This is a genomic window from Brevundimonas subvibrioides (genome assembly GCF_027271155.1).
In the GTDB taxonomy this organism is placed as follows: Bacteria; Pseudomonadota; Alphaproteobacteria; order Caulobacterales; family Caulobacteraceae; genus Brevundimonas; species Brevundimonas subvibrioides_D.
Genome location: NZ_CP114542.1, coordinates 222,576 through 278,580 on the forward strand (window position 1 = coordinate 222,576; position 56,005 = coordinate 278,580).

55 protein-coding genes and 1 pseudogene (2 of these 56 only partly in view) are annotated in these 56,005 nt (G+C 68.3%); 26 read left to right on the forward strand and 30 right to left on the reverse strand.

Going from position 1 to position 56,005, the window contains the following annotated elements; genetic code table 11:
- The 4 genes from O3139_RS01155 to O3139_RS01170 all read left to right on the forward strand — a co-directional run.
- Positions 1 to 419: the end of a PhoH family protein gene (locus O3139_RS01155; RefSeq protein WP_269515065.1), read on the forward strand. Its footprint begins 565 nt before the window's first position; 419 of the gene's 984 nt are visible here — the last part of the coding sequence; the start codon falls outside the window, past its left edge; the stop codon is at positions 417 to 419.
- A complete protein-coding gene (ybeY, locus tag O3139_RS01160) occupies positions 416 to 874 on the forward strand; it encodes an rRNA maturation RNase YbeY (protein ID WP_269515066.1) in 459 nt (152 codons plus the stop codon). Before O3139_RS01155 ends, ybeY begins: the two co-directional genes overlap by 4 nt.
- The gene (lnt, locus tag O3139_RS01165; protein WP_269515067.1) at positions 864 to 2,447 is read left to right on the forward strand and encodes an apolipoprotein N-acyltransferase; all 1,584 of its coding nucleotides are present in this window, start codon (positions 864 to 866) and stop codon (positions 2,445 to 2,447) included. The genes ybeY and lnt overlap by 11 nt, the downstream gene beginning before the upstream one ends.
- 211 nt (positions 2,448 to 2,658) lie before the next feature.
- The gene (locus O3139_RS01170; RefSeq protein WP_269515068.1) at positions 2,659 to 3,072 is read left to right on the forward strand and encodes a helix-turn-helix domain-containing protein; all 414 of its coding nucleotides are present in this window, start codon (positions 2,659 to 2,661) and stop codon (positions 3,070 to 3,072) included.
- Between the two features lie 86 nt (positions 3,073 to 3,158).
- On the opposite strand, the gene O3139_RS01175 is transcribed toward O3139_RS01170, so the two are convergent.
- Complete coding sequence (locus O3139_RS01175) at positions 3,159 to 3,683, reverse strand: S-type pyocin family protein (protein ID WP_269515069.1); 525 nt, start codon at positions 3,681 to 3,683, stop codon at positions 3,159 to 3,161.
- 110 nt (positions 3,684 to 3,793) lie between these two features.
- Between O3139_RS01175 and coaBC the strand changes: the two genes are divergently transcribed.
- From coaBC to pnp, 12 genes and pseudogenes are all read left to right on the forward strand, one after another.
- Positions 3,794 to 5,032 (forward strand): bifunctional phosphopantothenoylcysteine decarboxylase/phosphopantothenate--cysteine ligase CoaBC, encoded by a 1,239-nt coding sequence (coaBC, locus tag O3139_RS01180; RefSeq protein WP_269515070.1) that lies wholly within the window; start codon positions 3,794 to 3,796, stop codon positions 5,030 to 5,032.
- A gap of 1 nt (position 5,033) precedes the next feature.
- On the forward strand, positions 5,034 to 5,483 hold the full coding sequence (gene dut / locus O3139_RS01185; protein WP_269515071.1) for a dUTP diphosphatase: 450 nt from the start codon (positions 5,034 to 5,036) through the stop codon (positions 5,481 to 5,483).
- A 156-nt stretch (positions 5,484 to 5,639) separates the two neighbouring features.
- Positions 5,640 to 6,230 carry a ribosome maturation factor RimP gene (gene rimP, locus O3139_RS01190; protein ID WP_269515072.1) on the forward strand — a complete coding sequence of 197 codons (591 nt, stop codon included), beginning with the start codon at positions 5,640 to 5,642 and terminating at the stop codon, positions 6,228 to 6,230.
- The gene (nusA, locus tag O3139_RS01195; RefSeq protein ID WP_269515073.1) at positions 6,230 to 7,966 is read left to right on the forward strand and encodes a transcription termination factor NusA; all 1,737 of its coding nucleotides are present in this window, start codon (positions 6,230 to 6,232) and stop codon (positions 7,964 to 7,966) included. The genes rimP and nusA overlap by 1 nt, the downstream gene beginning before the upstream one ends.
- A gap of 15 nt (positions 7,967 to 7,981) precedes the next feature.
- On the forward strand, positions 7,982 to 8,662 hold the full coding sequence (locus tag O3139_RS01200; RefSeq protein ID WP_269515074.1) for an RNA-binding protein: 681 nt from the start codon (positions 7,982 to 7,984) through the stop codon (positions 8,660 to 8,662).
- Between the two features lie 109 nt (positions 8,663 to 8,771).
- Entirely contained in the window at positions 8,772 to 11,792 is a 3,021-nt protein-coding gene (gene infB, locus O3139_RS01205) for a translation initiation factor IF-2 (protein WP_269515075.1), read from the forward strand.
- A 204-nt stretch (positions 11,793 to 11,996) separates the two neighbouring features.
- Positions 11,997 to 12,494: a hypothetical protein gene (locus tag O3139_RS01210; protein ID WP_269515076.1), complete on the forward strand. Its 498-nt coding sequence runs from the start codon at positions 11,997 to 11,999 to the stop codon at positions 12,492 to 12,494.
- Entirely contained in the window at positions 12,452 to 13,180 is a 729-nt protein-coding gene (locus O3139_RS01215) for a DUF2459 domain-containing protein (RefSeq protein WP_269515077.1), read from the forward strand. Before O3139_RS01210 ends, O3139_RS01215 begins: the two co-directional genes overlap by 43 nt.
- A gap of 53 nt (positions 13,181 to 13,233) precedes the next feature.
- A pseudogene (gene rbfA / locus O3139_RS01220) lies at positions 13,234 to 13,647 on the forward strand (30S ribosome-binding factor RbfA); the annotation flags it as partial.
- 126 nt (positions 13,648 to 13,773) lie between these two features.
- Positions 13,774 to 14,706 (forward strand): tRNA pseudouridine(55) synthase TruB, encoded by a 933-nt coding sequence (gene truB / locus O3139_RS01225; RefSeq protein WP_269515079.1) that lies wholly within the window; start codon positions 13,774 to 13,776, stop codon positions 14,704 to 14,706.
- A 91-nt stretch (positions 14,707 to 14,797) separates the two neighbouring features.
- A complete protein-coding gene (rpsO, locus tag O3139_RS01230) occupies positions 14,798 to 15,067 on the forward strand; it encodes a 30S ribosomal protein S15 (protein ID WP_269515080.1) in 270 nt (89 codons plus the stop codon).
- Positions 15,068 to 15,312: 245 nt separating this feature from the next.
- Positions 15,313 to 17,559, forward strand: coding sequence for a polyribonucleotide nucleotidyltransferase (gene pnp, locus O3139_RS01235; RefSeq protein WP_269515081.1), 2,247 nt, complete (start codon positions 15,313 to 15,315; stop codon positions 17,557 to 17,559).
- Positions 17,560 to 17,777: 218 nt separating this feature from the next.
- On the opposite strand, the gene O3139_RS01240 is transcribed toward pnp, so the two are convergent.
- Both O3139_RS01240 and rph read right to left on the reverse strand, forming a co-directional pair.
- Positions 17,778 to 18,185: a hypothetical protein gene (locus tag O3139_RS01240; protein WP_269515082.1), complete on the reverse strand. Its 408-nt coding sequence runs from the start codon at positions 18,183 to 18,185 to the stop codon at positions 17,778 to 17,780.
- Positions 18,186 to 18,251: 66 nt separating this feature from the next.
- Entirely contained in the window at positions 18,252 to 18,980 is a 729-nt protein-coding gene (gene rph, locus O3139_RS01245) for a ribonuclease PH (RefSeq protein ID WP_269515083.1), read from the reverse strand.
- A 70-nt stretch (positions 18,981 to 19,050) separates the two neighbouring features.
- Here rph and hrcA point away from each other — a divergent pair, with 70 nt between their 5' ends.
- Both hrcA and grpE read left to right on the forward strand, forming a co-directional pair.
- Entirely contained in the window at positions 19,051 to 20,148 is a 1,098-nt protein-coding gene (hrcA, locus tag O3139_RS01250) for a heat-inducible transcriptional repressor HrcA (RefSeq protein ID WP_420022361.1), read from the forward strand.
- 47 nt (positions 20,149 to 20,195) lie between these two features.
- Positions 20,196 to 20,789 carry a nucleotide exchange factor GrpE gene (grpE, locus tag O3139_RS01255; RefSeq protein WP_420022362.1) on the forward strand — a complete coding sequence of 198 codons (594 nt, stop codon included), beginning with the start codon at positions 20,196 to 20,198 and terminating at the stop codon, positions 20,787 to 20,789.
- A 2-nt stretch (positions 20,790 to 20,791) separates the two neighbouring features.
- Here grpE and O3139_RS01260 read toward each other — a convergent pair whose 3' ends face one another.
- From O3139_RS01260 to O3139_RS01285, 6 genes are all read right to left on the reverse strand, one after another.
- A complete protein-coding gene (locus O3139_RS01260) occupies positions 20,792 to 21,694 on the reverse strand; it encodes a dienelactone hydrolase family protein (protein WP_269515085.1) in 903 nt (300 codons plus the stop codon).
- Positions 21,695 to 21,767: 73 nt separating this feature from the next.
- Complete coding sequence (locus tag O3139_RS01265) at positions 21,768 to 22,373, reverse strand: alpha-ketoglutarate-dependent dioxygenase AlkB (protein WP_269515086.1); 606 nt, start codon at positions 22,371 to 22,373, stop codon at positions 21,768 to 21,770.
- Positions 22,374 to 22,389: 16 nt separating this feature from the next.
- Positions 22,390 to 22,584 carry a Trm112 family protein gene (locus tag O3139_RS01270; RefSeq protein WP_269515087.1) on the reverse strand — a complete coding sequence of 65 codons (195 nt, stop codon included), beginning with the start codon at positions 22,582 to 22,584 and terminating at the stop codon, positions 22,390 to 22,392.
- 98 nt (positions 22,585 to 22,682) lie between these two features.
- Complete coding sequence (locus tag O3139_RS01275) at positions 22,683 to 23,342, reverse strand: LON peptidase substrate-binding domain-containing protein (RefSeq protein WP_269515088.1); 660 nt, start codon at positions 23,340 to 23,342, stop codon at positions 22,683 to 22,685.
- A 14-nt stretch (positions 23,343 to 23,356) separates the two neighbouring features.
- Positions 23,357 to 24,259: a thioredoxin family protein gene (locus tag O3139_RS01280; RefSeq protein ID WP_269515089.1), complete on the reverse strand. Its 903-nt coding sequence runs from the start codon at positions 24,257 to 24,259 to the stop codon at positions 23,357 to 23,359.
- A 65-nt stretch (positions 24,260 to 24,324) separates the two neighbouring features.
- Positions 24,325 to 24,831 (reverse strand): prolyl-tRNA synthetase associated domain-containing protein, encoded by a 507-nt coding sequence (locus tag O3139_RS01285; RefSeq protein WP_269515090.1) that lies wholly within the window; start codon positions 24,829 to 24,831, stop codon positions 24,325 to 24,327.
- Positions 24,832 to 24,881: 50 nt separating this feature from the next.
- Here O3139_RS01285 and O3139_RS01290 point away from each other — a divergent pair, with 50 nt between their 5' ends.
- A complete protein-coding gene (locus O3139_RS01290; RefSeq protein WP_269515091.1) occupies positions 24,882 to 25,622 on the forward strand; it encodes a DUF6065 family protein in 741 nt (246 codons plus the stop codon).
- A 22-nt stretch (positions 25,623 to 25,644) separates the two neighbouring features.
- On the opposite strand, the gene O3139_RS01295 is transcribed toward O3139_RS01290, so the two are convergent.
- From O3139_RS01295 to O3139_RS01310, 4 genes are all read right to left on the reverse strand, one after another.
- Complete coding sequence (locus O3139_RS01295) at positions 25,645 to 26,193, reverse strand: CC0125/CC1285 family lipoprotein (protein ID WP_269515092.1); 549 nt, start codon at positions 26,191 to 26,193, stop codon at positions 25,645 to 25,647.
- A gap of 82 nt (positions 26,194 to 26,275) precedes the next feature.
- Positions 26,276 to 26,914, reverse strand: coding sequence for a LysE family translocator (locus O3139_RS01300; protein WP_269515093.1), 639 nt, complete (start codon positions 26,912 to 26,914; stop codon positions 26,276 to 26,278).
- A gap of 13 nt (positions 26,915 to 26,927) precedes the next feature.
- Positions 26,928 to 27,758 (reverse strand): S1 family peptidase, encoded by an 831-nt coding sequence (locus tag O3139_RS01305; protein WP_269515094.1) that lies wholly within the window; start codon positions 27,756 to 27,758, stop codon positions 26,928 to 26,930.
- A 7-nt stretch (positions 27,759 to 27,765) separates the two neighbouring features.
- The gene (locus O3139_RS01310; protein WP_269515095.1) at positions 27,766 to 28,209 is read right to left on the reverse strand and encodes a DUF350 domain-containing protein; all 444 of its coding nucleotides are present in this window, start codon (positions 28,207 to 28,209) and stop codon (positions 27,766 to 27,768) included.
- Positions 28,210 to 28,355: 146 nt separating this feature from the next.
- Between O3139_RS01310 and O3139_RS01315 the strand changes: the two genes are divergently transcribed.
- The 3 genes from O3139_RS01315 to O3139_RS01325 all read left to right on the forward strand — a co-directional run bounded on the left by O3139_RS01315 (position 28,356) and on the right by O3139_RS01325 (position 31,306).
- The gene (locus O3139_RS01315) at positions 28,356 to 28,769 is read left to right on the forward strand and encodes a (deoxy)nucleoside triphosphate pyrophosphohydrolase (RefSeq protein ID WP_269515096.1); all 414 of its coding nucleotides are present in this window, start codon (positions 28,356 to 28,358) and stop codon (positions 28,767 to 28,769) included.
- 27 nt (positions 28,770 to 28,796) lie between these two features.
- Complete coding sequence (locus O3139_RS01320) at positions 28,797 to 28,970, forward strand: Flp family type IVb pilin (RefSeq protein WP_269515097.1); 174 nt, start codon at positions 28,797 to 28,799, stop codon at positions 28,968 to 28,970.
- 113 nt (positions 28,971 to 29,083) lie between these two features.
- Positions 29,084 to 31,306: a protein-disulfide reductase DsbD family protein gene (locus O3139_RS01325; RefSeq protein ID WP_269515098.1), complete on the forward strand. Its 2,223-nt coding sequence runs from the start codon at positions 29,084 to 29,086 to the stop codon at positions 31,304 to 31,306.
- On the opposite strand, the gene O3139_RS01330 is transcribed toward O3139_RS01325, so the two are convergent.
- Entirely contained in the window at positions 31,257 to 31,733 is a 477-nt protein-coding gene (locus tag O3139_RS01330) for a hypothetical protein (protein ID WP_269515099.1), read from the reverse strand. The two genes, O3139_RS01325 and O3139_RS01330, sit on opposite strands and share 50 nt — an antisense overlap.
- A gap of 84 nt (positions 31,734 to 31,817) precedes the next feature.
- Here O3139_RS01330 and pgi point away from each other — a divergent pair, with 84 nt between their 5' ends.
- Entirely contained in the window at positions 31,818 to 33,425 is a 1,608-nt protein-coding gene (gene pgi, locus O3139_RS01335) for a glucose-6-phosphate isomerase (protein WP_269515100.1), read from the forward strand.
- A gap of 52 nt (positions 33,426 to 33,477) precedes the next feature.
- Here the strand turns inward: pgi and O3139_RS01340 are convergent, their stop codons facing one another.
- Complete coding sequence (locus O3139_RS01340; protein ID WP_269515101.1) at positions 33,478 to 33,891, reverse strand: hypothetical protein; 414 nt, start codon at positions 33,889 to 33,891, stop codon at positions 33,478 to 33,480.
- Positions 33,892 to 34,049: 158 nt separating this feature from the next.
- Complete coding sequence (locus O3139_RS01345) at positions 34,050 to 34,484, reverse strand: DUF2141 domain-containing protein (protein WP_269515102.1); 435 nt, start codon at positions 34,482 to 34,484, stop codon at positions 34,050 to 34,052.
- Positions 34,485 to 34,732: 248 nt separating this feature from the next.
- Between O3139_RS01345 and groES the strand changes: the two genes are divergently transcribed.
- Both groES and groL read left to right on the forward strand, forming a co-directional pair.
- Positions 34,733 to 35,017, forward strand: coding sequence for a co-chaperone GroES (gene groES, locus O3139_RS01350; protein WP_269515103.1), 285 nt, complete (start codon positions 34,733 to 34,735; stop codon positions 35,015 to 35,017).
- Between the two features lie 55 nt (positions 35,018 to 35,072).
- A complete protein-coding gene (groL, locus tag O3139_RS01355) occupies positions 35,073 to 36,728 on the forward strand; it encodes a chaperonin GroEL (RefSeq protein ID WP_269515104.1) in 1,656 nt (551 codons plus the stop codon).
- Between the two features lie 217 nt (positions 36,729 to 36,945).
- Here the strand turns inward: groL and O3139_RS01360 are convergent.
- The 10 genes from O3139_RS01360 to O3139_RS01405 form a co-directional block, all read right to left on the reverse strand.
- Positions 36,946 to 37,888, reverse strand: a protein-coding gene (locus O3139_RS01360) for an IS630 family transposase (RefSeq protein WP_420022311.1) whose coding sequence is annotated in 2 segments (ribosomal slippage) — positions 36,946 to 37,551 and positions 37,553 to 37,888 — 942 coding nt in all. Because the reading frame shifts where the segments join, the coding sequence is not laid out codon by codon here.
- Between the two features lie 147 nt (positions 37,889 to 38,035).
- Positions 38,036 to 38,860 carry a glutaminyl-peptide cyclotransferase gene (locus O3139_RS01365; RefSeq protein WP_420022331.1) on the reverse strand — a complete coding sequence of 275 codons (825 nt, stop codon included), beginning with the start codon at positions 38,858 to 38,860 and terminating at the stop codon, positions 38,036 to 38,038.
- Between the two features lie 5 nt (positions 38,861 to 38,865).
- Positions 38,866 to 39,696, reverse strand: coding sequence for a TerC family protein (locus O3139_RS01370; protein ID WP_269515106.1), 831 nt, complete (start codon positions 39,694 to 39,696; stop codon positions 38,866 to 38,868).
- A 188-nt stretch (positions 39,697 to 39,884) separates the two neighbouring features.
- A complete protein-coding gene (gene rplT, locus O3139_RS01375) occupies positions 39,885 to 40,238 on the reverse strand; it encodes a 50S ribosomal protein L20 (protein ID WP_269515107.1) in 354 nt (117 codons plus the stop codon).
- 52 nt (positions 40,239 to 40,290) lie between these two features.
- A complete protein-coding gene (rpmI, locus tag O3139_RS01380; protein WP_269515108.1) occupies positions 40,291 to 40,488 on the reverse strand; it encodes a 50S ribosomal protein L35 in 198 nt (65 codons plus the stop codon).
- 157 nt (positions 40,489 to 40,645) lie between these two features.
- Positions 40,646 to 41,893 carry an MFS transporter gene (locus O3139_RS01385; RefSeq protein ID WP_269515109.1) on the reverse strand — a complete coding sequence of 416 codons (1,248 nt, stop codon included), beginning with the start codon at positions 41,891 to 41,893 and terminating at the stop codon, positions 40,646 to 40,648.
- Between the two features lie 83 nt (positions 41,894 to 41,976).
- Positions 41,977 to 43,908, reverse strand: coding sequence for an alpha/beta hydrolase family protein (locus O3139_RS01390; RefSeq protein ID WP_269515110.1), 1,932 nt, complete (start codon positions 43,906 to 43,908; stop codon positions 41,977 to 41,979).
- A gap of 268 nt (positions 43,909 to 44,176) precedes the next feature.
- Positions 44,177 to 46,165: an alpha/beta hydrolase family protein gene (locus tag O3139_RS01395; RefSeq protein WP_269515111.1), complete on the reverse strand. Its 1,989-nt coding sequence runs from the start codon at positions 46,163 to 46,165 to the stop codon at positions 44,177 to 44,179.
- Positions 46,166 to 46,288: 123 nt separating this feature from the next.
- Positions 46,289 to 46,810 (reverse strand): translation initiation factor IF-3, encoded by a 522-nt coding sequence (infC, locus tag O3139_RS01400; RefSeq protein ID WP_269515112.1) that lies wholly within the window; start codon positions 46,808 to 46,810, stop codon positions 46,289 to 46,291.
- 122 nt (positions 46,811 to 46,932) lie between these two features.
- On the reverse strand, positions 46,933 to 47,904 hold the full coding sequence (locus tag O3139_RS01405) for a glycosyltransferase family 9 protein (protein ID WP_269515113.1): 972 nt from the start codon (positions 47,902 to 47,904) through the stop codon (positions 46,933 to 46,935).
- 41 nt (positions 47,905 to 47,945) lie between these two features.
- On the opposite strand from O3139_RS01405, the gene O3139_RS01410 reads away from it, so the two are divergent.
- Positions 47,946 to 48,680, forward strand: coding sequence for an alpha/beta fold hydrolase (locus tag O3139_RS01410; protein ID WP_269515114.1), 735 nt, complete (start codon positions 47,946 to 47,948; stop codon positions 48,678 to 48,680).
- Here O3139_RS01410 and O3139_RS01415 read toward each other — a convergent pair.
- From O3139_RS01415 to O3139_RS01430, 4 genes are all read right to left on the reverse strand, one after another.
- Positions 48,677 to 49,234 (reverse strand): NifU family protein, encoded by a 558-nt coding sequence (locus O3139_RS01415; protein WP_269515115.1) that lies wholly within the window; start codon positions 49,232 to 49,234, stop codon positions 48,677 to 48,679. The genes O3139_RS01410 and O3139_RS01415 overlap by 4 nt on opposite strands.
- Positions 49,235 to 49,321: 87 nt before the next feature.
- The gene (locus O3139_RS01420) at positions 49,322 to 49,789 is read right to left on the reverse strand and encodes a universal stress protein (RefSeq protein WP_269515116.1); all 468 of its coding nucleotides are present in this window, start codon (positions 49,787 to 49,789) and stop codon (positions 49,322 to 49,324) included.
- 79 nt (positions 49,790 to 49,868) lie between these two features.
- Positions 49,869 to 54,737, reverse strand: a complete 4,869-nt coding sequence (locus O3139_RS01425; RefSeq protein ID WP_269515117.1) for an NAD-glutamate dehydrogenase — start codon at positions 54,735 to 54,737, stop codon at positions 49,869 to 49,871.
- A 294-nt stretch (positions 54,738 to 55,031) separates the two neighbouring features.
- Positions 55,032 to 56,005, reverse strand: the 3' portion of a protein-coding gene (locus O3139_RS01430; RefSeq protein WP_269515118.1) for an AI-2E family transporter. It continues 172 nt past the right edge of the window; the window shows 974 of its 1,146 coding nt (coding positions 173-1,146); the start codon falls outside the window, past its right edge; the stop codon is at positions 55,032 to 55,034.

The window sequence follows — 56,005 nt, forward strand, 5'->3', positions numbered from 1 at the left end:
GGGAGGCATTGAACGACATTCTCGGCCCCGAGGACGTCCAGCGGCGGCGCGACAAGGGCGAGATCGAGGCCGCCCCCATCGCCTTCATGCGCGGCCGGACCCTGAGCCACGCCTTCGTCATCGTCGACGAGGCACAGAACACGTCGCGGCTGCAGATGAAGATGGTCCTGACCCGGCTGGGCGAGGGCGCGCGCATGGTCGTCACCGGGGACCCGTCGCAGATCGACCTGCTGAACCCCCGCGACTCGGGCCTGGCCCACGCGCTTCGGATCCTGCGCGACGTCAAGGGCGTGGGGGTGCTGGAGTTCGAGGCCCAGGACGTGGTGCGCCACGCCATGGTCGAACGGATCGTGCGCGCCTATGACGCCGATGCCGCCCGGGGCCGCCCCGGACCCGGGCCGGAGGATACCGGCCGTTGATCGAGGTCGAGGTCGAGACCGACGCCTGGACCGACGCGATCGACGATGTCGCGGTGGTGGTGGAACGGGCTGCGGCCGCCGCCCTGAACGGCGAGAGCGGCGATGTGGTCGTGCTGTTGAGCGACGACGCGACCGTTCAGGAGCTGAACGCCCGGTTCCGGGACAGGGACCGCCCGACCAATGTGCTGTCGTTCCCCGCCGCGGCCATGCCAGGGCAGGACCCGGTGCCGCTGGGCGACATCGTCCTGGCCTATGGCGTCTGCGCCGCCGAGGCCGCCGCGCAGGGCAAGCGCCTGACCGACCATCTCACCCATCTGGTGGTGCACGGGCTTCTGCACCTGCTGGGTCGCGACCATGAGGACGAGGCCGAGGCGGAGGCGATGGAGGCCGAGGAGCGGGCGATCCTTGCCAGGCTGGGGGTCGCGGACCCATACACGTTGCCGCATGACGCCTGATCCGAAAGCCCTGCCGAGCCTGACCCCGGACGGACGATTCGTCCGGATCGGACTGGCCCTGCTGGCCGGCGTGCTGGCGGCCGTGGCGCATCCGCCGTTCGGCGTCCTGCCGGGACTGCTGGGCTATCCGCTGTTGATGCTGCTGGCCGAACGGTCGACGTCCATGCGCGGGGCCTTTTGGGTCGGCTGGCTGGCGGGGTTCGGCTATTTCGGGGTCGGTTGCTGGTGGGTGGCCGAGGCCTTCCTGGTCGATCCGGCCCAGGCCTGGATGGCCCCCTTCGCCGCCAGCCTGCTGCCGGCCGGTATCGGACTGTTCTGGGGCGGGGCGACGGCGCTTTACCGTCGATTCGCGCCATCGGGCGTGGGGCGGGTGCTGGTGTTCGCCGCCCTGTTCGGCCTGTTCGAATGGCTGCGCGGCCATGTGCTGACGGGCTTTCCGTGGAACCCGGCCGGGGCCAGCTGGGCGGCGGGGTCGGCCGGATCGCAGTTCGCCTCGGTCGTCGGGGTCTATGGACTGGGCGTCGTGACGGTGGCGGCGGTGTCTGCGTTCGGTCTGGCGGTCGGCAACGGACGACCCAAGTCGCGCCTGGGCGGTGCGGCCGGAGGGGCGGTCGTGCTGATGGCCCTGATCGTCTTTGGGGCCGGACGACTTCAGGGCGCGGCGGTCCAGCCGGGCACGACCCTGGTCCGCATCGTCCAGGCCGATGTGCAGCAGGAGTCCAAATGGACGCCCGACGCCTATCGCTCGATCGTCGAGCGCTACGTCAACCTGACGAGGCGGGCGGCTGCGCGACAGCCCGATATCGTCGTCTGGCCGGAGGGTGCCCTGCCCGCCAGCTTCAACGACGTCTTCGGCCCCGGGTCCCCGGACGGAGCCGCGATCGCCCGGGCCCTGCAGCCCGGACAGACGCTGATGGCGGGATTTGCGCGCGGCGAGGCGGGACCGGCCGGCCGTGCCCGCTACTACAACAGCCTGTTCGCGCTGGAGGATGTCGGGGCGGACGGCCTGCGGGTCGCGGCGGTCTACGACAAATACAGGCTGGTGCCGTTCGGCGAGTTCCTGCCGCTGGGCGATCTGATGGGGGCGCTGGGCGTCCGCAGTCTGGTCCATATGCCGGCGGACTTCAGCCCCGGCCCCCGGCCGGCCCCGATCACCCTGCCGAACGGCGACAGGGTCCAGCCCCTGATCTGCTACGAGAGCCTGTATCCCGGCTTCACGCCCGGCGGGGCCGGGCGCCCGCAGTGGATCGCCAATGTCTCGAACGACGCCTGGTTCGGGGCCACGTCCGGCCCGATCCAGCACCTGAACCTGGCCAGCTATCGCGCCATCGAGACGGGCCTGCCGGTGGTGCGCGCCACCCCGACCGGCGTGTCGGCGATGATCGACCCCTGGGGGCGGGTGGTCGAGGGCCAGCGGCTGGACCCCGGCGAAAGCGGGGTGATCGACGCCGTTCTGCCGCTGGCCACGGGAGAGACGCCCTATGGCCGCCTTGGAGACCTGCTGTTCTGGCTGATGGTGGTCGGCGGGCTTGTCCCGCTGGCGGTCCCGCTTCTGCGCCGGCGGGCACACTGAGCGGTGAGGACGACAAAGGCCGGGTTCGCCCCGGACGCGCGGGCCGCAGACGGCCGGGACCGTCGTCAAGGCCTTGAGAACAAAGGCGTGCCGCCCCGGAATTGGGCCAATTCCGGCCGTGGAATCTCAATTTCTCAGAATTTAAATGACAGTCCCGGGATACGAGCGCATTGGGACCGGCACAATCAACCGAGGCGAAGACAGTCGAAAGATGGCTAGAGGTGTCGGCGAGGACGGTCCCCATCCCGTGGACCGTCATGTGGGCAGGCGGGTCTGCGAGAAGCGCATCAGTCTGGGATACAACCAGAGCGATCTTGGGCGCGCGCTGGGTCTGACCTTTCAGCAAATCCAGAAATACGAGAAGGGCGCCAACCGTATCTCGGCGTCCAAGCTCTGGGACATCGCGCGCTTCTTCAAGGTCGATGTGGCCTACTTCTTTCAGGGCCTGAACGCCGGACAGCCGGGCATGGCCGAGGGCGACGCGCAGGCCTTCGACCATGAGTTCCCCTCGACCCGCTACACGATCGAGATTTCCCGCCTCGCGCCGCAGCTGTCCAGTCGTCAGCAGAAGCTGGCCCTGGACATGATCCGCGAGATGTCGGGCAAAACCGACCCGGACGCCTGACGCGTTACCGCGCGACCCGCGGTTTCTCCCGGCTCAAGCCCCGTGACCGTTCAGCCTGACGACGTTGGCGTCGTCAGGCCAAGGCTTCAGTTCGTGGACCGCCGCTGACCGAAGGTCGGTGCCGCCGCCTTCTGCTCGGCCCAGTAGGCGGGGCCGTTATCGGGCTTGAACATGGTCCGGGGCGATCCGTTCCTTGCGACCACCGCGAAGGTGTTGGTCGAGGCCTGATACATCAGGGTGTCGCCATTGGGCCGGGACACCGTCTCGACGTCCGACGGTGGACGGCGGGTGAAGGCGGTCACCCTGGCCAGAAAGTCTTCGGCCGACGTCGCGCCGAAGTCACTGCCGTTGCGCTCATACAGGCGCTGGATCTTGGCATCGACCGTCTCTCGTCGACTGGCGGTCAGGGCGGCCCTTTCGCCCGAACCTTCGGCCGTCGCGACCCCGGCCGGGGTATCGCCGGTTGCGGTGGTCGGCTTTGCCTCGGTCACGTCCGCCGTCCGGTCCCGCGTCTCGACCGCCGATGCGCCGTTCCCGCATGCCGCCAGACCGAGCAGGGCCAGGCTGGCCATGGCAACGCCCGCCGCCGTTCCGTGGATCCTGAGTCTCATTCAACCCTCCATCAAAAACGCAGCCCAAAGTTAGCCACAGGTTGTATGGATCTTGCAATTCTCTTTTTTCGCTTCTCGACGGGATGGGCCGGTGCCGCTAGACCCGGCCCATGTCCAGCCTGGCCCTGACCGACCGGAAAATCCTGCTGATCGTCGGCGGCGGCATCGCGGCCTACAAGGCGCTGGAACTGGTGCGGCTGCTGAAGAAGGCCGGGACCGAGGTCCGGGCGATCCTGACCGAAAGCGGCGCGGCCTTCGTCACCCCCCTGTCGCTGGCGGCCCTGACCGGCCATCCGGTGCGGATGGGCCTGTTCCTGCCGGACGACGAGACGGCCATGGGCCATATCGAGCTGTCGCGCTGGGCCGATCTGGTGGTCGTGGCCCCGGCGACGGCGGGGCTGATCGGCAAGGCCGCGAACGGCCTGGCCGACGATCTGGCCTCCACGACCCTGCTGGCCACCGACAAGCGGGTGCTGCTGGCGCCGGCCATGAATGTGCGGATGTGGCTGCACCCGGCGGTGCAGGCCAATGTGGAGCGGCTGAAGGGCTTTTCGGGCTTTCACGGCATGGACATCGTGGGACCGGACGACGGCGAGATGGCCTGCGGAGAGTTCGGGCCGGGGCGGATGGCGGAACCGGCCGCGATCCTGGCCGCCGTGGACCGTCTGCTGGCCGGGCCCGATGGGCGCGCCCTGACCGGACGGCGCGCCGTGGTGACGGCCGGGCCGACCTTCGAGCCGATCGACCCGGTGCGGGGGCTGACCAATCGGTCCAGCGGCAAGCAGGGCTATGCGATCGCGGCGGCTCTGGCCGCGCGGGGTGCGGCGGTGACGCTGGTCTCGGGGCCCACGGGCCTGGCCGCGCCGGTGGGCGTGACACGGGTCGATGTCGAGACGGCGATGCAGATGCAGGCCGCCACCACCGCCGCCCTTCCGGCCGATATCGCGGTGCTGAGCGCCGCGGTCGCGGACTGGCGGGTGGACACGGTGGCGGGCGGCAAGATCAAGAAGGCCCCGGGCGGCCCGCCGACGCTGAGCCTGATCGAGAATCCCGACATCCTGGCGGGCCTGGCCAGGCCGGGGCCGATGCGGCCGCCGCTGGTCATCGGCTTCGCGGCAGAGACGGCCGACCTGGAGGTCAACGCCCGATCCAAGCTGTCCCGCAAGGGCTGCGACTGGATCGTCGGCAACGATGTGTCCGGCGACGTGTTCGGGGCCGAGGGCAATACGGTGCTGCTGGTCACACAACAGGGCGCCGAGGCCTGGCCGCGCCTGTCCAAGGTGGAGGTCGCCGCGCGCCTGGCCGACCGGATCGCCGACCATTTCGCATCGCCGACCCGGAGCCGCTGACGTGACCACCCTTCGCATCCTGCGCCTGCCCCATGCCGAAGGTCTGGCCCTGCCCGCCTATGAGACGGGCGGATCGGCCGGCATGGACCTGAGGGCTGCCGTGCCGGAGGACGCGCCCATCATTCTCGAACCGGGCGCGCGGGCCCTGGTGCCCACGGGCCTGAAGATCGCGCTGGACCCGGGCTGGGAGGCGCAGATCCGGCCGCGCTCCGGCCTGGCGCTCAAGCATGGCATCAGCGCGCCCAACACGCCGGGGACGATCGACAGCGACTATCGCGGCGAGGTCGGGGTCATACTGATCAACCTGGGGCAGGCGCCGTTCGTGGTCCGGCGCGGCGAGCGGATCGCCCAGATGGTCATTGCCGCGGTGGCCCAGGCGACCGTCGTCGAGGTGGAGACGCTGGACGACACGGCGCGCGGCACGGGCGGCTTCGGCTCCACCGGACGCTGATTCGGAAAGAAGGGGCGGGCCGGTCGGCTGGCCCCTTTCCCTTTGGGGCGGAGGGGGCTATACGGCCCTCCACATCGTTAGACCGGCGTCCAACGGCGTCGTTCAAAGCGGCGGCCGTCGGGGCCGACCGCTTTTATTTTTGCCCGAAACGAACCCTTGCGCGCCAGAACCGTCGAAGACCGCGAGATTCTTGAGCTGATCGATCCCGTGGCGGAGTCGATCGGTCTCTCGATCGTGCGCGTGCGGCTGATGGGCGGGACGCTGCGGCGCCGGCTGCAGGTCATGGCCGAGCGTCCCAGCGACAACGACATCGACGTCGGCGAATGCGCGCGGCTGAGCCGGGCCATGTCCGAAGTGCTCGATGCGGCCGACCCGATCGCGGGCGAATATCTGCTGGAAGTCTCCTCGCCGGGCATCGACCGGCCCCTGACGCGGCTGAAGGACTTCGACCTGTTCGAGGGGCTGGAGGCGCGGCTGGAGAGCGACCGGATGATCGAGGGGCGCAAGCGCTTCAAGGGCATCCTGGCCGGCACGGACGGCGACAGCATCGCCATCGACCTCGACGGCGAGGACGATACCGCCCTGATCCCCTTCGACTGGCTGGTGGACGCCAAGCTGGTCATGAACGATGCCCTGTTGAAGCGCGGGGCCGCGATCCGCGCCGCACGGGGCGAACCCGAAGACGACGGCCTGCCGGAAGGCGGGCCCGATGACACCCACGCAAAGACTTCTGAGGACGACGCCTGATGGCCGTGACCGGTATTTCTGCCAATCGCCTGGAACTGCTCCAGATCGCCAATGCGGTCGCCCAGGAGAAGAACATCGACCGCGAGATCGTGATCGAGGCCCTGGAAGAGGCGATCCAGAAGGGGGCCAAGTCCCGCTACGGCGCCCATCATGACATCCGCGCCCGGATCGACCCGAAGACCGGCGAGCTGGCCCTGACCCGTCACGTCACCATCGTCGAGGACGACTGGATGCCGGAAGACGAGCTGGAGGAGTTCAACGACTCGGCCATGGTTCGCCTGACCGACGCCTCCAGGCGCGATCCGGAAGCCGTGGTCGGCAAGGAGTATGTCGAGGACCTGCCGCCGTTCGAGTTCGGCCGCGTCCAGACCCAGATGGCCCGCCAGGTCATCACCGGAAAGGTCCGCGAGGCCGAGCGCGCCAACCAGTACGAAGAGTTCAAGGACCGCGTCGGCGAGATCGTCAATGGCACCGTCAAGCGCGTGGAATACGGCAACACCATCGTCGACCTGGGCCGGGGCGAGGGCATCATGCGCCGCGACCAGTCGATCCCGCGCGAGGTGTTCAACATCGGCGACCGGATCCGCACCTACATCTATGATGTCCGTCCCGAGGCCAAGGGCCCGCAGATCATGCTGTCGCGGGCCCACCCCGGCTTCATGGCCAAGCTGTTCGCCCAGGAAGTGCCCGAGGTCTATGACGGCGTGATCGAGATTCGCGCCGCCGCCCGCGACGCCGGCTCGCGCGCCAAGATGGCCGTGCTGTCGAACGATTCCTCCATCGATCCCGTCGGCGCCTGTGTCGGCATGCGCGGTTCGCGGGTCCAGGCGGTCGTCGCCGAACTGCAGGGCGAGAAGATCGACATCATCCAGTGGAACCCCGACGAGCCGACCTTCATCGTCAACGCCCTGGCCCCCGCCGAAGTCTCCAAGGTCGTGCTGGACGAAGAAGCCGACCGGGTCGAGGTCGTGGTGCCCGACGAGCAGCTGTCGCTGGCCATCGGCCGTCGCGGCCAGAACGTGCGTCTGGCCTCCCAGCTGACCGGCTGGCAGATCGACATCATCACGGAATCCCAGGACTCCGAGCGTCGCCAGCGCGAGTTCAGCGAGCGCACCACCCTGTTCCAGGAAGCCCTGGACGTCGATGAGGTCATCGCCCAGCTGCTGGTCACCGAAGGCTTCGCTACGATCGAGGATCTGGCCTTCGTCGAGAATTACGAGGTCGCCGAGATCGAAGGCTTCGACGAGGACACGGCCGAGGAGCTGCAGGCCCGCGCCCGCGACTATCTGGAACGCCAGTCGGCCATCCTCGATGCCCGGCGCACCGAACTGGGCGTCCAGGACGACGTTCTGGCCGTTCCGGGCGTGACCCTGCCGATCGCCGTGGCCCTGGGTGAGGGCGGCGTGAAGACGGTCGAGGATCTGGCCGACCTGGCCACCGACGAGATCCGCGGCGGCTACGAGATGAAGAACGGCGAACGGGTCAAGCTGCCGGGCGTTCTGGAAAGCTTCAACCTGGCCCAGGAAGACGCGGAAATGCTGATCCTGCAGGCGCGGGTCGCCGCCGGCTGGATCGACGCCTCGGAACTGCCGCAGCCGCCCGAGCCGGAGTACGAGGACGAAGGCGAGTTCGCCGAAGGGGAATACGACCCCGAGGCCGTCTTCGAAGACGCCGCGCCCGAAGCCACCGCCGATGACGCCGGGGTCGCCGACCTCGAGCCGACCCGCGACGCGTGATGCGGTGCCCTGTCCATGAGCCTGCGCGACGCGACGATCGATAGAGAGCGCCGGGACCTGGTGACCCACCAGGCCATGGATGAATCTCGACTGATCCGTTTCATCGCCGGCCCGGACGGGGCCGTCGCACCCGACCTGGGGCGCAAGCTGCCCGGCCGGGGCATGTGGGTGGAGGCGTCGCGCGCCTCCGTCGACACCGCGGTGAAGAAGAACCTGTTCTCGCGGTCGGCCAAGGCACCGCTGCGGCCTGCCGCCGACCTGTCGGACACGGTCGAAAGCCTGTTGGTGCGCCGCTGTCTGGACCAGCTGGGCCTTGCCCGACGCGAGGGCGTGCTTATCTCCGGGTTCGAGAAATCGGCCGCGACGATCCGGTCGGGCAAGGCCGCCTGGCTGATCGAGGCCAGCGACGGCGCGTCGGATGGACGCGGAAAGCTGCTGGCCCTGGCCCGGCATCAGGCGACCCGGGTCTGCGGTCTTTTCAGCGCGGACGATTTGAGTTTGGCCCTCGGGCTGGAAAATGCGATACACACCGTCCTGCTGCCTGGCGGCAGAGCCGATCGCTGGACCCTGGAGGTCGAACGACTGGCGGGATTTCGATCGCTTCGGCCCGCGGCCTGGGACACGGATCATCCGGGTTCCGCGAACGGGAACGGGTCGGACGAAGACCCGAAGGACGAGCCTGAACGGGCAGATTGACGGGCGGGGTCAGGCCTCTTTCGAGAGGCGGACGCCGCACGGCTTTTTGCGTTCCAGAGACGATTTTGACGACCCGGCGGACTTCTCCGCCCACGAGTAAAGCGACCGGATGAGCGACGAGAACGACAATACCAACGACGGCCAGCAGCCTTCGGCCCCCTCGGGAACCCCGTCGACGACGGGACCACGGGCGCCGTTGAGCCTGAAGCCGCGCGCCGTGGGATCGGTGCCGACCGGCACCGTGCGCCAGAGCTTCAGCCATGGTCGCACCAAGACGGTGGTGGTCGAGACCAAGCGCCGCGTCGGCGCGGCGCCGGGTCAGCCGCGAACCCAGGCCTTCGACGTCGCACGCCCTCGCCCGGAGGCCCCGGCAGCGCAGGCCCCGGCCGCGCGTCCCCAGACCCCGCAACCCGCCGGCGGACGGCTGTCCAGCGAGGAACAGGAAGCCCGCCGTCGCGCCATCGAACTGGCCACCCGTCAGCAGGCCGATCGGGCCGCAGCCCAGGCCGCCGAACAGGCGCGTCGTGACGCCGCCGCGCGCGAGCAGGCCGCAGCCACCGCTGCCGCCGCCAATGCCGCCCAGGCGGAAGCCGCCGCAGCCCGCGCCGCAGCCGAGGCCGCCCGCGCCGAAGCCGCCAAGCTGACCGCAGCCGCCCCGGCCCCGACCGGCAAGCCCGCCGCGCGTGCGCCGCTGGCCGCCAAACCCGTCGCGCCCGCCCCGGCTGCGCCGACCCCGACGCCTGCCCCGGCACCCGTCGCCACCGCTCCGGCCGCTCCGGCCGCTCCGCCCCGTCCGGCACCCCCGGCCCGCCCGGTCGTCAATTTCGGCCAGCGCGTGCCCAAGGCCAATCCGGCCCGTGCGCCCATCGACCGTCCGGCCTTCGGGGCCCGTTCGGCCCGTGAGGAAGCCATGGGCGGTGGCGAGAAATCCTATTCCGACCGTCCGGCGTCCTCGCGGCCCGGCGGCACGGCCCCGCGCCCGGCCGAGCCGGTCCGTTATTCGGCCCTGACACCGCGTCCGGCCCCCGGCGCGGCCCGTCCCGGCGGAGCGCGCACCGGCCCCGGTGGTCGCCCGACCCCGAACGCGCCGCCCGTCGCGGCCGAGGTCTCGCGTCCCAGCCGCGCGCCCGGCGGCGGCTTTGCCCGTCCGGTCAAGCCCGAGGACGATCGCGACAAGCGTTTCTCGGACGCCGGCAAGGCCGTCAGCCGCACACGCGGCGAGCCCAAGCGCCGGGAAGGCCGCCTGACCATCCAGTCCGTGGCTGGTGACGGCGACACGGCCGAGCGGATGCGGTCGCTGGCCTCGGTCCGCCGCGCCCGCGAACGCGAGAAGGAAAAGCGCAAGGGTGGCTCCACCGACGCGCCGAACCGTCCGCGCGAGGTCGTCATTCCCGACGTCATCACCGTGCAGGAGCTGTCCAACCGGATGGCCGTGCGCGGCGTCGACATCATCAAATTCCTGATGAAACAGGGCCTGATGATGAAGATCAACGACGTCATCGACACCGACACCGCCGAACTGGTGGCCGACGAGTTCGGCATGACGGTGCGCCGCGTGTCGGAATCGGACGTCGAGGCCGGCTTCCTGTCCGACGACATCGACGAAGAGGCGACGACGCCCCGCGCGCCGGTCGTGGCCATCATGGGCCACGTCGACCACGGCAAGACGTCCCTGCTGGACGCATTGCGCACCACCGACGTGGCGGCGGGCGAGGCCGGCGGCATCACCCAGCACATCGGCGCCTATCAGGTGAAGACGCCGTCGGGCGACGCCGTGACCTTCCTGGACACGCCGGGCCACGCGGCCTTCAGCGCCATGCGGACGCGCGGCGCCAATGTCACCGACATCGTCATCCTGGTGGTGGCGGCCGACGACGGCGTGATGCCGCAGACGATCGAAAGCATCCAGCACGCGAAGGCTGCGGGTGCCCCGATCATCGTGGCCGTCAACAAGATCGACAAGGCGGACGCCGATCCGCAGAAGGTCGTCAACGAACTGCTGCAGTACGAAATCATCGGCGAGGCCCTGGGGGGCGATACCCAGATCGTCGAGGTCTCGGCCAAGGCCAAAACCAACCTGGACGGCCTGATCGAGGCCATCCTGCTGCAGGCCGAGGTCATGGACCTGAAGGCCGATCCGGAACGCTCCGCCGAAGGCGTGGTCATCGAGGCCAAGCTGGACAAGGGACGCGGCCCGGTCGCCACCGTCCTGGTCAAGCGCGGCACGCTGCGTCGCGGCGACATCGTCGTGGCCGGTTCGGCCTGGGGCAAGGTTCGCGCCCTGCTGGACGAGCGCAACGCCCAGCTGACCGAGGCCGGCCCGTCGGTCCCGGTCGAGATTCTGGGTCTGGACGAGGCCCCCTCTCCCGGCGACGTCTTCGCAACCGTGGAGAACGAGGCCCGCGCCCGCGAGCTGACCGAATTCCGCGCGCGCCAGAAGCGCGAGAAGGCCACCGGCGGCATCAACCAGGTCAGCCTGGTCGACATGATGGCCAAGCTGGGATCCAAGAAGATTTCGGAACTGCCGGTCCTCATCAAATCCGACGTCCAGGGCTCCGGCGAGGCCATCCAGGGTTCGCTGGAGAAGATGGGCAACGACGAGGTCCGCGCCCGGGTCGTCTATTCCGGCGCCGGCGGGATCACCGAGAGCGACGTGCAACTGGCCAAATCGGCCGGCGCGCCGATCCTGGGCTTCAACGTCCGTGCGTCGAAACAGGCCAAGGACCTGGCCGACCGCGAAGGCGTGGAAATTCGCTACTATGCGATCATCTACGACCTGCTGGACGACATGAAGGGCGTGCTGTCGGGCATGCTGGCTCCGCTGCAGCGGGAAACCTTCCTCGGCAATGCGGCGGTGCTGCAGGTGTTCGACATCTCCAAGACCGGCAAGATCGCCGGTTGCCGGGTGTCCGAGGGCGTGGTCCGCAAGGGGGCCAAGGTCCGGATCATCCGCGACGACGTCGTCGTTCTGGAACTGGGCACGCTCACCACGCTCAAGCGCTTCAAGGACGAGGTCAACGAGGTTCCGTCGGGCCAGGAGTGCGGCATGCATTTCCAGGGCTTCCAGGACATCAAGGTCGGCGACTACATCGAGTGCTTCACCGTCGAAGAGATCAAGCGGACGCTTTAGGGCGAGCGACGCTTTGCGTCGGGCGCTACCGCTCGGCTCGCGGAGCCTCGCTGCTTGAGCGCGCGTCGGGCGCTACCGCCCGGCTCGCGGAGCCTCGCTGCTTGAGCGCGGGTGGCGAGGCGCTCTCCCTCCCCCTAGGGGGAGGGAGACCATCGTGCGCCATCCCCGCCTCCCTTCTGCCGCAAGTCGCGGTATGGTTCAGCCATGCTCCGCCGTCTGACCGCCGTTGTGATGTTTGCCCTGCTGGCCACGCCGGCCGCGGCGGATACCCGCTATCTGTCGTTCAATCCGGCCGACCGGATTACCACCGCCCTGACACGCGGCATCACGCTGGAGGTCGAGCGGGGATTGTTCGGCGCGGTCAGCGTCCGGCGGATCATCTCGACCACGTCGCGGGGGGCGGCGACGATCCGCAAGGGCGGACCGGACGGGGCGAAATCCGTCCTGCCCCAGGGCGCGACCCAGGCCATCGTCTATTCCATTGAGGCCGAGGGCGACGGGCGCGGTCTGGCACGGGCCCTGTGTCCCGGCGCGGACCAGGCGTTTCTGGTACTGGGGCGGGTGCAGGCCGGGCGGCCGATGGCGATGCAGGCGACCGGACGCTGGCCCGACGGCCAGTTCCGGCATTGCGTGACCCTGTCCTACGACTACCGGGGCGAATGGAGCCTGCCGCCGCGCAGTCCGCCGCCCGACGCGCCCTGATGCGACGGCTATCCGGATTCCTGCTGGCCGGGGGGCTGGGGCTGATCGCGGCCCTGTGGACCTGGACCCGGCCCGGCGATACCGCATTGATGGCCGGGGGCACCGGGGGCGTCACCGTCCATGTTCTGAACAACGGTTTTCACACCGACATCGCCGTGCCGCGCGCCGCGCTGGAGGCGCAGGGCGGGCCGCTGGCGGAGGCCTCGCGATCGATCGGCGAGGGGGACTGGGTGCTGATCGGCTGGGGCGATGCGAAATTCTTCGTCGACACCCGCCCGATGGAGGACCGTATCCCCGATGGCCTGCGGGCCTTCTTCTGGCCCGGCAATGCGTCGGTGGTGATGCTGGACCCCGAGGCGGGCGATCCGGCGCGCCGGTTTTCGCCCGCTGCGCGCCGGACGCTGCATCTGACGCCTGACGGGTTCGCGCGCCTGACGCGGCGGGTGGAGGGCTCGCTGTCGCTGATCGAGGGACGGCCGCGCCTGTCGGTCGCCCGCGACGGCGACGGGGCGCATTTCTTCGCCAGCCGCGAGCATTTCTGGATCGGCTATCTTTGCAACAGCTGGACCGCGCGGGTTCTCAACGCCGGCGGCCTGCCGGTCCGGCCGCAGCGGTCCGAGACCGCCGGCGAAGTGATCGCCGCGATCGACCGGGCGCAATTGGACAGGGCGGGCGGACAAGACTAGACCCGCCCGCTTCTCGCGCGGGTCCGATCCCCGGCGGCGAACAGGACGAGCCCATGAGCAATCGAAAATCCAGATCCACCGCCGGCCTGGTCAGCCAGCGCCAGCTGCGCGCGTCGGAGCTGATCCGTCACGCCCTGGTCGAGGTCATGCGCGAGAACGAGATCCGCGATCCGGCCCTGATCGGGGTCTCGGTGACCGTGACCGAGGTGCGGCTTTCGCCTGACCTGAAACACGCCACCTGTTTCGTCGAGCCGCTGGGCGCAGGGGTCGAGAGCTCGGACACCGCCGGACACATCGACGCGATCGTCAAGGCGCTGAACGTGCACGCCAAATTCCTGCGCGGGGCGCTGGGACGCCATATCGACATGCGGTTCACGCCCGACCTGCGGTTCCGCCACGACGAGAGCTTCGCTGCCGCCGAACGGCTGAACCGGCTGCTGGACGATCCGCGCGTGCGGGCGGATTCCAGTCCTCCCCCACCGGGGGAGGGGGACCGCGAAGCGGTGGAGGGGGCAAGCCCCGCACCCGATGCTACGGACAGCCCCCCCTCGTCGGCTTCGCCGCCACGCCCCCCGAGGGGGGGAGAATAGGGCGTGGGTCGTCGCAAAAGAGGCCTCGTCGTCAATGGCTGGGTGTGTCTGGACAAGCCCTGTGAGCTGGGCTCGACCGATGCGGTGTCCAGGGTGCGCCGGCTGTTCGACGCCCAGAAGGCGGGGCATGCCGGGACGCTGGACCCTCTGGCCTCGGGCATCCTGCCTATCGCACTCGGCGAAGCGACCAAGACGGTGCCGCATCTGGTGGAGGCGGAGAAGGTCTATCGCTTCACCCTCAACTGGGGCGTCTCGACCGACAGCGTCGATCGCGAGGGCGAGATCATCGGGCGATCGGACGTGCGGCCCCCGGTCGAGGCGGTGCGGGCCGCCCTGCCCGCCTTCGTCGGCGAGATCGACCAGACGCCGCCCCGGTTCAGCGCCATCAAGGTCGACGGCCAGCGGGCCTATGACCTGGCCCGCGAGGGCGTGGATTTCGAGCTGGAAAGCCGCCGCGTCACCATCCATTCGGCCGAGGTCACCGACGCGCCGGACGCCGACCACATCGAACTGACCATCCGCACCGGCAAGGGCGTCTATGTGCGCTCCCTGGCCCGCGATCTGGCGGCCATGCTGGGGGCCGAGGGGCATGTCTCGGCCCTGCGGCGCGAGCGGGTCGGGCCGTTTTCGCTCGAGAACGCCGTCACGCTGGATTTCCTGACCGATCTGGTGCATAGGGACGCCGCCTTGGAAGGCCTGCTGCCCGTTGCGACCGCCCTGGACGACATCCCGGAGCTGGCCGTGACGGAACAGGACGCCTTTTCGCTTCGTCAGGGACGACCGATCGTTCTGCTCCCCCGACAGGTTGAAACCCTGAAGAGCCGCCTCCGGGACGGTTCTCGCACGGTTTCCGCCTTTCAGGGTCAGACCCTCGTCGCTCTCGGTCAGTTGCGGGCCGGTCGGCTGGAACCCGACCGCGTTTTTAACCTGTCCTGACGCGCTCTCCCCGGAGACCGAAGGGACACTTCCGGGGCTCAGGCAGCGAGGGACCGCGTCCCGAGCGTTAGCCCCCAGAAAGGAAGCTACGATGTCGATTACTGCTGAACGCAAGAACGAAGTCATTGCCGAGAACGCCCGCTCCGCCGGCGACACCGGTTCGGCCGAGGTTCAGGTCGCGATCCTGTCGGAACGCATCGCCAACCTCACCGAGCACTTCAAGGCCCACAAGAAGGACAACCACTCGCGCCGCGGCCTGCTCAAGATGGTGTCGCAGCGTCGTCGCCTTCTGGATCACCTGGTGAAGGTCGATCGCGAGCGTTACACCGCTCTGATCACCAAGCTGAACCTGCGCCGCTAGGGGCAGCACGCGAAAAACGGTTTCGAGGCGCGGGCCATGTCCGCGCCTCTTTCCGTAACCAACGACCGGCGCGCCGCCGCAGTTTTCGGCGCAAGACGCGAGGGCCACACCGGTCCTCTTGACCTCCCGGATCGACCGCCATGGGGCGGCGCTCCCTGGATCGAAGGACTGAACCCCCGACGCATCCGCACCCACTGATGGGACCCCGGCCGGAATACGCCGCCCGGGATACGAAAGACGAAAACATGTTCGATATCAAACGCAAGACGATCGACTGGGCCGGCCGGCCTCTGACGCTGGAAACGGGCCGCATCGCCCGCCAGGCCGACGGCGCCGTCCTGGCCACCTATGGCGAGACCATCGTCCTGGCCACCGTCGTCTACGGTCGCGCGCCCAAGCCGGGCCTGGATTTCTTCCCGCTGACCGTCAACTACCAGGAAAAGACCTTTGCCGCCGGCAAGATCCCGGGTGGCTATTTCAAGCGTGAAGGCCGTCCGACCGAGAAGGAAACCCTGGTCAGCCGCCTGATCGACCGTCCGATCCGCCCCCTGTTCGTCAAGGGCTTCAAGAACGAGACCCAGGTCGTCATCACCGTGCTGCAGCACGATCTGGAGAACGACCCCGACATCGTCGGCATGGTCGCCACCTCCGCGGCCCTGACCCTGTCGGGCGTGCCTTTCATGGGCCCGATCGGCGCCGCCCGCGTCGGCTATATCGACGGCGAGTTCGTGCTGAACCCGACCCTGGACCAGATGCCTGACTCCGCGCTCGACCTGGTCGTCGCCGGGACCTCGGACGCCCTGATGATGGTCGAATCCGAAGCCAGGGAACTGTCCGAGCAGGTCATGCTGGACGCCCTGATGTTCGCGCATCGCGGCATGCAGCCGGTGATCGACGCCATCATCGAGATGGCCGAGCACGCCGCCAAGGATCCGTTCGACTTCACCGCCGAGGACCACTCCGACGTCGTCACCCGGATCCAGTCGCTGGTCGGCGAGGACATCAAGGCCGCCTATACCCATGTCGGCAAACATGCCCGTCACGAAGCCGTCGGCGCCGCCAAGAAGAAGGCGTCGGCCGCCCTGGTGAAGACCGACGAGAACCCGGACGGCGTCGATTCCGCCACGTTCGGCACGGCCTTCAAGGAATGCGAAGCCCACGTCCTGCGTCGCGACATCATCGACAACGCCCACCGCGTCGATGGCCGGGCGCTGGACAAGGTTCGCGACATCGTCTCGGAAGTCGGCATCTTCCCGCGCACCCACGGTTCGGCCCTGTTCACCCGCGGTGAAACCCAGGCCATCGTGGTCGCCACCCTGGGCACCGGCGAGGACGAGCAGTACGTCGACTCCCTGGCCGGGACGTACAAGGAGAAATTCCTCCTGCACTACAACTTCCCTCCCTATTCGGTCGGCGAGACCGGTCGTATGGGCGGCGCGGGCCGTCGGGAAATCGGTCACGGCAAGCTGGCCTGGCGGGCGATCCGTCCGATGCTGCCGACCTCGGAAGAGTTCCCCTATACGATCCGCATCGTGTCGGAGATCACCGAGTCCAACGGTTCGTCCTCCATGGCCTCGGTCTGCGGCGCCTCGCTGGCGCTGATGGATGCGGGCGTGCCCCTGAAGAAGCCCGTCTCGGGCATCGCCATGGGCCTGATCCTGGAGCCGTCGGGCGAGTTCGCCATCCTGTCGGACATCCTGGGTGACGAGGATCACCTGGGCGACATGGACTTCAAGGTCGCCGGCACGCGCGACGGCATCACCTCGCTGCAGATGGACATCAAGGTCGCCGGCATCACCGAGGAAATCATGAAGAAGGCCATCGCCCAGGCGTCGGCCGGCCGTCTTCACATCCTCGACGAGATGGACAAGGCCATCGACGGTGCCCGCACCGAGCTGGGCGAATACGCACCGAAGATCGAATCCATCAAGGTTCCGGTCGACAAGATCCGCGACATCATCGGCACCGGCGGCAAGATCATCCGCGAGATCGTCGAAAAGACCGGCGCCAAGATCAACATCGAGGACGACGGCACGGTGAAGATCGCCGCCTCGGACCAGGAGAAGATCGACGCCGCCAAGAACTGGATCTCGTCGATCGTGTCCGAGCCCGAGCCCGGCATGATCTATTCCGGCAAGGTCGTGAAGGTCGTCGACTTCGGCGCCTTCGTGAACTTCTTCGGGGCCAAGGACGGCCTGGTCCACGTGTCCCAGATCGCCCTGGAACGCGTCGCCAACCCGGCCGACGTCCTGTCGGAAGGCCAGGAGGTCAAGGTCAAGTTCCTGGGCTTCGACGATCGCGGCAAGACCAAGCTGTCGATGAAGGTCGTCGATCAGTCGACGGGCGAGGACCTGACCGACAAGATCAACGCCGAACGCGCCGAACGCGGCGAGGCCCCCCTGACCGAGGATACCGGCGGTGGCGGCAAGAAGCGTGAAGGCGGCGGAGACCGTGGCGGCGATCGCGGCCGCGGCCGCAGCCGTCGCGACTGATCGGTCGCGTCAGCGCTGACATGAACGAGGCCCCGCTGGTGACAGCGGGGCCTTTTTCATTCTCCCTCCCCCGAGGGGGAGGGTGGTCGCAGCGAAGCGGAGACCGGGTGGGGCGGGCAAGGCGACGCGCCTGCAGCCTGTGCTGGATCGCCCTGCCGCCCCCACCCGGTCGCTGCGCGACCTGCCCTCCCCCGAGGGGGAGGGAGAGACTCTTCTCCCTACGCCGCGCACTCCGCCGGCTTTTCCTCGTCCGGACCATACAGGCCGCAGGCGCGGTCGATTTCGCCCTGGATCATGGCGCAGCTGTTGGCGGCGTTGCAGGGCGGATGGGTCGCGGGACTGACGGCGATACAGCGGCTGACGAGCGAGGCCGCCTCGCGGGCACCCAGTGTGTCCGAACAGGCCCCTGAGGCGTCCTCACCCGAGGCATAATCGGTCGCCGGAGCGTCCTCTTCCGACATCGCCTCTTCCTGGGGCGGTGCGTCGGCGGGCATCTCGGCCGTCGACTGCAGCGGCGTGACGGCCGCATCCGGCCCCGTGTCGGCGGCGGAGGGTTCGGCCGAGGGCTGGCAGGCGGCCAGACCAAGGACGGCGATCAGGGCGAAGGACGCGGTCAGGCGGGTCATGGGCCGTCTCCGGGCGGGAAAACGACGACGATGCGCCGCTTCCCGCCGTCTGCAAAGCCCCCACGCTCAATGCGCGATTGCGGCATCCACGGCGGCACGCTGCAGGGCGAACAGGTCGTTGCAGCCCAGTTCGGCCAGCTGGAACAGCCGGTCGAATTCGGGACGGGAGAAGCCGCGCTTCTCGCCCGTGGCCTGGATCTCGACGATGGTGCCCGATCCGGTCAGGACGAAATTGCCGTCGGCCTCGGCATTCGAGTCTTCCTCGTAGTCGAGGTCCAGCACCGGGGTGTCGGCGAAGATGCCGCAGGAGACGGCCGCGACCTGGTCGAGGACCGGATCGGTCTTCATGACCCCCTCCGCCCGCAGGTAGTTCAGGGCCGTCGCCATGGCGACCCAGGCCCCGGTGATCGAGGCGGTGCGGGTGCCACCGTCGGCCTGGATGACGTCGCAGTCGATCAGCACCTGACGCTCGCCCAGGGCCTTCAGGTCGACGACGGCGCGAAGGCTACGGCCGATCAATCGTTGAATTTCCTGCGTCCGGCCCGACTGTTTACCGGCGGCGGCCTCGCGGCGGCCGCGCGTGTGGGTGGCGCGGGGCAGCATGCCGTATTCGGCCGTGACCCAGCCCGCCCCCTTGCCGCGCATCCAGCCGGGCACGCTTTCCTCGACCGAGGCGGTCACCAGCACCTTCGTGTGGCCGAAAGAGACGAGGCAGGAGCCCTCGGCATAGCGGTTGACGCCGGTCTCCAGCGTCACGGCGCGGAGCTGTTCAGGGGTGCGGTCGGAGGGGCGCATGGGGAGGATCCTTGGCGGCAGAGAATGCGTTGGCGTATCGGGCCGGGCTGCTTATCCTGAAAGGGTGAGCCTGTATGCCCCCCACCCGTCACCCTTCGCCAACCAGACCGGCCCTGCGGCCGGGCTGACGGCGCTGGACGCCCGCGCCCGCGACATCTTCCGGCGGGTGGTGGAGACCTATCTGGAGACGGGCGAGCCGGTCGGGTCGCGCACAGTGTCGCGCGGGGGCGTGCAGCTGTCCCCCGCCTCGATCCGCAACACGATGCAGGACCTGACCCTGGCGGGGCTGCTGGCCGCACCGCATACGTCGGCCGGACGCATCCCGACGCACGCGGGTCTGAGGCTGTTCGTCGACGGCCTGCTGGAGATCGGCGACATCGGCACCGAGGAACGGCGCGAGATCGACGGGCGGCTGGCCGGGCGCGGCAAGGGGTTCGAGGAGGCGCTGGACGAGGCGACGTCCCTGCTGTCCGGGCTGGCCGGCGGCGCGGGCATCGTGGCGACCCCGATCCGCGATGCGGGGGTCAAACATGTGGAGTTCGTGGCCCTGGGCCCCGATCAGGCGCTGGCGGTGCTGGTCGGAGACGACGGCTCGGTCGAGAACCGGATCATGACCCTGGCGGCCGGGGTGACGCCCTCGACCCTGCAGGAGGCGTCCAACTTCCTGAACGCACGGCTGAGGGGCCGGCCGCTGGCCGAGGCGCGCAGCGAGATGGGGGCCGAGCTGGCCGCCGCGCGCCAGGAGCTGAACGCCGCCGCCGCCCGGCTGGTCGAGGACGGTCTGGCCGCCTGGTCCGGCGGACCGGACCGGGAACGGTCCCTGATCGTGCGGGGCCGCGCCAACCTGTTGCAGGATGCCGGCGCGACCGAAGACCTGGAGCGGGTTCGGGTCCTGTTCGACGACCTGGAGCAGAAGGAACAGCTGATCGGCCTGCTGGACGGGGTCAATGCGGCCCAGGGCGTGCGCATCTTTATCGGGGCGGAGACGCGGTTGTTTTCGCTTTCGGGTTCCGCTGTGGTCGCAGCACCCTATATGACGGGCCGCCAGCGGGTTCTTGGCGCCATCGGCGTGATCGGACCCGCTCGACTGAACTATGCCCGCATCATCCCGTTGGTGGACTATACCGCCCGGGTGCTGGGCCGCATACTGGACGGACAAGACACGTGACCGATACGACCAACCCGAACGATCTCGAAGCCCAGCTGGACGAGGCCATGGCCAATGCCGGGGCCGGGCTGGACGGCAATCCGGACGACCTGGAGCCGGACAGCCTGGCCCCTCTGGACGCCATGATCGCCGACCGCGACCTGTGGAAGGACCGCGCGATGCGGGCGGCGGCCGAGGCCGACAACGTCAAGCGCCGCACCGAGACCCAGATGAACGACGCGCGGGCCTTTGCCATCCAGCGCTTCGCCAGGGACCTGCTGGGCGTGGCCGACAATCTGGAGCGCGCCCTGATGGCCGCCCCCAAGGATGCCGACAGCGCCGCAGCCGGCCTGATCAACGGACTGGAGCTGACACAGAAGTCGCTGCTGCAGGCCTTCGAGACCAATGGCCTGAAGCGGCTGGCCCCCGGTCTGGGCGATCCGTTCGATCCGCACCTGCATCAGGCCATGATGGAACAGCCCTCGACCGAAGCGCCTGGAGGGACGGTGATCCAGACGATGCAGGCCGGCTACGAGCTGTTCGGCCGGACGGTTCGCCCGGCGATGGTGGTGGTGGCAGCCAGAGGGTCCGGTCCGCAAGGCACGAACCCCTATGCCACAGCGCCCAACGGCAACGGCGGCACCTTCGACGGCCAGGCCTGAGGTTATTTGAGTTTCGCCTCGAACAGCGCCGTCAACCGCGCCCAGCCGTCGGCGGCAGCGGCGGCGTTGTAGCCGGGGCGATAGTCGGCGTGGAAGCCGTGCTGGGCGTCGTCATAAACCTTGATGCCGCTCTCGCTCGCACCGGCCGTGGTCAGGGCCGCCTGCATGGCCTGGACCGTGTCCAGGGGGATGCCCTGGTCCAGCCCGCCATAGTTGCCGATCACCACGCCCTTCAGATCGGCCGCCAGATCGACGGGATAGGGACGGCCGCTCTCGACCTGGGCCGGGGTCGCGGTTGGCGAAGGCGCGAGGCGGCCATACCAGGCCACGCCCGCGTCGATGGCGGAAAAGCGCGCCGCAGCCTGCCAGACGACCTTTCCGCCCCAGCAGAAGCCGGTGATGCCGACCTTGTCGTCGTTGGCCCACAGCTGGCCCGAGGCCCAGTTCAGGGTCGCGTCGATATCGCCCATGACCTGTTCGTATCCGGCGGCTCCGACGATGGCCATGATCCGGGACATGTCTGACAACGGGGCCGGGTCTTCGACCCTGACGAAAAAGGCCGGAGCGATGGCGGCATAGCCCTGTTTGGCCAGGCGGCGGCAGACGTCCTGGATATAGGCGTGCAGGCCGAAGATCTCGGACACCACGATGACCAGCGGCCAGGGTCCGTCCCCTTCCGGGCGCGCGACATAGGCCGGCAGGTCGAATCCGTCGGGGGCCGGACAGGTGACCATGCCGACCTCCAGCCCTGCGGCATCGGTCACGATCGGCCGTGCGGACTGGGCCAGTGCCGCCGGGCAGTAGCCGGTGAAGACCGCGGCCCCCAGGGTCAGGGCGCCCAGACCGCGGCGGGACAGTTTCAGGTCTTCGGCGGACAGGCCTTCGGGGCGGGTCAGGACGGTCATCGCAACTCCTTGCTCGGTTGCCATGACCTTGGGCGACGGATCGCGCCGGGTCGAGTCACGCCCCCGTGCGACGTCAGGTCGCGCGCCTGAGGGTCAGATTGATGCGCCCGCCGCCGGGGATCAGGGACGATGACCCGGCCAGAAGACGGTCGATGCCGTGCCGGGCCAGTCGGGCGGGCCCGGTCAGGGCGCAGACGTCGCCCGAACCCAGCCGGATCGACCGCGTCGGGCCCCCGTCCGCCCGGCCGATGCGGAACACGGCGGTGTCTCCCAGCGAGACCGACACGACCGGTGCGGTCAGGTCGGCCTCGTCCCGGTCCTGATGCAGGCCCATGCGGGCCGTGTCCCGATACAGATTGACCAGACAGGCATCCGGCGGAGCGCTCCCGCCGGTCAGTCCATCCCACAGCATCAGAAGCGTGGCCGGGATCGGTGGCCAGGGCGCGCCCGTCTCCGGGTGGGTGGTCTGGTAGCGATAGCCCGCGCGGTCCGACACCCAGCCGACCCGACCCATATTGGTCATCCGGACCGAGAACGGCTTTCCGCCCGGCGTGACCGGCCGATAGAAGGGCGCGATGCTGATTGCCGCCTGGACCTCGGCCAGCAGGTCCGTCCGGGCCGCCGGGTCGAGCGCGCCGGGCCGGTAGAGAAAGCCGGGCAGGTCGGGGAACGGCTCCATCGGGGCCGCGCGGGGATCAGTCCAGCGCCCGCGCCTCTTCCGGCAGCATGATCGGCACGCCATCACGGATCGGAAAGGCCAGTTTGGCGCCCCTGGAAATCAGCTCGTTGGCCGCGCGGTCATAGTCCAGCTTTCCGCGCGTGACAGGGCAAACCAGCACCTCCAGCAGGCGGGGATCGACCGAGGAGGGGGTGTTGAAAGTGTCGCTCATGGGGACAGTAGGCCGCAGGTATCAGGCACTAGCAAGGGGGCTCGACGTCACATCGGACCCAATCTGGCCTCCAATCCTGCCGTCTATTGCCTGTTCGCTCACTGCATCGCGGTCGGGCCGTCGCCGTCGCCCATCTCGGCCGCGTCGATGCGCATCAGGGCGGTCAGGACCGCGACGCGGTCATCCAGTGTCAGGGACTCCAGCAGCGCCTGTTTCTCCGGCCCGTCGAATGGCAGGGCCATGGACAGGCTGTTGATCAGGGCTTCCTGCGGGGCCGCCTCGGCCGTTTCCCAGTCGATTTCCAGCTGGCGGCGCTCGAGATAGGCGCGGAGCGCGGCGAGAAAGGTTTGCCGCTCGAACGTCTCGCCCCCGGTCGGTGCCGTCAGGTCGCTCTCGAACGGGGCGAAGATGGCGCGCACCTGACGATAGGGGGTCTGGGTCGGCAGTTCCGACGCGACGCGGAACCGGGCCACCCCGGTCAGGGTGACCAGATAGCGCCCGTCCGAGGTCTCGGCGAAGCTGGTGATCCGCCCGGCGCAGCCCACGGCCGAGAGGCTGGGCAGGGGGCGCGGTCCGCCGACCGGCTGGATCATGCCCACGACCCGATCGCCCGCCATGGCGTCGTCGATCATGTTCAGATAGCGCGGCTCGAAGATATTCAGCGGCAACTGCCCGCGCGGCAGCAGGATGGACCCCGGCAGGGGGAACACCGGAATGACCTGGGGCAGGTCGACGGCCTTCACATAGCCCTGGGCCATCGGTCGTCTCCCCCTTATGCGAACAGGATGGAGGACAGGCGGCGACGCCCGTCCCTGGCGATGTCGGACGACAGGCCGGCGGCCTCGAACACGACCAGCAACTGCTTTCTGGCCGCGTGGTCGTTCCACTCCAGATCGGCCTGGACGATGTCCAGCAGGTTGGTGACCGCCCCCTTCAGATCGCCTGACGCGGCCTGGGCCAGCGAGAGGTCATAGCGGGCCTGATGATCGGCGGGGTTGGCGCGCAGGGCGGCCTCCAGCGCGGCCGTCTCGCCAGTCGGGGCGGCCGAGGCCAGGGCAAGCTGGGCCCGCAGGCTGATGACGGCGACGTTCTTCGACTCGGCCGGCGCCATGGCCAGGGTCTGGCGGGCCTGGTCGGCATCGCCGCCGGCCAGATAGACGCGCGCCATCCCGGCGATGGCGTCCTCGTTCTCCGGCTCCAGGGTCAGGACATGGGCGAAGGCCTGGGCGGCGCCACCGAAGTCGTCCAGGCCCAGGGATTCCTCGCCGAGCGCCAGCAGCTGCTGGACGTCGGAGTTGACGCCCTCCCCGCCCGACAGTTTCTCGATGAAGGCCTTGATCTGGCTCTCGGGCACCGCGCCCTGAAAACCGTCGACCGGCTGGCCGTCGACGAAGGCATAGACGGTCGGGATCGACTGGACCCGCAGCTGACCGGCATAGGCCGGGTTCCTGTCGACGTCGATCTTGACCAGCTTGACCGCGCCGCCCGCGGCCCGGACCTGTTTCTCCAGCGCAGGCGTCAGGGTCCGGCACGGTCCGCACCAGGTGGCCCAGAAGTCGACGATGACCGGCTGGATCCTCGACTGGGCGATCACGTCCGTCATGAATCCCGCATCCGACCCGTCCTTGATCAGGTCGTCAGCGCCGGCGGTCGGAGTGGGGTCGACAAGGCTCATCGGTGGTCTCTGCTACAGGCTTTGATCATGCGGAACGTCTCAGATGGTCGCGGGGGGCCCCGGACTCAAGCGGCGAAGTCGATCACGAGGGGCTCGCGGTCGATCGCGGCCAGAAACTGACGGAAAGCCGCCTGCGTCAGCGCCGTTGTGGCCGTATTGGTCAGGGGATGAAAGTTGACGATGTCGGCCTGCCACAAACGGCGGTCCAGCACCAAGGTCACGCGCCGGTCGACATCGTTGATCAGTCCCAGCGCCGTCACCGAGCCGGGCCGGACGCCCAGCGTCTCGAACATCAGGGCCTCGTTGCCGAACGACAGGCGGTCCGAGCCGATGATCCGGGGCGCGGCCTTCAGGTCGATGACCGTGTCCTGACGGGCCGAGATCAGCCACATTCGGCCCTTCCTGTCCTTCAGGAACAGGTTCTTGGTGTGCGCACCCGGCAGGGAGGCCTTGAGTTCGAGACCCTCTTCCACCCGGAACACGGCGTCGTGGTCCGTGGTCGCCCCGGCGATCGCACGCTCGCCCATCCATCGCAGGAGGCTGTCGCGGTCATGCAGCGGTTGAGGGGTCATGGCGGGCCGGGCTAGGGTCAGGTCTGTTCGATACCGAAGGATGCCTCGCCTTGGAACTGGAATGCTATCCCATGTCGGCCCGTCCGCCGGACATGGTGCCGGGTCGCCAGTCGCGGAACTGGATGGACGCCTTCGTCAGCCGGCATCCCTATCGCTGCCTGCCGCTGACCATGGCCAACACCACGGGGTGGGAAATCCTGTGTCCCTTCACCTTCACGGCCGAGTGGAACGGGGGGCCGTCGCAGGCCGACATCACGATCACGCCGGAGCGCCCGCAGCCGGAGCTGGACCATTTCGTCACCTCGCATTTCTCGCGCGGTGTCCTGACCATGCACCCCCAGTATCTGTTCCGCACACCGCCGGGCTGGGGGATGATCTGCTCGGGATCGCCCAACCATGTGAAGGACGGCATCCAGCCCCTGGTCGGTCTGATCGAGACGGACTGGCTGCCGTTTCCGTTCACGATGAACTGGATCTTCACCCGGCCGGGTCGGGTCCGGTTCGAGCGGGGCGAGCCGTTCTGCTTCATCAATCTGGTCGAGCACCGGAAGATGGAGGCGGTGCAGCCCGTGATCCGGACGCTGGAATCCAATCCGGTGATGAAGGGTCAGTTCGAGGCCTGGAACCGGCAGCGCACGGACTTCAACACCCGCCTGGCGTCGGGCGACCCCAATGCGGCCAAGGAGGCCTGGCAGCGGTTCTATTTCAAGGGCGAGATTCCGGAAGCCCTGGGGTCGGCCCCCGAAACCCATGCCAACAAGCGCCGGTTGAAGACGCCCCGGGTCGGCTGAACCCGACCCGGGACGTCCGTCATCACATCGGGCGGGTGACGCGGCTGCCGATGTTGGCGATCACTTCTCTGGCGTCGAAGGCATTGGCGTCGCCGGCGGGCTTGGTGCCCCGACCCATGACGATCTCGGCGGAGGCCTCATACCGATCGACCTGGCGGACGTCGAAGTCATCGCGGCCCCAGAAGGGATCGCCCCAGGAGCTCCAGCCCAGGCGCCCGTAGTAGCGCCACGACGGACCCCAGTAGCGATAGCGGTCGAAGAAGGGGTCGCCGATCGTCTGATAGCGGGTGTCGCGATCGGTCGCGCGGTTGGCGGTCGAGAACCAGTCGTAACCGCTCTCGGTCGTCAGCTCGGCGGCCCGCAGAAGCAGCGACATCTCCACCTGTTCGCGGGAGGTGACCGAGTTGCCCGCGAAGCTGACGCGATAGCGATCGGTCTCCAGCCGCTGTTCGGCATAGCCACCGCGCTGACCGTTGTAGCCGGCGGGGGCATAGGGCGTGGCCGTGGCGCAGGCCCCGAGGGTCAGGGCGGATGCGGCGACCAGAAGAAGGGTCTTGGTCGGGGTTTTCATCGAGGGACTCCACTCGGAGGACAGAGGATCGGCCTTTGGACCGGAGCGGGACATGAACGTCACCGTTCCCGGACTCAGCAAGTCATTCTAATCGCGACACAATCAGCACGGAAGCCAGCAGCAGCAGAACCCCGACGAGGACGCCGAACGCCCGCCGGAACCGGGGTTCGCTCATGCGTCTGGCCAAGGCCGCGCCACCCAGACCGTAGGCGCTCATCGTGATCAGGTCCATGCCGACGACGACGCAGGCGAAGACCGCCAGCTGGGGCGCGGCCGGCCGCTCCGCATCCATGAAGGGCGGCAGGACGGCCGAGAAGAACAGCACGATCTTGGGATTGGCCAGCTGCACCAGGAAGCCGTCGACAAAGGCCGGGCGTCGCGGGTGGGTGCGACCTTCGGTGAGGGCGGCCTCGGGCTGACGGGCGAAGGCCCCTCGCAAGGACGATACGCCCAGCCAGGCGACATAGAGAGCGCCGCCGATCGCGACGACCCGGAAAACCTGGGGCAGGGCGGCGACGAGCGCCCCCAGACCCAGGGCTGCGGCCCCGAACCACACCAGGGTCGCCGTATTCATGCCCAGCACGGCGATCAGCGCCGCCCGCCGACCGCGTTCGATCCCGGCGGCAACCGAGAACAGGTTGGCCGGGCCGGGCGTCACCGCCAGAACCGTCATCACGCCCACGAAAACCCAGAACAGATGCGGATCGACCGGCAGCGTCATCAGGGGCCGTCGATCAGGCCGACAGACACACGACCTGCGCCACCCGCAGGTCGCGCCGCAGGTCGTCCGCGACGCGGCCATAGTTTTCGGTGGTGACGGGCTCGCTGGTCAGGGGCTCGTCCGGCCGCTGTTCGCCCCGGATCGCCGGACCCAGGGTATCCGGCGCGGTGGTATAGACCCGGCCCCGTCGCGGAGCCTCTGCGATCGTCACGCCCACGACCCGGCCCCTGCGATCCATGACGGGCGCTCCCGACAGGCCTGCCAGCGTGCCGTCCAGGCCCTCGGTGCGCCCGACCTCGGCCCAGGCCAGCACGGGCTCGTCGTGACGGCCCCGACCCTGCACATGCAGCACTTCCCGGCCCAGAAGACGCGAGGCGACCTCGCCGGGCGTGCCCTGCGGAAAGCCCGGATGGAAACCGCGCTGGCCGACGTGCAGGGGGGCCACGGTGGTGACCGGCAGGGCCGGAGGTCCTCCGGCCGTGATCAGCAGGGCGATGTCGGCGCGCGGCGACAGGCGGACGTCGGCCGAGACCGCCCGGCCGCCGCCGACCACCAGGGCGGGGCGACGACACCCCTCGACCACATGTTTGGCCGTCAGCCAGCGCCCCTCGCCGGCGATCGAAAAGGCGGTTCCCGACGCGGGCTGGAACGGGATGTCGGGCGCGATGACGGTGACGGCAGGATCGAACGGCGTGATGGGGCCCAGCAGGGCACCTTCGATCGCGTCGGGCGGTGGCGGCGCCGGGGGCGCGTCGGCGTTCTCGCGCTGGGCCAGGGAGGCGAAGACGAGCAGCGCGCCCACCCCGGCATAGAGCAGCAGATCGGCGGGTCGGGGCAGATTCACCGGCCCTTCATCCCGTCAGGGCGGCAGCGAGGATCAGGGCCGTGGCCAGCTTGGCCGAGACCAGCAGAACGGCAGCCGAGACTTCGCCGTCCTGGATGCGCTGGGGCAGGCCCGTCAGCAGCAGATCGACGACGCGGAAGGCCAGCAACTGCAGCACCAGGGTGGCCACACCCCACAGGGCGATGTCGACGACCGATGTCGAGACGGACATGGATACCGCCAGCGGAATCGCCAGTCCGATCAACACCCCGCCGAAGGCCACGCCCGCGGCCGCATTGCCCTCGCGGATCAGGGCGATCTCCTTCCAGGGCGTCAGCAGCCCATAGACGACCGCGCCCGCGCCGAGCAGGGCGAAGGTCACAACCATATGCAGGACCAGAACCGGAAATCCGCTGGCGAAGGCCTGGACTTCGGGGCTGGTCAGGGTCTCGGACAGGGACGACGGAGCCATGAGGCCTCTGGGTGCGCGGAGCGGGGGGCGAGAGGAACGAAGGCAAAACGTCTTGCCCGATTGTGGCCCCAATCGGCAAGGACGCAGGGGCCACACTGTGTGACCAATGATTGCGGTCCGGTTACGCAACCCGGTATGGGGCAGCCATGTCCGATCCTGCCCTGCCCATCGTTCTCGTCGTCGCCGCCGCCCTGGTGGACATCGACGGTCGTGTGCTGATCGCGAGGCGCCCGGAAGGCAAGGCGCTGGCGGGCCTGTGGGAGTTTCCCGGCGGCAAGGTCGAGCCGGGCGAGCGGCCCGAAGCGGCCCTTGTCCGCGAGTTGAACGAGGAACTGGGCATCGACGTTCAGGAAGCCTGTCTGGCCCCGTTCGTCTTCGCCAGCCACGCTTATGATTCGTTTCACCTACTTATGCCATTGTATCTGTGTCGGCGCTGGTCCGGCCTGGTCGTCGCGCGCGAGCACGCCGCCCTGGCCTGGGTCCGGCCCAATGCCTTGTCTGACTATCCCATGCCCCCCGCCGATGCCCCGCTCGTGGCCTGGCTGAGGGATCTGCTCTAGGCCGCGAGTGACCGAAGGTTCGTGCCCATGTCCCTGATCCGCCGCTTTCTGAGCGATGAACAAGGTGCCACAGCGATCGAATACGCCATGATCATCGGCGCGATGCTGCTGGTCATCGTGGCGGGCGCGACGGCCTTTTCCACCAAGGTCATCGTGATGTTCAACCGGGCCAGCGCCGCCATGGCGAGCACCACAACCTGAAAACGGCGGGCGGGTGCAGGCCGCCGGGCGTCTGGCGCGACCCTTGAAACCGTGGCGGCGGTCGCGTCGGCCCGCTATGGGTCGTCCCATTGCGTCATACGGAAACCCTTCGCGTGCGCCTGCCCGTCCTGATCGCCTGGCTGTTCGTCCTGCTTGCGGGCACCCTTGCCTTGCCCGAAGGATCGGCTGCCCGGACCGGACTGTCACGGGCGGTTCCTGCCGCGGCGCCGGGAGCCCAGCGCAACGCGCGCATCGAGGTCGAACTGGTGCCCATGAATGCCTGGGCCGCGCCGGGATCGACGGCGGTGGTGGCGCTGCGCCAGAAGATCCAGCCCGGCTGGCATACCTACTGGCGCAATCCCGGCGATTCCGGAGGGCCGACGACGCTGGACTGGAGCCTGCCTCCGGGCGTCCTCGCCGGCGACATCCTGTGGCCCCTGCCCCGGCGCCAGCGCCTGGACGACATCGTCAACCTGGGCTATCAGGATCAGGTCTTCCTGCCGGTCCCGATCGATATTCCCGCCAGCGCCCGGCCCGGCACGCAGGTTCCCCTGACCGTGACCGCCCTGCTGTTCGTGTGCAGCGACGAGATGTGCGTGCCGGACAGCTTCACCCTGCGGCTGGACCTGCCGATCCGCGACGGCACACCGCCCCTGGTCGGTACGGACGGCGCGGCAATCCAGCGCCTGGTCGAAAGCGCGCCCCGACCGGCCGGAATCACGGCGCACGCGACCCTGGCCGACGGCCGGCTGGTGCTCAGCGCGAGCGGCGGTCCCCTGACCGGAGCGGATATCGGCCGCGCGACCTTCTATCCCTTCGAGGCGGGTCTGATCGACCATGACGTCGCCCTGACCGCGAACGCAGGGCCGGACGGCCTCGGCCTGACGCTGGCCCCGACCAGCGACCTCGTTTCGGCCGGCCTGTCGGAACCGCTGGCGGGCGTTCTGGCCACCGATGCGGGCGCCTGGGAAATCTCGGCGGTTCCCGGCACGGTGCTGCCGGGCACCACCGGCCGATCCCTCGCGACCGCCGATGGGGCTGACGGGGCATCCCCGGGCGTAGCCACAGCGGCGCAGGCCATCGTCTTCGCTCTTCTGGGCGGGTTGATCCTGAACCTGATGCCCTGCGTGTTTCCTGTCCTGGCCCTGAAGGCGGCGGCCCTGGCGCGTTCGTCGAGAAGCGCGAAGGAGGCCCGGGCCGACGGCCTAGCCTATCTGGCCGGAGTTCTGGTGACGTTTCTGCTGCTCGGAGCCACCCTGCTGCTGCTGCGCGGTCTGGGCCAGGAGATCGGCTGGGGCTTCCAGCTGCAGTCGCCGCCGGTCGTGGCGATCCTGGCGCTGCTGATGCTGGTGGTGGGTCTGAACCTTGCGGGCCTGTTCCAGATCGGGCTGGGCCTTCAGGCGGCGGGCGGGTCGCGGCTGTCGCGGCTGAACGGCCCGATCGGGGCTTTCCTGACGGGCATTCTGGCTGTGGTGGTGTCGGCCCCCTGCACGGCACCTTTCATGGCTGTGGCCCTGGGGGCGGCGCTGGTCCTGCCCGCACCGATCGCCCTGCTGGTCTTCCTGTTCCTCGGCCTCGGGCTGGCCCTGCCCTATCTGGCGGTCAGCCTGTCGCCGGGTGTGCTGGCCCGCCTGCCGCGCCCGGGCCCATGGATGGAGCGGCTGCAGCGGATCCTGGCCGTGCCCATGTTTGCCGCCGCCGTCTGGCTTGGCTGGGTGTTCCTGCGGCAGCAGGGCTGGACGGCCGCCCTTCTGCTGATGGCGGGCGCGGCCTTTATGGGCGCAGCAGTCTGGGCGTTCGGGCATCGTCAGAGGGAAATGGCGGCGGGTGGACCAGGGCGGCCCCTGATGCTCGTCTCCGCTCTGACCCTCATCGTCGCCCTGGGCGTCACCGGGGTGGCGGCCAGCCTGACCCCCCCGGCGCGCACCGGAGCCGGGTCGGGCAACGGCCCGGCCACGCGGCCGTGGTCACCGATGGCAGTGGCGGAGGCGCGGGCGCAGGGCCGTCCTGTCCTGGTCGATTTCACGGCCGACTGGTGCGTCAGCTGCAAGATCAACGAGCGCACGTCGCTTCACTCGCCACGCGTCGCCGACGCCATCGCCCGTACCGGCACGGTCTATCTGGTCGCGGACTGGACCCGGCGCGATCCGACGATTGCACGGGAACTGGCCAGCCATGGCCGTTCGGGCGTTCCGCTTTACCTGGTCTATGCGCCGGACGAGGCCCGGCCGCGCATCCTGCCCCAGCTGCTGACCGAGGGCGTGGTAATCGAGGCCCTGGAGGCCACTAGGTCGTCGGCACGCCCGACTGGGCGTCCGGCTGCGGCGGGGCGGTGATGACCTCGACGTTGTCGTTCAGCAGATAGGACAGCTCCGACAGGGCGGTGGCCCGGGCCTCGGGGCTCGCGGCGGTCTCCACCGCATGGATCCTGACCGGGATGTCCTCGGAAATGCCGCGCAAGATGCATTTCAGGTCCCCGTCGGTGCCGCGTTCCTTCAGGATCAGATGTGCCTGCATGTCCATGGCCGACAGGGCGGTGGCGCGGGTCTTGAAGGCCTCGAGGTCACCGCCGGCCGGGCCCGTCGGGCCCCAGGCATCGACCACGGCCTTCAGGGCGCTGGCCTGGGTCACGATATCGATGAACATGGGCTCGCCTGCGACCGAGACAGGCGCGTCGGCGGCCGCCGGCGGCTGGGCCACCGCGAGCGCGACATTGGGGTCCGACAGCAACAGCGAGACAGCGATGGCGATGCCACACGACATGGTCTTGTCCTTTTCGCGACTCAGCGATTGAACCCGTCTACGCCCGACCCGTAAACGAGACCTTGATTAACGAAAGGCTGTCTCATGTCCGATCCTGCTATCTGGGCCGCGTTCGATGCCGCCGCGACGCGCGATGCCGAGGCCCGGATCGTGAACCAGTTCGCATCCGACCCGGATCGACTGGCGCGGATGAGCGTCGAGGCGGCCGGGCTATACCTCGATCTGTCCAAACAGAGCTGGACGCGCGACGGATTCCGGATCTGTCTGGACCTGGCCCGAGCGGCCGGGGTCGAGCGGGAGCGCGCGCGGTTGTTCGCGGGCGAGTCGGTCAACAACACCGAATGTCGGGCGGTGCTGCATCCGGCCTTGCGGGCGGAGGACGGCGCCGAATTCCGGGCCCTGGGCGAACCCGTCTCGGACGAGGTTCGCAGCGTCCGCCAGGCCATGGCCGACTATGCGACGGCCGTGCGGTCAGGAACCGAGACCGGCGCGACGGGTCAAGCCTTCAAGGCCATCGTTCACATCGGCATCGGCGGGTCGGATCTGGGGCCGCGCGTGGTCTGGGATGCCCTGAGGCCGCTGGAGCCGGCGATCGATCTGCGTTTCGTCGCCAACATCGATCCGCGCGACATGGCCGAGGCCCTGACCGGGCTGGATCCCGAGACCACACTGGTCATCGTCGTGTCCAAGACCTTCACGACCCAGGAAACGCTCGCCAATGCCGAAGCCGCCAGGGCCTGGCTGGCGGCCAGTCTGCCCGTAGCCGGGCGCGACCGCCATTTCATCGGGGTAACCGCCGCGCCCGAGCGCGCAGAGTCCTTCGGCTGCGGTCGGACCTTCGCCTTCCGGGACTGGGTGGGGGGCCGCTATTCGTTGTGGTCTGCGGTCAGCCTCAGTTGCGTGATCGCGCTGGGTCCCGATGTCTTCGACAGCCTGCTGGCCGGCGCGCGGGCCATGGACGCGCATTTCGTCACCGCGTCCCTGGAGCGGAACGCACCGGTGCTGCTGGCCCTGGCCCAGGTCTGGAATGTCGACGGCCTCAATCGCCCGGCCCGCACGGTCGCCCCCTATGCCCATGGTCTGCGCCGCCTGCCGGCCTTCCTGCAGCAGCTGGAGATGGAATCGAACGGCAAGCGCGTCCACCGCGATGGCTCGCCCGTCACCCGGCCGACCTGCCCCGTGGTGTTCGGCGAACCGGGCACCAACGGCCAGCACGCCTTCTTCCAGCAGATCCATCAGGGACCGCAGGTGGTCCCCGCCGAGTTCGTGATCTTAGCGGAGACCCTGCCGGACACGGCCGGCGCGCCGCTGTGGGCCAACGCCCTGGCCCAGGGTCAGGCCCTGATGCTGGGCAAGACCACCGGGGCGGCGCGCGCCGAACTGATCGCGGCGGGAGCATCGGAGGCCGAGGCCGACCGGCTGGCCGGCCACAAGACCTTCCCGGGCAATCGTCCCTCGACCGCGATCGTCATGGACCGGCTGGGGCCTGAAACACTCGGTGCGCTGCTCGCCCTCTACGAGCACAAGACCTTCGTCGAGGGTGTGATCTGGAACATCAACAGCTTCGACCAATGGGGGGTTGAGCTGGGCAAGGTGCTGGCGAAGGCCGTGTTGCGCGATGTCGGGGCCGGTGAGCCGTCGGCAGACCTCGATCCCTCGACGTCTGCCCTCCTGACCCGGCTGCTGGCCTGAAAAGACGGGCTCCCGCAAGGAAGCCCGTCTCGTCCGCCCTGCGCGCCGGCGACTACCAACGGCGGTCGTAGCGATAATCCCGACGGCCATCACGGCGGTCGTAGCGATAATCCCGGCGGTCGTCGCGGCGATCGTAGCGATAGTCCCGACGGTCGTTGTAGCCGTAGCCATAGCCATAGCGGCTGTTGATGCCGTGCTCGCGCTCCCAGTGGCCCTGGTTCCGCCAGCAACGGCCGTCGCGATAGAAGCCGCAATCGTCGTCGTTATCGGAGGCCGCGGCCACAAGAAGGCCCCCGGCGATGGCGCCGATCACGACACCGGCGAGGACATCGCCACCGTCGTCGCGGCGCTGATCATGGTGGTTCTGGCCGCCGTAGTAACGGCTCTGGGCCTCGGCCGGTGCGGCGGCCGCCAGGGTCAAGGCCAGAACCGGTGCGGCGGCGAATGCGAGTTTGAAAATGTTCATGTCCCAGTCTCCTGAACGTGGCAGCCGGGCACGACGCCCCTTCCCATGGTCAAGGTGTAGAACGCTCAATCTGAATGGACAGACGGGGCCTTGTTCATCTGGCGTTCATCCTGCGGCTGGCGTCGTGATCCACAACCGCAGGATGGCGCGGCCCGTTGCTACCGGGCTGGATAGATCATGGCCACGTTCAGGGCGATGTCCCCGGTCGCAGGCACGCTGAACTTGACTTGATCGAAGGTCGGTGCGGCCCTGAGGCTTTCGCCGTGGAGCAGGCCCCAACCCTCGGCAGGGCGACCGTTCTCCATGCCCATCTGGCGGTCGCTATCGACGTCATGCAGGGCCGACACGGAATAATCGCCCGCAGCGACGCCGTGCAGCGTGATGGTCTGGGTCCCCGCGGAGGGATTCGAGACGATCTCTCCATATGTGCCTTCGTGCTTCATGAACTGGTCGGCCGTCTGCAGCCCGACCAGCAGGTCTCCGCCGCGAGCCTGCACGCCGGTCAGCGTAATGGTGACGTCGCCGGCAAAAGCCGGCGCAGCGCATGCCGTGAATGCCGCCAGTGCGGCGAGGGTGAGGAGGGAGATTTTCATCCACTTGATCCTGTTGATCGGAGCCGGGCGCTCCATGCAATGCACTTTGTGATACAAAGTGCATTGTGTCAACTAGCTGCTCCCTGTCTGTTGCCACGCATCTTTTGCGTCTCGCGTCGCGGGTGCCGCTTGACGCTCGCCTGTGCCGCTCCTACTTGCACCCTGCGTTAGCACTCGCGGGTCACGGCTGCCAAAAGCCGGTCTGCGAGGGCGACATCAAACTCTAGAGCTATACGGAGAACTCACAGATGGCGTTTCGTCCTCTCGGCGATCGCGTGCTGGTCAAGCGCGTGGAAGAAGAATCGAAGACCAAGGGCGGGATCATCATCCCCGACACCGCCAAGGAAAAGCCCCAGGAAGGCGAAGTCATCGCCGTCGGCCCCGGCGTCCGTGACGAACGCGGCACCGTCAACGCCCTGGAACTGAAGGCCGGCGATCGCATCCTGTTCGGCAAATGGTCGGGCACCGAGGTCAAGCTGGAAGGCGAAGACCTTATCATCATGAAGGAATCCGACGTCCTGGGCGTGCTGTAGGCACCCTCGACCTCGACCTTTCTTTCTCTGAAACCCACGATTTAGGAGCCGCCACATGGCTGCGAAACAAGTACAGTTCTCCACCGACGCGCGCGAAAAGATGCTGCGCGGCGTCAACGTCCTGGCCAATGCGGTCAAGGTGACGCTGGGTCCCAAGGGCCGCAACGTCGTGATCCAGAAGTCCTTCGGCGCCCCGCGCTCGACCAAGGACGGCGTCTCGGTCGCCAAGGAAATCGAGCTGGAAGACGCCTTCGAGAACATGGGCGCCCAGATGATCCGCGAAGTCGCGTCCAAGACGAACGACAAGGCGGGTGACGGCACCACCACCGCGACCGTCCTGGCCCAGTCGATCGTCCAGGAAGGCCTGAAGGCCGTGGCCGCCGGCATGAACCCGATGGACCTGAAGCGCGGCATCGACAAGGCGGTCACCGCCGTCCTGGCCGACATCAAGGCCTCGGCCAAGAAGGTCGAGAACAACTCCGAGATCGCCCAGGTCGGCACCATCTCGGCCAATGGCGACGCGGAAGTCGGCGAAATGATCGCCAAGGCCATGGCCAAGGTCGGCAACGAAGGCGTCATCACCGTCGAGGAAGCCAAGACCGCCGAGACTGAGCTGGATGTCGTCGAGGGCATGCAGTTCGACCGCGGCTACCTCAGCCCCTACTTCATCACCAATGCCGACAAGATGGAGGTCCAGCTCGAGGAACCCCTGATCCTGCTGTTCGAAAAGAAGCTGTCGTCGCTTCAGGCCATGCTCCCGATCCTGGAAGCCGTGGTCCAGTCGGGTCGCCCGCTGCTGATCATTGCCGAGGACATCGAGGGCGAGGCCCTGGCCACCCTGGTGGTCAACAAGCTGCGGGGCGGCCTGCGCGTCGCCGCCGTCAAGGCCCCGGGCTTCGGTGACCGCCGCAAGGCCATGCTGGAGGACATCGCCGTCCTGACCGGCGGCCAGGTCATCTCCGAGGACCTGGGCATCAAGCTCGAAAACGTCACGATCGACATGCTCGGCAAGGCCAAGAAGGTCACCATCACCAAGGACGACACCACCATCGTGGACGGCGTCGGCGGCAAGGACGAGATCGAGGCCCGCATCGGCCAGATCAAGAAGCAGATCGAGGACACCTCGTCCGACTACGACAAGGAAAAGCTGCAGGAACGTCTGGCCAAGCTGGCCGGCGGCGTCGCGGTCATCCGCGTCGGCGGCTCGACCGAGGTCGAGGTGAAGGAAAAGAAGGACCGTGTCGACGACGCCCTGAACGCCACGCGGGCTGCCGTTGAGGAAGGCATCGTCCCCGGCGGCGGCATCGCCCTGCTGAAGGCGACCAAGGCGCTTGACGGCCTGACCGGCGACAACGCCGACCAGACCGCAGGCATCGCCATCATCCGTCGCGCGATCCAGGCCCCGATCCGCCAGATCGTCGAGAACGCCGGCGTCGAAGGCTCGATCGTGGTCGGCAAGGTGCTGGAAAACACCTCCTCGACCTATGGCTTCAACGCCCAGACCGAAGAGTACGGCGACCTGGTCGCCATGGGCGTGATCGACCCGGCCAAGGTGGTCCGCACCGCCCTGACCGACGCCGCCTCGGTGGCCTCCATCCTGATCACCACCGAAGCGGCCGTGGCCGATGCCCCCAAGAAGGGCTCCGGCGGCGGTGCCGGCGGTGGCATGGGCGGCGGCGGCATGGGCGGCATGGGCGACATGGACTTCTAGTCCACGCTCGGTTCACGCTGAACGAACAAGGAGGGCGGGTCCGGAAACGGGCCCGCCCTTTCTTTCTTGGTGAGGCAAATGCCCTCCATACGGAATCCCGGAATTCTGGCGGCCCGAAAGAAGCGGCTGCTCGGGATACGGGTGTTGTTGGCGGCGGGGCGGAGACCCGTCATACCCGGCCGCCCGACCTGGCAAAGCCATCTAGAGCGCGTTCGGTTTAGTTGGACGCATATCCGGCGTGCTTAAGGTAGTTGGCGCATTCTGATGGGCTGAAGCGGTCGAGGAGGCTGCCGATGCGTCGCCATGTGGCTTCGACTGTGCGCTCGTCGGCCTTTTTCAGAAGGGTCTTCAGCTTTGAAAAGACCTGTTCGATGGGATTGAGGTCGGGGCTGTAGGGCGGCAGGAAGATCAGGTGGGCCCCGGCTTTTCGGAGGGCCTGCCTGACGGCCTTGCCCTTGTGACTGCCGAGGTTGTCGAGCACGACGACGTCGCCGGGGCTGAGCGTGGGGATCAGGAACTGCTCGACCCAGGCTCGGAACGCATCGCCGTTGATCGGGCCGTCCAGCACCATAGGGGCCTCGATCCGATCGTGACGCAGGGCGGCGATGAAGGTCAGTGTGGTCCAGTGGCCATGCGGAACCCGGGCCACCAGTCGCTCGCCACGCCGGGCTCGGCCGTGGGTGCGGGTCATGTTGGTCTTGGCCCAGGTCTCGTCGATGAAGACCAGGCGACGCGGGTCAATCCGGTGTTGATGACGCTTCCACCGCGCCCGCTTTCGGGCCACGTCCGGACGGTCCTGTTCGGCGGCGTGCAGGGTTTTTTTTGAAGCTGAGCCCCTCGCGCTTGAGGAAGGCCCAGACCGACCAGTCGCCCGCCCTCACGCCACGATCCGACAGTTCAACCACCAGCGCCCGGATCGTCAGGTCCGGCTTTTCGGCCAACCGGGCCAGAAGCCAGTCCCGCTCGCGGTCCAGCACCGAGCGGCGATAGCCGCCCATCTGGCGAGGCAAGGGACGACCCTCGGACCGTGCCCGCGCCATCCATTTCACCGCCGCAGAGGCGCTGACACCGAACCGACGCGCCGCAGATCGCCGGCTCTCGCCCGCCTCAACGGCAGCCACCAGCCGCTCTCTCAAATCCATCGAACAGGGACGAGGCATCGGAGCTGGCCTCCCATCCAGCCCCAACCTTGAATCACGATCCGACCAAAAGGGGAATCCTTCGATTCCAACTAAGCCGACGACGCTCTAAAGCCTGAAGGGCCCGGTCGCGCCGGCCACCGGAAAGGCTCCCGCGAAGACGGCCGCCTAGCTCCGCGGGACCAGGCGGATCTCGAACAGTCTGGGCCAGTTCTTGCCGGTGACGAACAGTCGGCGTCCGGCCGCGTCCCAGGCGATGCCGTTCAGGACGTCGTCGGCCGGATCCTCCACCGCGTCGGGCAGGATGCCGGTCAGGTCGATGACGCCCCTGACCACGCCGGTGGCCGGGTCGATGCGCAGGATGAAGTTGGTCTGCCAGACATTGGCGAAGACCTCGCCGTCGATATACTCCAACTCGTTCAGCTTGCGCACCGGCCGGCCGCGATAGGTGACCGGGACCATGCCGGTCTGGGTCAGGGTCTCGGGGTCGAAGAAGCGAAGGCTGGCCGAGCCGTCCGACAGGATGATGCGGGTCGCGTCGTGGGTCAGGCCCCAGCCCTCGCCCTCATAGGACCAGGTGCCGGCGGGATCGAGGTCGTCGGCGTCCCAGATGAAGCCATGGCCGCCCTGCCAGGTCAGGGTCAGGACGCGGTCGGCCCAGTCGGTCAGGCCCTCTCCGAAATGCTCGGGCGCCAGGTCCTTCCGCGTCAGCACGACACCGTCTTCCAGCCGCACGCGGCGCACGCTGGAGGGGTGGCGACCCGTGCTCTCGATCAGGACGCCGTCCCGATAGATCAGCCCCTGGGTGAAGGCCTCCGGATCGTGCGGATAGGTGTTGACGACCTCATAGCCATAGACCGGCGGGGCGGGCGGCTGGGGCGCGGCCTGTGTCACGGGCGCCGTCGCGGTCTGGGCCCCGGCGGCCGGGGCGGCCGGGGCGGCCGCGAGGACGACCAGACCGATCAGGGCCGATGTCAGCGACAGGACGCGCATCCGCATCATCCGTTCGGATCGGCGGCGGCGCGGGCCTCCGCGGCCCGGGCCTCGGCCTCGGCCCGGTCGGCCACGCCGCGCGCGTGGAGGGCCTGCTCCTTCTTTGACGTCGCGGCCCGACCCAGCATGTTCAGCGCCTCCACGCCGGCCGAGAAGGCCATGGCGGCATAGATGTAGCCCTTGGGCACATGAACCCCGAAGCCGTCCGCGATCAGGACCAGGCCGATCATCAACAGGAAGCCCAGGGCCAGCATGACCACGGTCGGGTTCCTGGCGATGAAGTTGGCCAGCGGATCGGCGGCCAGCAGCATGACGGTCACGGCGGCCAGCACGGCCACGACCATGATCGGCAGGTGCTCGGTCATGCCGACGGCCGTCAGGATGGAGTCGATCGAGAAGACCAGGTCCAGAATGATGATCTGGACGATCGCGGACCCGGCGTTGGAGATCATCACGTCCTTCTTGTCGAGGACGTCATGCGAGGGCGTGGGATCGACCGTGTGGTGGATTTCCTTGGTGGCCTTCCAGATCAGGAACAGCCCGCCCGCGATCAGGATCAGATCCTTCCACGAGAATTCATTGCCCATGACGCTGAAGACAGGCTGCACCAGCCCGACCAGCCAGGCGATGATCGAGAGCAGGCCCAGCCGCATGAGGAGGGCCAGGGCGATGCCGATGCGCCGCACCTTCTGGCGATCCTTCTCGGGCAGTTTGTTCGACAGGATCGAGATGAAGATCAGATTGTCGATCCCCAGCACCACCTCCATCACGACGAGCGTGACGAGGGCGGCCCAGGCGGCGGGGTCGCTCAGCAGGGGAGTGATCGAATCGAGCATCGAGGGGTCCGGAACAGTGAAAGGGTGCGGCGTTTCGACCCGTATAGCGCATCGCGTGCGCATGGGGACCCCCGGGGCGACTGCGACACATTCGCAGGGATCGGCGGGTTCGGCGGCCGGGCCGTCATGAAAAAGGCCTCCCGGCGCGAACCGGGAGGCCATTCATCGTCCGGCGGGCCGGAAGAACCCTACTTCAGCGCGTCGCGCACCTTGGCGGCGATGTCGGCGAAGCCCGTGCCGTCCATCGCGATCGCGGCGAGGACCTTGCGGTCCAGTTCGATCCCGGCCTTGGACAGGCCGTGCATGAACTGGCTGTAGGTGAAGCCTTCCTGACGGGCGGCGGCATTGATGCGCTGGATCCACAGGGCGCGGAAGTTGCGCTTGTTGATGCGGCGGTCGCGATAGGCGTACTGCCCGGCGCGGTCGACGGCGGCCTTGGCCGTGCGGATGGTGTTCTTGCGGCGACCCGAAAAGCCCTTGGCCTGTTCGAGAACCTTCTTGTGTCTGGCGTGTGAAACGACGCCGCGTTTGACGCGAGCCATGATTTATTCCTTCAAATTCTTTGCGATGAGATCCGTCCGGTACGCGCGCCGATCAGGCGTACGGCATGTAGGACTTGATCTTCCTGGCGTCGGCGTCGGCCATGACCGAGGTGCCGCGGTTCTGGCGGATGTATTTGGAGTTATGGCTGATCAAGCGGTGACGCTTGCCCGCAACCCCGGCCTTGACCTTGCCTGTCGCGGTGAATTTGAAGCGCTTCTTGGCGCCTGACTTCGTCTTCAATTTGGGCATTTCAGTTCCTTTTCGTGGGGCTACCGTCCTTCGGACTGCTTGAGCCCGACGCTGGATCCCCTGGATTTAAGAACCGCCCAGGCATGCCTGTAAGCCCGGCGGTTCGTTACGCGAAGGCGCGGCTAGTAGCGGAACCGACGCGACAGGGCAAGCGGAGTCACTCGGCCGGCAGCGGAACCGTCGATTGCCGCGCCACGGCCCGCCCGGCATTGACGGCCATCAGTGCCGCCGGGATCATAAGGGCGGCCCCCACGGCCAGGGGCCAGTCGTGGCCGAGGCCGGAGAACATGGCGCCCGCCACCACCGGTCCGAAGATCCGCCCCGACGAACTGGCCGCCATGTTCAGCCCCAGCATGGCCCCTTGGCGGTCGGCGGCGGTGGCACGCGAGATCATGGCGGAGATGTTGGGCATGGTCATGGCCATGCCGAAGGCCCCCACGCTCATCGCCACCGGCACGGCCCAGGCGACCGGGGCCAGCATCTGGCCCAGAAGCCCACAGCCGAACAACAGGCAGCCGACCGCCAGCATCCGGCTTTCGCCGAACCGGCGCGACAGCCGCCCCGTGACCGCCGACTGGCAGATCACCGACACGATGCCGACGGCCATGAAGGAAAACGCCACCTCGCGCGCCCCCCAGCCGAACCGCGCGCCCGTGAACAGGCCGAACGTCGATTCCATACCCGAGAACCCGGCCATGTAGATCAGGGTGACCAGGATCACCCGCGACACCACCGGATTGGCAGCTGCGTCCCTGACGCCGCCGAGGAAGGGGGTCCGGGCCGGCGCAGCGCCGTCTCGCCGGACGAGGCTCTCCTTCAGCAGGAACAGGACCCCCAGCGCCGCCAGGATCGCCAGTCCACAGGCAGCGAAGATCGGCAGCTGATAGCCCAGCCGCCCCAGGTCCTCGCGCACCAGAACGCCGCTCAGGCCCGGCCCGGCGATGAAGCCGGCCCCGAAGGCCGCCCCGATCAGCCCCATGCGACCCGCGCGCTTCTCTGGCGGAGTGACGTCGGCGACGTAGCCCTGGACCGTGGAGACATTGCCGGCCCCCAGGCCGGTGAACAGCCGGATGCCGATGGCGACCCAGATGTTGGGGGCGAAGGCCAGCATCAGATAGCCGATCGCATTGGCCGCGACCGTGATCAGCAGCACCGGCTTGCGCCCGATCCGGTCCGACAGCCGGCCCCAGAACGGCTCGGCGAAGAACTGCCCCACCGAATAGGCCGAGAACATCAGCGCGACCTGCCAGGGCGCGGCCTTCAGACTGCTTCCGAAGAACGGCAGCAACGGTACGACCAGGCCGAACCCGACCAGATTGATAAAGACGATGGCGAACAGCACCGCCAGGGCGCGCCGGTCGCTATTGGCGGACGGCGGAAATTCGGCGCTGGGCGTGTCGGGCATGCGTCTGTTCTAGTCGAGCGGCGCGCGCTCGGCGAGGCCTCCGCGGTCGCATCGTCGACGTTCCGGCCAAGGTCAGTGCGTGATCAGTTGGCCGGATTGTTGGCTTCGATAAAGGCCACTGTGGCGCTCAACATGCGTTGGCGTGTATCCGCCCGCGAAAGCCAATGATCCTCTCCGTCCAGTTCGACCAGTTCGACGGGCTTGCCGGCGCCACGCAGCGCTGCAGCCATGGCCGTGCTTTGACTGAAAGGCACCACGGTGTCGTCACGTCCGTGAATCAGCAGGATCGACGCATCGGCCTGCGCGGCCAGGAGGACCGGCGAGCGCGCGTCCAGCGACTGGTCCGAAGCGTTCCGGGCCCCCATGAATCGATTCCAGTAGCGATTGGCGGCATTGGCGTTCTGACCCATCCGATCCTCCGTCCAGCGCAGCATCGCCCGCAGGTCCGACACCCCCGCGACCGAGACGGCGCAGCGATAAATGCCGGGGTCCAGGGTCGCCCCAGCCAGGGCGGCGTATCCGCCGTAGCTGGCTCCGACGATACAGACCCGCGCCGGGTCGATCACACCCTGGGTCGCCAGATACCGGACGCCATCCGACAGATCGGTCTGCATCTTCCTGCCCCACTCGCCATAGCCAGCCTCCAGATGGGCCTGTCCGAGGCCCGACGAGCCCCGGAAGTTTGGCTGCAGCACCGCATAGCCGCGCGAGGCCAGGGCCTGGGCCCACCAGTCGAACTGAAGTTCGTCGCGCACCGCCGGGCCACCGTGAGGCAGGACCACCAGCGGAAGGCCCTGCGGGTCGGTGACGCCCGGCGGCAGGGTGAGATAGCCGGGGATCGTCAGGCCGTCGGCCGCCGGATAGGAAATCGGCCGGACCTCGCCCACCTGATCGGCTGTGATCTGTGGATACTGCTCGCCAAGCACGTCGGCGCGGCCCGCGTCCAGATCAACGAAGCTGAAGGTGCCGGCGTCGGTCGAGTTGGAGGTAAAGACAATGGCCTGTCGCAGGTCGTCGCTCCATGATGCCAGCTGTGGGTTACGGCCCTCGAAGGCCCGCCCGATCGAGCGCCAGACCCTTGCGGCTGCGGGGTCGCTGAACTCATAACGCCAGCCCTCGGCCTCGCGCCAGGCCGCGCCGATCAACCGCCCCGTGGCCGGGTGGTAGATCAGGCTGTCGGGCTCGCCTTCGAACGGCAAAGGCCGCCAGGTGCCGTCCAGTCCCATCAGTCGCCAAACCTTGGCGGAGGCCTCGTCCGGCTTGGCGAAAATCGTGACGCTGTCGCCATCCGGCCCCTCGCCACCGATCACGGGGCGATCGAGAAGGGCGGTGGTCGACCAGATGGTGGTCCAGAGGCCATTGGGTTGTTTTGCCTGCAGGGCCCATAGGCCCGTCTCTTCGCGATAACTGTAGCGAACAAGGCGACGACCATCGGCGCTCAAGACGTAACCCCGCGTATTACGGGCATTTTCCTCCAGTCGCCTTGGGTTCATCGACACCGGATCGATGGCGTAGAGGTCGAGGTTGTAGTCGTCGCCGCTCTGGGCCTCGATCACGACGCGCGGCTGACCATCGATGCGATAAGCCCCGAAGGAGTAGAGAATACGCAGAACGCCGGGCAGGCGCTCGAACACCGAGGTGATCCTGCGCGTCTCGAGGCTGTAGACCTGCCCGAAGGAGAGCTCCGCCTGATCGCCTGTCGGCAACCTCTGGGTCGATGAGGTCACGGCCAGCACGTGCCCATCGCCCACCCACGACAGATCGCGCACCTTGGCGTCGCCGATGCGGGCACCGCCCAGAATCACGCCACCCGGAACCGTGTGGATCAGCATAAGGCGCTGTTCGCCCTCGGTGGTAACAAGCGCCAGCCGCTCGCCGTCCGCAGACAGGGAAGCCAGTTCGAACGCTGGAAGCCGTCCGTAGATGTCGAGGGGAGGCGGGGTCGGCGCCTGGGCGCGTGCGGCGGAGGCGGACAGCAGCGTCGCGGCGATCAGAACCGAAGCGATACGAAACATGGGTAGCTCGAACACTGTGAATGCATCCCGTGTATCACGCATGACGCGAACAAGCTTCGCCTACGCGCGATCGGGCATGAAAGCCGCCGGGGCGTTGCAAAGACGTAACGTCGGTCCTTCGTTGGACGGGCTGTATGCAACATTGTTCGACGACGGATCTATCGCGTTGAAAACGAGGCAAAAGTCTAAAGAACGGCAAGGTCGACGCCAGGCAATGGCCACCATCAGTTCAGGCGACAGGGGCGTGCGGGTGGCGAGATCCGGAGGGTCAGTCGGGCGGATTGTTGTGCTGGAGAAAGGCCACCGAAGCGGTCAGCATGCGCAGACGCGTGTCCGAGCGTGACAGCCAGTGGTCTTCGCCCTCGAGTTCCATCAGCTCCACCGGCTTGCCCGCCTGCCGCAAGGCCTCCGCCATGGCGCGGCTCTGCGAGATCGGCACGACGGTATCGTCCCGACCATGGATCAGCAGGATGGGCGCGTCCGCCTGGTCGGCCAGCCGGGCCGGAGATCGCGCATCCAGGGACCGATCTCTGGGGCCGTCACCGCCCATGAACCGGTTCCAGTAGCGGACGCTGTCGTTGTCGCGACGGGTGCCGCGGTCGGCCGCATAGTCGACCATCTGGCGCAGATCGGAGACGCCGGCGACGCTGACGGCGCAGCGATAGACGCCCCGGTCCAGCGTCGGACCCGCCAGGGCCGCATAGCCACCATAGCTGGCCCCCACGATACAGACGCGACCGGGGTCCACGATCCCCAGCGCCGTCAGGTGGCGGACCCCGTCCGACAGGTCGGTCTGCATCTTCCGCCCCCATTCGCCAAAGCCGGCCTCGAGAAAGGCTTCGCCATAACCGGTCGATCCCCTGAAGTTGACCTGCAGCACCGCGTAACCACGGGATGCCAGGGCCTGGCCCCACCAATCGAACTCATACCTGTCGCGGGACGCGGGTCCGCCGTGCACGAGGACGACCAGTGGAAGGGACCGCGCCTCCCGACCCGGGGGCGTCGTCAGATAACCGTGGATTTCAAGACCATCGGCCGCCGTATAGGACAGGGGGGCGATGGGTCCGACCGCCGACGGCGGGACACCGGCGTAGGCCTGGCCGACGGTCACGACGGTCCCGGCACCCCCATCCACGAGGTGATAGGAACCGGAATCGCCCGAACCGCTGGTGAAGACGACCGCTGAACGAAGATCGTCGCTCCAGCTGCTCAGCGACGGCCGGGTGCCGGGAAACGCCTCTTTGACCGAAGCCCACAAGCGGGCGGCCTCATCGTCCGCGAACAGATAGTCCCGCCCATCGTCTTCAAGTCGGGATGCCCCGATCAGACGGCCCGAGCCGGGATGGAAGATAAGGGCGGTCGGCTCAAAATCGAACCGGAGCGGTCGCCAGACGCCCGTGGCCAGACTGACGTCGAAGAAATCGGCGTCTTCCCGACCCTCCCGGCCGAGATCCGGCCGATCGGCGGCGACGATGACGCTGTCGCCGTTCAACCCCAGCCCCTGCAAGGACGGCAGGTCGATCGGTGCCGTCGTACGCCATGTTTCCTGGAGCTCCCCTTCCTGCCGCAGATGCAGGCTCCAGACCTGGGTTCGTTCATCGTACCGGCTACGGGCAACGGACTGACCGGATGAGTCCAGGACGTATTCGTCCACGTCGCGTTCCATCGCCTCTGCCCGGCGCGCCCGACCCGATCGTGGATCGACGCGATAGAGATCCCGACCGCGCGGGCTCTGGAACGAATGGGTTCGGACGAACACAGCTGGATTGCCATCGACTGTGGCCACGTCGACCGGCCCCATCAGGACCGGAAACAGGCCTGCGGTCGGTTCCAGCATCTGGACCACGCGCTGCGCGGTGAGATCATAGATCTGGCCTATGCTCAGTTCGCGACGGAAGATGCCGATCTCGGGCAGGGTCTGGGTGGTTGAACTGGTGATCAGCACATGATCGTCGTCGATCCATCGCAGGTCCCGCACCTTGGCGTCGCCGACCTCCAATCGACCCAGCGAGACGACCGGCGTCGTGTCGATGACCGACAGAATGCGCCGCTCCCCCACCACCGAGATGAAGGCCAGACGCCGACCGGAGCGCGAAAGCTGAACGAATTCGAGCGACGGCAGGGCACCGTATGCGGCCAGCGGGGGAACCTCGGCCGCCGTCTCCTGTGGTACCGTCCGGGCTGTCGCCGCCTGTGGCACCCCCAACATCAGCCCGACGGCAAACAGCCTAACGAACGCCGAAGACCACCTGGACATCCTATGAGCCCCCACCCTTTTCGTGGCACCAACCCTCGCGTGCCGTCAGGCAATGCGCAAGGTCTGGTTCGACCAGAACGCCGGCGGGGTTGTCGGGCGTCCAGACCGCGTGGTCCCGGGCGGTTACTTCGGCGCCAGGATCATGATCATCTGGCGGCCTTCCATGCGGGGCGCATATTCGACCTTGGCGATCTCGTCGAAGTCGGCCTGGACCTTGTTCAGCAGCTTCATGCCCAGTTCGGGGTGGGCCATCTCGCGGCCGCGGAACCGCAGGGTCACCTTGACCTTGTCGCCCTCGTCGAAGAAGCGGTGCATGGCCTTGGCCTTCACCTCATAGTCGTGGACGTCGATGTTCGGGCGGAGCTTGATCTCTTTCAGCTCGACGACCTTCTGGCGCTTGCGGGCCTCAGCCTTCTTCTTCTGCTCCTGGAAGCGGAACTTGCCGTAATCGAGGATCTTGGCGACGGGCGGCTCCGACGTCGAGACGATCTGAACCAGATCCATGCCCGCCTCCTCGGCGGCCTCCAGCGCGGCGGATGTCGGCATCACCCCCTGCTTCTCGCCGTTCTGATCGATCAGCAGAACGCGCGGTGCGCGGATGTCCTGGTTCATAGGGGGGCCGTCCTTGGTGGGCGGCTGGTTCATCGGACGGCGAATGAGCGTCGTTTCCTTGTGTTTCTGAAAGCGCAGTGATGTCGCAGGGGACAGCGCACGGCATACCGCCGCGTTCCCTCACAAAGCGTATATGCCCGCGAAACGGCCGTTCTTCAAGGCGTGACGGGGGGCTGGTCGCCAATCCAGCGGTCATGCAGCGCGATCACGGCCTCGAAGACACGCTGGGTGGTCAGGGCCTCGATGGGCGCGAACTCGCCCCGGTTCGGGTTGGAGGCGGCGATCGCGGTGCGCGGGCCGCGCGGACCGTACAGCCACCATTCGGTCGGGCCGAACAGACCCAGGGTCGGTTTCCCCGCTGCGGCGGCCACATGCATCAGGCCGGAATCGTTGCCCACGAACAGGGCCGCCCGGTCGATGGCGGCGGCCGAACACAGGATGTCGCCCCGGCCCACGCAATCGATACCGCGCGGACCGGCCGCCTCCAGCGCCGGGGTCGCGGGCGGCCGGTCGCCGGGTCCGCCCACGGGCATGAACCGCCAGCCCTCGAAGCGCGGCTCGGCCTTCAGCCTCTCGACCAGCTCGCCCCAGCGGTTGGCGGGCCAGCTCTTGCCCGGCTGATGGGCGATGGGCGCCAATGCCATGATGGGGGGCGCGATGATCGGGCCGGGCACCGTCTCCAGCTGCGGGTCGATCACGGCCGCCGCCTCGGCCCGGGCCCGGTCGTCGATGAAGAGCTCCGGCTCCAGCGGCCGGTCGGATCCCATCAGGCGCGAGACCATCTCCACCTTGGGCAGTCCGGTCTCCCAGCGCCGGTTGTAGACCACCCGCCGGTCGGCCCGGACCAGATAGGCCAGGGCCGATCCGCGAATGTCGATCACCAGGGCCCAGCGGGTGCCGACGACCTGTCGCCACAGCTCCAGCCAGTGTCCGGCGGCCTTCTTCTTGTCCAGCACGATGACCCGCTCCACCCCCGGCACCGAGCGGAAGAAGGGCGCGGGCGGGCGACCACAGGCGACGGTGATTTCGGCCCCGGGTACCTGACGCGCGATCTCTCGCAGGATCCCCGACGAGATCACGCAGTCGCCGATGCGGTTGGAGGTGACGAACAGGACCTTGTTGCTCATGAAGGGGTCATATCGTCCTCCGTCACGAAGCGCGAGCCGCCATGATCCAGACCCTCACCCGCCCCGACCGCGAGACCCTGGCCTTCAAGCGGGTCGAGGGGACCGGCCCGACCGTTCTTTGGATCGGCGGCTTCCGCTCCGACATGGAGGGCACCAAGGCGCTGGCGCTGGACCTCGCCGCCCGCGAGCGGGGCTGGACCTTCGTCCGTTACGACCATTTCGCCCACGGGCGCTCCTCGGGCGACTGGCGACAGGCGACCATCGGGCGCTGGCGCGAGGATGCGATCGGCCTGATCGACAGCATCGACGGCCCGGTCCTCCCGGTCGGCTCGTCGATGGGGGGCTGGATCAGCCTGCTCGCCGCCCTGGCCCGGCCCGAGCGGATGGCAGGGCTGGTGCTGGTCAATCCGGCCCAGGATTTCACCGAACGCCTGATGTGGCCGTCCCTGCCCGATCACGTCCGCCAGGCCATCCTGCGCGACGGCGAGGCGACGATCGTGGAACCGGGGCTGGGCGAATACGTCCTGACGGCACGGATGTTCGAGGAGGCGCGCGACTGGCTGCTGCTGGACGCGCCCATTGCCATCACGGCTCCGGTCCATGTGCTGCAGGGTCGCGCCGACGAGACCGTGCCCTGGACCCATGCGATGCGGCTGGTGGAACGGCTGACCGGGGGCGACGTGCGGCTGGACCTGATCGAGGGGGGCGACCACCGCCTGTCGGCCCCGAAGGACCTCGACCGCCTGATCGCGGCCGTGGCGGGAATGCGGGGCTAGATCACCTGCTCGACGCTGGTCACCTCGGGGACGTAGTGGCGCATCATCTGCTCGACGCCCGCCTTCAGCGTCATGGCCGAGGACGGACAGCCGGCGCAGGCCCCGCGCATCCGCAGGCGCAGCACGCCGCTTTCCTCGTCGAAGGCGTCGAACAGGATGTCCCCGCCGTCCTGGGCCACGGCCGGGCGGATGCGGCTGTCGAGCAGCGATTTGATCTCGGCCACGATGTCGGAGTCTTCCTCCGCAGGGTCGACCGCATCGGCGCTGTCGCGCATCAGGGGCACGCCCGAGACGAAGTGATCCATGATCACCGACAGGATCTCGGGCTTCATCTCGCTCCAGTCGCGGCCATGACCGGCGCGGGTGACCGAGATATGGTCGCCGCCGAAGAAGACACCGGTCACGTCCTCGATCTGGAACAGCGCCTCGGCGAGCGGCGAGGCCGTCGCCTGGTCGATGCTGAGGAATTCGCGTGAGCCGCCCGGGGCCACATCGCGTCCCGGCAGGAACTTCAGCGCATTGGGGTTCGGGGTCGGTTCGGTCTGGATGAACATGAGCGAGAAATGCGCCTGCTGCCCAGCGCATTCAAGACCCGCGCTCAAGCAGCGAGCGCCCGCGGCGCGAGCGGTAGCGCCCTGATCCTACGCCAGATCCTCGATCTCGGCATCCGTCAGTTCGCCCGGCACGATGGTGACCGGCAGCTTGCGACCCCCGAAGGCCGCGCCCTGCTTCAGCACGCCCGACACCAGCGGCCCGGGTCCGCGCGACCCACCGCCGGCCGCCAGCACCAGGATCTTGATGTCCGGGTCCTCGCCGCAGACCTTGCGGATCGCGGCCTGGGGTTCGCCCTCCTCGATCAGGAAGATGGGCGCGGCCCCGGACCGGGTCTGCGCCTCCTCGCCAAGACGGGTCAGCAAGGCTTCGGCCTCGGCCCGCTGCTCGCGCTGGATCTGTTCGCGCACGCCCGCCCACTGCTCGTCCGACCCGCCGGGGATGATCCGCAGCAGAGCGACCCGGCCGCCAGTCGACCGGGCTCGCCGGGCGGCATAGCGCAGCGCCGCCTCGAACTCGGGGCTGTCGTCAACGACGACCAGGAACTTTCTGGGCATGTGCTTTCTCCACGGCGCGCGCGCCTGCGCTCAAGTAGCGCGAAGCGCGCTAGCGCCACCAGCCCGGAGTGTGACGGCATCAGCTCGCTGAGGCCGCCACACTCCGGATCTGGCCATTGGCGATGGTCAGCTTGGCGAAGGTCCAGCCGGTGCCCGAAGCCTCGATCTCATCCACGGCGGCACGCACTCCCTCAACCATTGACTGGCGCGGACCGATCCAGGCATCGACCGCGGCCTCGGCGGTTGCCTCGCTGTCGCCGACGGCCGGATCGGAGCCCCTGGCCACAGCCCGGGTCAGGGTGACCTGTTCGCCCATCAGATCCTCAATCAGACGACGCACGGCCAGCCGGTCGAAATGATCGCCCGACGGCACGGCGCCCGCCGCCGCCCGCAGACGGTCGAAGTCGAAGGCCGCGCCCACCTGGTGATAGAGGCGCGCCATCCGGGGGGCCGACCAGCCCGTTTCCCCGGCAAGATCGCCGATGTCTGCCGTCGCCACCAGGGGCCGGAGCATGGACACGGTCTGGGCCAGCTGCTCGCCCACGCCCATGTCGGCGAACCGCTTCAGGCGTTGGGCCAGACGGCCCTGTTCGAAACGGGACAGCACGTCGCCGCCCGCCGCGCGCAGGGCATCGGCGGCCGGGCGATAGGCCTCGATCAGACCCTGGACGGTCGCGCCGTCCCTTGCGCCCCGGCGCGCCAGCCAGAAGGTCTGGCGCCGCAGGACGGTGGCGATTTCCAGATAGAGGGCCGTCTGGGTCTCGGCCGGAACCTTGAGGTCCAGCGCATTGACCGCGCCCCAGGCCTCATCCAGCCGGAACACCCGCCGCGCCGCCTCGAAGGCGATGACCAGGGCCGTGGTGTCGCAACCCGCCGCGCCGCGCAGGCGATCGGGGAAGGTCGGCCCCGTCATATTGACGATCTCGTTGCACAGCACCGTGGCCACGATCTCGCGCCGCAGCCGGTGGCCCTTCATCTGGCCCTCGAAGCGCGCCAGGGGCCCGGGGAAGTAGCGGACCAGGGTCTCCTCGAAGAAGGGATCCTCCGGGGCCTTCGACGCCACGATGTCGTCGGCCAGTTCCAGCTTGGAATAGGCCGTCAGCACGGCCAGCTCCGGCCGGGTCAGGGCGATACCGGCGGCCTTCATCTCGGCGATGCGGATATCGCCGGGCAGGCCCTCGACCTTGCGATCGAGTTTGCCCCGCGCCGTCAGGGCCTGCATGAACCGCTGCTGGCTGTCGAGCGCACCCGCGCCTTCCGCCTGCTGCAGGGTCAGGGCCAGGGTCTGGTCGTAGTTGTGGGCCAGGACCTTCAGGCCGACCTCGTCGGTCATCGAGGCCAGCAGTGGCACCCGCTCGGTCAGCGGCAGGGCCCCCCGGGCGACGGCGGCGCCGATCAGGATCTTGATGTTGACCTCGTGGTCGGACGTATCCACGCCGGCGGAGTTGTCGATGGCGTCGGTGTTGATCCGGCCCCCCCCGGCCGCGAAGGCGATCCGGCCCGCCTGGGTGAAGCCGAGGTTGGCCCCCTCCCCCACCACCTTGACCCGCAGTTCGTCGGCATTGATCCGCAGCGCATCGGTGCCCTTGTCGCCGACCTGGGCGTCCGTCTCGGCCGCGGACTTCACATAGGTGCCGATGCCGCCGAGATAGAGCAGCTCGGCCGGAGCCTTCAGGATCGCCCGGATCAGGCTGACGGGGTCCAGGCTGTCGTCGGCGATGTCCAGCGCCGCCTTGATCTCGGGCGTCAGCTGGATGGACTTGGCCGAGCGCGAGAAGACGCCGCCGCCGGTCGAAATCAATGATGGATCGTAGTCCTGCCAGGACGAGCGCGGCAGCTGGAACAGACGGTTGCGCTCTTCCCATGACCGGGCCGGATCGGGCGTCGGATCGATGAAGATGTCGCGGTGGTCGAAGGCGGCGATCAGTTTCGAAGCCCGCGACAGCAGCAGGCCGTTTCCGAACACATCGCCGCTCATGTCACCGACGCCGACGACGGTGAAGGGTTCGGACTGGATGTCCTTGCCGATCTCGCGGAAATGCCGCTTGACCGCCTCCCATGCGCCGCGTGCCGTGATGCCCATGGCCTTGTGGTCGTAGCCGACAGAGCCACCCGAGGCGAAGGCGTCGTCCAGCCAGAAGCCGTAATCGGCCGACACCCCGTTGGCGATGTCGGAAAAGGTCGCCGTCCCCTTGTCGGCGGCGACGACCAGATAAGGATCGTCACCCTCGAAGGCGACGACGTCGGCCGGATGGGTCACATGCCCGTCGGCGGCGATGTTGTCGGTGATGTCCAGCAACCCCGACAGGAAGGTCCTGTAGGCGCGGACAGCCTCTGCCTGCTGGGCGTCGCGATCGCCGCCGGCGCGCACGATGCCCGACAGATATTTCGGGAAGAAGCCACCCTTGGAGCCGACCGGCACGATGACGGCATTCTTGACCTGCTGGGCCTTCACCAGACCCAGCACCTCGGTGCGGAAGTCGTCGCGGCGATCGGACCAGCGCAGCCCGCCCCGCGCCACCGGTCCGAAGCGCAGGTGAACGCCCTCGACATGGGGGGCCCAGACGAAGATCTCGCGATAGGGCTTGGGAAGGGGCAGGTCGTCCAGTTCGCGCGAGGCGATCTTGATCGAGATGTGCGGCTTGAAGCCGCCGTCTCCGGTCGTCTGGAAATAGTTGGTCCGCTTGATCGCCCCGATCAGGGCCGCGAGGCGACGCAGCGCCCGGTCGTGATCCAGGGACGTCACATCCATCAGCAGTGCCGTGATCCGGTCGGCCAGTTCCGTCGCGGAGGCCGCTCGATCATCCGCCGACCCGCCGTGTGCGGGATCGAACTTGCAGGCGAACAGGCCCAGCAGGGCGCGGGCGATGACCGGATAGTCGCGCAGCGCCTCTTCCTGCAGGGCCTGCGACGGGTCGAGCCCCGTCTGCTGGCGATAGCGGGCCAGGGTGCGGATCAGGGCCGCCTCGCGCCAGCCGACCCCCAGTTCCAGCACCAGACGGTTGAAGCCGTCGCTTTCGGTCTGGCCCGTCCACACGGCCGAGAAGGCGGCCTCGAACGGTCCCTTGACGTCAGCGAAAGCGATCGCGGCCCCGCGCGGATCCTCCAGCAGGAACTCGTGGACGTGGATTTCCCCGGCGTCGGCCGGCCGGATCGCATGGCCGAACTCCTCCAGCGTCTTCAGCCCCATGTCGGCCAGGATCGGCAGGACGTCGGACAGCGGCACGGCCGCGCCCCGGTGATACAGCTTGAAGCGGAACTGAAGCGGCGTGTCGCCGGGGGAGCGGAAGGCGCGGACCGCCACAGGCTCGCCCGATCCGACGGTGCCGGAGGCGTTCAGCCGGTCGATCTCCTGCAGGTCCGCGACGGCCTCGGTGGCATCGTAGCGGTCGCGATAGCCGGCCCCGAAGGCGTCCGACCATTTCAGGCTCAGCGCCCCGATCTGGCTGTCGTCGATGTCGGCGGCGCGCAGGGCGCTTTCGAAGCGGTCGATCCAGCTGCGGCCGGCCTCGGTGATCTCGGCTTCCAGCGCTACGGCATCCGGCGTCGGGTGATCGCCGGGCGTGACACCGATGATGTAGTGGATGCGCACCAGGGGCGCGTCCGAGAGCTGCGGGTACCAGGCCGACAGGCGACCGCCCCAGGCCCGGGCCAGAATGCGTCCGATGCGTTCGCGCACCGCCGCCTCGAACCGCTCGCGCGGGACGAAGGCGAGGACCGAGACGAACCGATCAAACGGGTCCAGCCGGGTGAAGGTCTTGATGCGGGGACGGTCATACAGATGCAGGATGCCCAGGGCCGAGGTCAGCAGCTCGTCCTCGGTGATCTGGAAAAGCTCGTCGCGCGGATAGTTCTCCAGAATGTTCCTCAGCCGCTTCTCGTTGTGGCTGCCGGGCACCTTGGCCGCACGGGTCAGGGCGTTCGTGACCTTCCGGCGGATCAGCGGGACCTCCGACGCCGTGCGGTCGTAGGCCTCGGCCGTGAACAGGCCGACGAAGCGGGTCTCGCCCGACGGGCGGCCGTCGTCGCCGTACCGCTTGACCCCGACGTAATCCATATAGGCCCGGCGGTGGACACGGCTGCGCAGATTGGCCTTGGCCACGGTGACGGGCTCTGACAGGTCCATCTGCCGCTTCATCTGGGCGGTCAGCACCGCCGGCTCGGAGGTCCGACGCAGCACCGTGCGCGCCGGATCGCGCAGCACCCCGACCCCGGCCGTGGCCTGGTCCAGCGGAGCCTCCGCGGCATAGCCCCCGTCCGCCGTGCGCGGATAGTCGTAGTCGCGCGCTCCGAGGAAGACGAAATGGTCGTCGTTCAGCCAGCGCAGGAAGGCCAGGTTCTCGGCCACCACTTCCGGGTCAATCCCGCCGGGGCAGGCTTCCAGATGGGCGATCGAGCGCGCCATCAGCTCGCTCATGGCGTTGAAATCGCCGACGGCGGCATGGACGTCGGCCAGGGCCTGTTCGACCTGGGCCTTCACGGCCTCGCGGCGTTCGGACGGGAGGGGGTCGACGACGATGACGATCAGCGATTCGCGCGCCGCCTCACGCGTCAGAACGGGGTGGAACAGCGCCCGCACCGAGACCCCGGCATCGGCCAGTTCGCCCATGACGCTGTCGACGAGGAAGGGTCGGTCGTCCTGGACGATCCACAGGGTGTCACAGGCCCCCGCCTGCCCCCCGGTCGCCCTGACCGGCTGCACCAGGACGTTCGGGGCATCGCCCGGCCGACGCCCCTGCGCCCAGCGCCAGGCGTCGGCGAGCAGGGCGGCCATGGCGGCCACGTCCAGTTCGGGTGTCTCGTCCTCAGCGTAGTCGTCGGCGGCCTGGTCAATGAAGGACTGCTCGATCGCCTCGAGCGCCCCGCCCTCTCTCAATGCCTGTGCGAACGCTGTCCTCAGCGCCTCCGCGTTCGGGGACGGGACGGAAGGACGCGGTTCGCCGGACATGGGCAGGGTCTCGTTCAGCGCGGCTCTGGGACCGCCAGGTGCTGCAACGGGGAATAGGCCCGCCCGCCCCCGCCGGGAAGCCCAGAAAGCGAAAACGGGGGGTTTCGCTTCCGGGCACCGCTCCGAAAAAGAGAAAAGGCCGCCGGACGGGGGGGTCCGACGGCCTCGTCTGGAACCCGCGCAGGAGGGGGAGGGGCGCAGGTTCGATGTCGTCACGACCGGGGGAGGGGGAAGGGGGCCGCGACGCCTGGATGGGAGATGGGAACCCCGATCCGACCTGCAAGGGCGCGATGGTCAGGCCTGGCCCGTTCCCGGGCGCGGCGGTTTGACGCGGACGGAGCGTTTCGTGGAGGCCTGGGGGGTCCGGTGCTCGTCCTCGGCGGCATACGGCTTGCCGTCGCCGCTGAGCAGCACGGCGATCCACCTCGACCCCTTGAACTCGGCCAGGATCGCCATGGCCATGACCGCCAGCGGGGTCGACAGGAACATGCCGACGACGCCCCACATCTTGCCCCACAGGGCCAGCGCCAGCAGGACGGCGACCGGGTCGATGTTCTGGTTCTCGCCCTGCATGCGCGGCTGGATCAGATTGCCGACCACGAACAGGATGATCTGCAGGCCGACCAGAAGGATCAGGGCGGGCCAGTAGGTCGGAAACTGTACCAGGGCGAACAGCGGCGGTGCCAGGCCCGCCACCGCACCGCCCAGCACGGGAATGAAGCCGACCACGAAGATCACGAAGGTCCAGAACTCGGCATGTTCCAGCCCCACGAGCCGCATCAGGATCCAGGCGGCCGCGCAGATGATGGCACCGGTCACGGTCTGGACCCACAGATAACCCTCGACCCCGCCGCGCACGCGCTGAAAGACTTCCAGCGCCTCGTTGCGCTGCTCCCTCTCGGGGAACATGGCGACGATCTTGCGCCGGAACCCGGCCTGCGAGGCCAGCAGGAACCCCAGATAGACCAGAACGAAGAAGGACCCCGAAGCCACGCCCTGGGCCTGGCCGGCCAGGCCGATCAGATAGCCGCGCAGGTCGATGCTGGCGATCAGCTCATGGGCCGTAGGGGCCGTGGTGATGCCGAAAACGCGGGCCCCGTCGACGATGATCGCGTCGATTCGCGGCCCGATGCCACTCGACACTCCGGACATATCGGTGAAGAAGCCCGCCGCGCCGTTGACGATGAAGGCGATCGACAAGGAGAAGCCCAGGACAACCACAAGCAGGGCCGCCGTCCCGGCCCATTGATCCGGCAGGCTGGTCCGGT

Bases quoted from the DNA above. Each gene is read 5' to 3' on its own strand.
- groL (WP_269515104.1), top strand. From the start codon at position 35,073: ATGGCTGCGAAACAAGTACAGTTCTCCACCGACGCGCGCGAAAAGATG.
- O3139_RS01405 (WP_269515113.1), bottom strand. From the start codon at position 47,904: ATGAGCAACAAGGTCCTGTTCGTCACCTCCAACCGCATCGGCGACTGC.
- infC (WP_269515112.1), bottom strand. From the start codon at position 46,810: ATGAACCAGCCGCCCACCAAGGACGGCCCCCCTATGAACCAGGACATC.
- O3139_RS01270 (WP_269515087.1), bottom strand. From the start codon at position 22,584: ATGAGCGACACTTTCAACACCCCCTCCTCGGTCGATCCCCGCCTGCTG.
- O3139_RS01260 (WP_269515085.1), bottom strand. From the start codon at position 21,694: ATGACCGTCCTGACCCGCCCCGAAGGCCTGTCCGCCGAAGACCTGAAA.
- O3139_RS01425 (WP_269515117.1), bottom strand. From the start codon at position 54,737: ATGTCCGGCGAACCGCGTCCTTCCGTCCCGTCCCCGAACGCGGAGGCG.
- grpE (WP_420022362.1), top strand. From the start codon at position 20,196: ATGGCCAATGCCGGGGCCGGGCTGGACGGCAATCCGGACGACCTGGAG.
- O3139_RS01175 (WP_269515069.1), bottom strand. From the start codon at position 3,683: ATGAGACTCAGGATCCACGGAACGGCGGCGGGCGTTGCCATGGCCAGC.
- infB (WP_269515075.1), top strand. From the start codon at position 8,772: ATGAGCGACGAGAACGACAATACCAACGACGGCCAGCAGCCTTCGGCC.
- O3139_RS01390 (WP_269515110.1), bottom strand. From the start codon at position 43,908: ATGTTTCGTATCGCTTCGGTTCTGATCGCCGCGACGCTGCTGTCCGCC.
- O3139_RS01300 (WP_269515093.1), bottom strand. From the start codon at position 26,914: ATGACGCTGCCGGTCGATCCGCATCTGTTCTGGGTTTTCGTGGGCGTG.
- groES (WP_269515103.1), top strand. From the start codon at position 34,733: ATGGCGTTTCGTCCTCTCGGCGATCGCGTGCTGGTCAAGCGCGTGGAA.
- O3139_RS01365 (WP_420022331.1), bottom strand. From the start codon at position 38,860: ATGCGCGTCCTGTCGCTGACATCGGCCCTGATCGGTCTGGTCGTCCTC.
- O3139_RS01385 (WP_269515109.1), bottom strand. From the start codon at position 41,893: ATGCCCGACACGCCCAGCGCCGAATTTCCGCCGTCCGCCAATAGCGAC.
- O3139_RS01240 (WP_269515082.1), bottom strand. From the start codon at position 18,185: ATGACCCGCCTGACCGCGTCCTTCGCCCTGATCGCCGTCCTTGGTCTG.
- O3139_RS01370 (WP_269515106.1), bottom strand. From the start codon at position 39,696: ATGCTCGATTCGATCACTCCCCTGCTGAGCGACCCCGCCGCCTGGGCC.
- O3139_RS01280 (WP_269515089.1), bottom strand. From the start codon at position 24,259: ATGAGCCTTGTCGACCCCACTCCGACCGCCGGCGCTGACGACCTGATC.
- rplT (WP_269515107.1), bottom strand. From the start codon at position 40,238: ATGGCTCGCGTCAAACGCGGCGTCGTTTCACACGCCAGACACAAGAAG.
- O3139_RS01200 (WP_269515074.1), top strand. From the start codon at position 7,982: ATGAGCCTGCGCGACGCGACGATCGATAGAGAGCGCCGGGACCTGGTG.
- O3139_RS01315 (WP_269515096.1), top strand. From the start codon at position 28,356: ATGTCCGATCCTGCCCTGCCCATCGTTCTCGTCGTCGCCGCCGCCCTG.
- rpmI (WP_269515108.1), bottom strand. From the start codon at position 40,488: ATGCCCAAATTGAAGACGAAGTCAGGCGCCAAGAAGCGCTTCAAATTC.
- O3139_RS01215 (WP_269515077.1), top strand. From the start codon at position 12,452: ATGGAGCCTGCCGCCGCGCAGTCCGCCGCCCGACGCGCCCTGATGCGA.
- rph (WP_269515083.1), bottom strand. From the start codon at position 18,980: ATGCGCCCCTCCGACCGCACCCCTGAACAGCTCCGCGCCGTGACGCTG.
- nusA (WP_269515073.1), top strand. From the start codon at position 6,230: ATGGCCGTGACCGGTATTTCTGCCAATCGCCTGGAACTGCTCCAGATC.
- O3139_RS01285 (WP_269515090.1), bottom strand. From the start codon at position 24,831: ATGACCCCTCAACCGCTGCATGACCGCGACAGCCTCCTGCGATGGATG.
- O3139_RS01330 (WP_269515099.1), bottom strand. From the start codon at position 31,733: ATGTCGTGTGGCATCGCCATCGCTGTCTCGCTGTTGCTGTCGGACCCC.
- O3139_RS01170 (WP_269515068.1), top strand. From the start codon at position 2,659: ATGGCTAGAGGTGTCGGCGAGGACGGTCCCCATCCCGTGGACCGTCAT.
- O3139_RS01295 (WP_269515092.1), bottom strand. From the start codon at position 26,193: ATGAAAACCCCGACCAAGACCCTTCTTCTGGTCGCCGCATCCGCCCTG.
- coaBC (WP_269515070.1), top strand. From the start codon at position 3,794: ATGTCCAGCCTGGCCCTGACCGACCGGAAAATCCTGCTGATCGTCGGC.
- O3139_RS01345 (WP_269515102.1), bottom strand. From the start codon at position 34,484: ATGAAAATCTCCCTCCTCACCCTCGCCGCACTGGCGGCATTCACGGCA.
- O3139_RS01210 (WP_269515076.1), top strand. From the start codon at position 11,997: ATGCTCCGCCGTCTGACCGCCGTTGTGATGTTTGCCCTGCTGGCCACG.
- O3139_RS01415 (WP_269515115.1), bottom strand. From the start codon at position 49,234: ATGTTCATCCAGACCGAACCGACCCCGAACCCCAATGCGCTGAAGTTC.
- O3139_RS01395 (WP_269515111.1), bottom strand. From the start codon at position 46,165: ATGTCCAGGTGGTCTTCGGCGTTCGTTAGGCTGTTTGCCGTCGGGCTG.
- pnp (WP_269515081.1), top strand. From the start codon at position 15,313: ATGTTCGATATCAAACGCAAGACGATCGACTGGGCCGGCCGGCCTCTG.
- O3139_RS01265 (WP_269515086.1), bottom strand. From the start codon at position 22,373: ATGGAGCCGTTCCCCGACCTGCCCGGCTTTCTCTACCGGCCCGGCGCG.
- rpsO (WP_269515080.1), top strand. From the start codon at position 14,798: ATGTCGATTACTGCTGAACGCAAGAACGAAGTCATTGCCGAGAACGCC.
- O3139_RS01275 (WP_269515088.1), bottom strand. From the start codon at position 23,342: ATGGCCCAGGGCTATGTGAAGGCCGTCGACCTGCCCCAGGTCATTCCG.
- pgi (WP_269515100.1), top strand. From the start codon at position 31,818: ATGTCCGATCCTGCTATCTGGGCCGCGTTCGATGCCGCCGCGACGCGC.
- O3139_RS01420 (WP_269515116.1), bottom strand. From the start codon at position 49,789: ATGCCCAGAAAGTTCCTGGTCGTCGTTGACGACAGCCCCGAGTTCGAG.
- O3139_RS01310 (WP_269515095.1), bottom strand. From the start codon at position 28,209: ATGGCTCCGTCGTCCCTGTCCGAGACCCTGACCAGCCCCGAAGTCCAG.
- O3139_RS01410 (WP_269515114.1), top strand. From the start codon at position 47,946: ATGATCCAGACCCTCACCCGCCCCGACCGCGAGACCCTGGCCTTCAAG.
- lnt (WP_269515067.1), top strand. From the start codon at position 864: ATGACGCCTGATCCGAAAGCCCTGCCGAGCCTGACCCCGGACGGACGA.
- O3139_RS01320 (WP_269515097.1), top strand. From the start codon at position 28,797: ATGTCCCTGATCCGCCGCTTTCTGAGCGATGAACAAGGTGCCACAGCG.
- O3139_RS01340 (WP_269515101.1), bottom strand. From the start codon at position 33,891: ATGAACATTTTCAAACTCGCATTCGCCGCCGCACCGGTTCTGGCCTTG.